Origin of the sequence: Roseovarius sp. CAU 1744 (genome assembly GCF_039839345.1) — a bacterium.
Classification (GTDB): Bacteria; Pseudomonadota; Alphaproteobacteria; order Rhodobacterales; family Rhodobacteraceae; genus Roseovarius.
In genome coordinates, this window is sequence record NZ_JBDOQV010000003.1 from 252,840 (window position 1) to 310,510 (window position 57,671).

Genomic DNA, 57,671 nt, shown 5'->3' on the forward strand with positions numbered 1-57,671 from the left:
CGCGAAAGCCGCACAGCACGCAGATCTCCATCAGAGACAATTCGGTCTGCATCAGCAGATTACGCGCCTTCTCCAGGCGCAGGCCCATGTAGTATTTCTTCGGAGAGGTATTCAGGTAGCGGGCGAACAGCCGTTCCAGCTGCCGGGTCGAAAGCCCGACCTCGCGTGCGACCTCGCTGGGGGGGATCGGATCTTCGGTATTGGCGCGCATGACCTCGATCGCCTGAATCAGCTTGGTGTGGCGCACGCCCATCCGGCCCGCCATCGACACGCGCTGCGAATGGCTCTCGGATCGGGGCGCGGTATAGATCATCTGATCCGCCACCCAGGTTGCCAGCTCGGCGCCGTAATCGGAATGGATCCGGTCCAGCATCAAATCCATGGAACTGGCGCTGCCGGCACAGGTGAACACCCTTCCATCGACCATGTAGATCGAATCCTGCATCTCGACATCCGGGAAGGTTTCCGAGATGGCGCTGGCATATTCCCAGTGGGTGGTGACCCGCTTACCCGCCAGCAACCCGGCCGCGGCCAGTGTCCAGGCGCCGCTGCTCAGCGCGCCGAAATCAATGCCCTTGCGGGTTTCGCGCCGCAGCCAGTTCAGGATTTTCCGGCTGCTCCCGGCTGCCGCATCGACCCCGGCACAGACAATCAGCGTATCGTTGCGATGCAGGTCGAACAGCCCGGCATCGACACTGACCCGCAGGCCATTCCAACTGGTCACGGGCGCGCCGTCTTCGCTGACCAGCTGCCATTCGTAATATTGCCGCGTGCCGCCGGCAAAACGATTGGCCAGGGCCAGGGTCTCTTGTGCGCAGGTCATGCCCAGCGGCGAAAAACCGGGGATCAGCAAAAAGACATAGCGTTTCGGTCTGTCTTCCGCATGCATCGGATGGCCCTCCGGGTTGCTGGGTGCCTGGCCGCCCGCTCCGGGTACGACTCGCCAAACTTGCGGTTCTTTAGCTGCTGCGCGCGGCCTGACTTTCCGATTTGCGGCAAATCTTGGCCAGAATCGACAATATTTCCGGGCAGGCACAACAAAAGGCCTGCCTTCTGTGCGATGTCCGATCGCGCAAGTTACTGGTCATCGGGTTTATTTGGTCAGCAAGTGGTTGATGTCATCCTCTGCCGCGGCGCGGGCCAGCCCGGTGAAATCGCCCTTCAACATACCCTCTGCGACGCTGATTGCCGCGCTATAGGCCACCCGCGCCAACGATCCCCCTGTGGAAAGGCGTGCCGCGCCCATTTTGGCCAGTTCCGGCATGGTCAGGGTCGAAAATGCGCCCGACATCAGCACGTTTACCGGGACGCCGACACTGCCGATGATCCGTTTCAGATCCTCGACACCCGGCGGCGCCGGCACATAGACACAATCGGCCCCGGCCGCTTCAAACGCCTGAATACGCCGGATCGCCTCGGCGCAATCATACTGGCCTAGCATCACGCCATCGGCCCGGGCGACCAGCACGAAATCACTGGCAAGCGCCCGTGCCGCGCTGGCGGCTGCGCGGATACGCTCGACCGCCAGGTCGAAATCATACGATGTAAAGGCAGGCAGTGCCGTGTCCTCGATCGAACACCCTGCAAGGCCGGCCTCGGTCGCAAGGCGGATGGTTTCAGCCACCACGTCGGGCGCTTCACCAAACCCGTTCTCGAAATCGCCCGACACCGGGACAGCTACGGCGCTGACAATATCCTGCGCATGCGCCAGCGCCTCATCGCGGGTCAGCGTTCCGCCATCCACACGACCCTGCGTAAACGCATGCCCGGCAGATGTGGTCGCGATCGCCTTGACCCCCATGGCCTGCATCATGCGCGCCGATCCCCGATCCCAGGCATTGACCAGAAGGAATGGATCACCCGGCTTGTGCAGCTCTCGAAAAATGGTGCCCTTGTCAGTCATTTATCCCTCCCGCCTGTGTTTTTGGCTGAAACAGAGCCTATTCTGTTACCCTCACCCAAGTCCGTAAACCCCGCCACCGCGCCTGAGCGTACCACTGCCATGGGCCAGTTCCTGTCAGCAGCGGGACGCCGCCAACGTCAATCGGCAATCCGCGGCCGGCCCGTCGCCTCGACCGTGATCTCGGCCTCCAGGAACACTTCGCGCGCTTCGGCCCGGGCCGATTTGACATCACGCATCACCGACATGTGAATATCCTCGGCACCGGCCATTTCAGCTTCTTGACGCGCCTCGTATTCCAATGCCTCCTGCAGGGACGCCATCGCCGTCTCGGCATCGGTGAAATCTTCCGGTCCACTGTCCAGATGCACGCGAAACCGCCCCTCGGATGGTGACGTCACCGACCCCGTCCGCCGGATCGTCACCCGGCCCACGACCGCCCCAATGGCGTTGGCCACGCCCGCATGTTCCGGCAGGATCATCTGACAGCCAAGGCGATCGCCAACCGCCGGGTAATAGCTGCCGGCGGACGCACCGAGGCCGATCACCGGTACGTTCACCCCCGTTTCCAATCGCACCAGCCCCCGATGATGATCGAGCCCCCTCTGCATCAGCACATGCCGCGCCAACTGCCCGGGCGGCAGGCCGAAATCAAGCTCTTCCTCGCCAAATGCAGTCTCTAACAAGGCCAAAGATGTCTGGTGAGTCAGCTGGTCGACGATCATCTGCGCCATGCCGTTCACCTCCGGCATCAGCATGTTACCCGATCCGGTCCGCTTGCGCCCCATCAGTTCCAGCGCCTTGCGCGCCGCAGCCGCGTCCCAGGCATCCAGGCGCCCCAGCACGTGGCTTGCATCCGATGGCGTGACGCCCGAGACCTGCACCAAACCGCGTGTGACCAGCCGTTTCAGCGCCTGCGCCTCCATCCGCGTCTTCAGCATGGCACCGATGGGCTGAACCCCTTCGCCGACCCGCGACAGCAGAGCCGCGTCCCGCTCCGCCAACCCGCCGGTTTCGATGCCGGGGACGGCACGCACGAACCGCGCATCATGTTCGCCCGGTGTCTGGCTGCGTAACTGCTGGTCCAGCGTGTGATGCACGATCTCCGGCGCCTCGACCGCCATCAGGCTGACCGGCACCACCCGCCGCGGGCCCAGGGAAACACCCCCGATCAGCCCCTCGTCGATCACATGCACCTCGCTGTCGCCGCCAAGCCCGGTGGTGCGCATCGCCACCGCCTCGACCATAGTCCGCCAGGGGCCCACCTGCGCGCCAGCCGGATCGATCATCGGACGCCCGCCGCGCAGGACCGCCACATCGGTCGTGGTGCCGCCGATATCCGAGACCAAGGCGTGATCCGCCCCCGTCATCCACCGCGCACCCACGATGCTGGCCGCCGGTCCGCTGAGAATGGTTTCAATCGGCCGCTCCCGCGCCTGCTCTGCCGAAATCAGCGCTCCGTCGCCACGCACGACCATCAGCGGCGCGTCGATATTCAACTCGGCCAGCTTGCCCTCGGCCTTGTCGATCAACCGGGCGATCATCCCGATCAGGCGGGCGTTCAACAGCGCCGTCAGCGCCCGTTTGGGCCCGTTCAGCCGGGCCGAAAGGTGATGCGAACACGAGACCGGCCGCCCTGTGACCTCTCGGATCATCTCGGACACTTCCAGTTCATGCGCCGGGTTACGCGTGGCAAACTGGGCGGCAACGGCATAGGCAGAAATACCGTTCTCAATCTCTAACCATGCCGAAAGTGCGTCTTTTTCCAGTGGCGCAGCCTGCCCGCCCGCATGATTGTGCCCGCCGCCGATCACCAGCGCCGGATCACCGCCGAGCGCCTCGCGCAACCCGTGCGCCTCAAGGTCGCGCTCACGGAACCCGACATAGATCAGGCCAACGCGGCCACCCTGTCCTTCGACAAGCGCATTGGTCGCCAGCGTGGTGGACAGCGACGCCATGCCAATGTCGGACGGTTTGGCGCCGCTTTCGGCCAATACCGCGGCGATCGCCTCTCCAATCCCCATCGACAGATCATGCCGGGTGGTCAGCGCCTTGGCGCTGGCGATCACTTCCTGCTCGTCGCGGATCAGTACCGCATCAGTGTAGGTGCCACCCGTATCCACACCCAAAAACAACGCCATGAGGCCAATCCTCTTACCTATCCCGGTCTTCGGGTTTACCGGGTTTTGCGGGGCGATCCAGCCCTTTTGCGGCAGAATTCAACCGCATCACCGACCAACGCGCCGCATCCGCCACCGTGGCATCCGGATCATTGCACAGGCCCTGCGCCACCGGCAGCAACGTCGTGTCCCCGGAATTACCGATGGCGTAAAGCACATTGCGGACGAACCGGTTGCGGCCGACACGCTTGATCGGACTGCCCGAGAAAAACGACCGGAAAGCGGTATCGTCCAGCCGCGCCAATTCTGCCAGTTTCGGCGCCATCAGGTCATCGCGCGCATGGTATTTCACCTCGCGCGCCGCCACCGCGAACTTGTTCCAGGGGCAGACCGCCAGGCAATCGTCACACCCGTAGATCCGGTTGCCCATCAGCGGGCGCAAATCCTCGGCCACCGGGCCGTGATGCTCGATCGTCAGATATGAGATACAGCGGCGCGCATCCAGCTGGTAAGGCGCTGGAAACGCATCTGTCGGGCAAATGTCCAGACAGGCCCGGCATCTGCCGCAATGGTCGCTTTCCGCCAGATCAGGCTCGATTTCCAGCGTGGTAAAGACCGACCCGATGAAAAACCAGCTGCCCAGATCGCGGCTGACAAGGTTGGTGTGCTTGCCCTGCCAGCCCAGGCCCGCCGCCTGCCCCAGCGGCTTCTCCGGTACCGGCGCGGTATCGACGAACACCTTCACCTGGGCGGGAGGGTCGCAATTCGCCTCGGCAATCAGCCAGCGCGCCAGCCTTTTCAGCCGTTTCTTGACAGTATCGTGGTAATCCCTGTTGCGGGCATAGACCGAAATCGTACCCACATCACCCTGTGCCAGCGTCGCCATCGGATCGCATTCCGGCGTATAGCTTTCGCCCAGCACGATCACCGTCCGCGCCTCGGGCCACAGCCGCTGCGGCGCGCCGCGCCAATGGGTGCGCTCGGCCAGCCAGGACATCTGCCCGTGATACCCCTTGTCCAGAAACGCCGCCAGCCGCGCCGGCACCTGGCCCACATCGCCTGGCCGGCAGATGCGGCACAGGTCGAACCCCTCTGCCAGGGCCTGTCCGACCAGCCTGTCTTTCAGCCCGTTCATCTTTCACCGTTCCCGAAACACTCCGGGGGGCGGCCGCAGGCCGGGGGGCAGCGCCCCCTTTCAGAAATCCAGATCGGCATAATGCGCCGGCGGCGGAAACCCCGAGACCTGATCCGCCAGTATCCCCCGGAACGCCGGCCGCGACTTGATCTTGGCATACCAGTCCTTGACCACCTCACTGCGGTGCCAGTCCACATCGCTGATGTAATCCAGCGCGCTGAAATGCGCCGCGGCGGCGAAATCTGCCAATGTCATCGTATCGCCGGCCAGCCAACGCCGGTGATCCAGCAGCCAGGCCATGTAGTCCAGGTGATACTTGATCGCCTTGGCGCCCTGCTTGATGTTGCTGCTGTCGGGATAGCCCTGGCCCATCACCTTCTTGTTGACCCGCTCGTAAAGCAGCTTCGACGTGACCTCGTGATGGAACTTGTCATCGAACCACGCCACCAGGCGCCGCACCTCGTAGCGGGCATCGGCGCTGCGCGGCAGCAAGGCGGGTTCGGGGTATTTCTCGTCAAGGTATTCGCAGATCGGCGTGCTTTCGGCCATGGTCTTGCCATCGATCCGCAGGATCGGCACCTTGCCGGCCGGGTTGCGCCGCAGGAAATCCGGGTCCTGCTCCCAATAGCGTTCCTCGGCCAGCTCACATTCGATCTTCTTCTCGGCCAGGCACAGGCGCACCTTGCGGCAGAACGGCGAGAGCGGAACGTGAAAGAGCTTGGCCATGAAAATTCGAACCTTATGACGGGTCTGCCCTCAATGCCCGGAACGGGGCCACATTTCAATCCTCGAAACAGGCCGAGCGCCCATCGCGGCGGATGGTGGCCGCCCCGTCCTGGATGCGGGCAGCCCGGCGCCGCAGGTCCGGACCCGGCTTGCTGGCTGAGCGGCCCTTGGGGTCGGGCAACACCGCCGCCAGTCGCGCTGCCTGTACCGCGCTCAGGCGGTCCGGCGGGACGCCGAAATAGTGATTTGCCGCCGCTTCGATCCCGAATATGCCTTCATCGAATTCGGCCACGTTCAGATACACCTCGATGATCCGGCGCTTGGTCCAGACCAGCTCGACCAGCGGGGTAATCACCGCCTCAAGTGCCTTTCGCAGCCAGCTGCGCCCGTGCCACAGATAGACATTCTTGACGGTCTGCTGGCTCAGGGTCGAGGCACCGCGCCCGTACCCCTCTTCGATGGCCGTGCGGATGGCGGTCATGTCAAATCCCCAATGGCCGCAGAAATTGGCATCCTCGGCCGCCACCAATGCCCGTGCCATGACCGGCGCGACATCCGCGAGCGGCACCCAGATATGGTCAATCCGGCCCAGGCGGCGTTCTTCCTGACCCATGTAGAACGTTCGGGGCGGCTCTACCGTGCCGTGCACCGCCACCACCAGCAGGACCACGCCAACCGAGATCGCCACGAAACGCAGCACCCAGCGGCGCACCCAAGCCAATGGCCGGAAGCGACGCACGGATTTCGCTGATCTGCCTTTGGTTCTTTGCTTCGCCATCGCGGCCACCTATAGCGTGGCCTTTGCCACGGCAAAAGCGGATTTACGTGGAACGCGCGCGCCGCGTCAGTTCAGCAACGACGCCTCGAACTGCCGGGCGACCGGGCGCGCCGTCACCCAGGCATCCGCGGCAATCTTGCCCAGATCCGGGAACAGGCGGTCAATCTCGGCACGGGTCTCCTGATCGGCCTGATTGGCCGCGTGTCCGGGGAAATAACTCTCGGACGGGATACCCGCGGCCCAGACGATCTGATGACGGTCAAAGAGCAGATGGAAATACTCGATCTCGTCTCGGGGCGCGATGGCGATCGTGTCGCCATTGCACAGATGCTTGGCGGCCACCAGAACCTGTTCCACGCCGAAATACATCTGCGCACGCCAGTCACCTATCAGCATCCGGTGCTGCTGCGATACCAGCAGATCGGTATCGTTGCCCAAGGCACCCTTCTGGATCTGCACAGGCGCGTTGCGACCGGTCGCGGGAAACACGTTGCGACTGACCAGCAGAAGGGGCTGTGGCCCATGGTCAAGCGTCAGCACCATGTCGCCGGGGCACAGATCCTCAACCGCGACATCGCCGTCGGGCGTCGCGATCAGCGTGCCACGGGTAAAGCAGGGTGGGCCGAAACTGCCGACCGGGATCTGAGTGCTTGAATTGACGAAGGTCGAGCTGATGAATGTCGCATCTTCCAGCACCGTACCGTCGGTGGGGGTGAACACCGCCGGCCCGCCGCTGACATAGAATGTCACGCCGGTGATCGTCACGATGCCCTGCCCGGGAATATTGACGGTGATCGTGTCGCCAACCCAGACGCGCGTGATCGTCAGCCCGTTGAACGTGTCGCCATTGCTGGTGCCGATGATGCCATCATCGTTCTGGTCAATGAAATCGAAGTTCTGAACGGTCAGTGCCGTGCCGCCAACAGGCGGGTTACCCGGATCCATGACAAAGAACTGGTCGTTATAGGTTGTCGGCATCGCAAACCCCGCACTGGTTTCACCAAACCGTCTACCTGAAAATCCTGACCAAAACCTGCTCGAACTGAGGCAGGTTTTGGGTTTCTATCCAGGATTCAACAAAAAATTCGCAGAGAATTTTCCTATTCGGCCGGCATCGCCTGATCCTCGATCCCCAGCGGCGCGGGCAGCTTGTTCAGCATCTCCAGCGGGCAGACCTGCAGGAAATGCGTTTTTTCGACATCCCAGTATTGCAGGATTTTCTGCGCCTTGAGGCTGCCAGTCTCCGCCGCGTGCCGCTCGATCAGCTCTTCGAGCTCATCCATCCAGTGATCCACGGTTACCGGGCAAGACACCAGGGTTTCGGTGTTGATGAGCTTGCCGGCACGGCCCTCGGGGTCATAGAGATATGCCATGCCGCCGGTCATACCCGCGCCGAAATTGGCACCGATCCGGCCCAGGATGACGGCCACGCCGCCGGTCATGTATTCGCAGCCATTGCTGCCGCAGCCCTCGATCACCACTTTCGCGCCGCTGTTGCGCACGCCAAAGCGTTCGCCCGCCCGGCCCGAAGCAAAGAGATAACCGTCAGTGGCGCCGTAGAGCACGGTGTTGCCGATGATCGTGTTTTCGGCAGCTTCCAGCGGGCTCGACATATGCGGACGCACCACGATGGTGCCGCCGCTCAGACCCTTGCCGACGTAATCGTTGGCATCGCCCGCGACTTCCAGCTTCAGCCCTGGTGCCGCGAAAGCACCCAGCGACTGGCCGGCGCTGCCCGCCAGCTTCACCGTCAGGTGGTTGGGCTGCAACGCGTTGTTCATACCGAAATTCTGCACGATGTGCGAGGATAGCCTGGTGCCCACTGTCCGGTCAGTATTCTGCACAGCATAGGAGAGCTGCATCTTCTCGCCATCCTCCAGGAACCGCTGCGCGTCGCGCACGATCTCGGCATCCAGCGTGTCGGGCACCTCATTGCGGCCGCGTTCGCGGTCATAGACGATATCCGCCGCGCCATCGACGGTGATCAGCATCGGATTCAGATCCAGATCATCCAGATGGGCCGAGCCGCGCGAGACCTGCGTCAGCAGATCCGCCCGCCCGATCACGTCATCAAGGCTGCGTGCGCCGATGCTGGCCAGCACCTCGCGCACTTCCTGCGCGTAGAAGGTAATGAGGTTCACCACCTTGTCGGCGTTGCCGGTAAATTTTGCGCGCAAGGATTCGTCTTGCGTGCACACGCCCACCGGGCAGGTGTTCGACTGGCATTGCCGCACCATGATGCAGCCCATGGCAATCAGCGCCGCGGTGCCGATCCCGTATTCCTCGGCCCCCATCATCGCCGCCATGACGATGTCGCGCCCGGTACGCAGCCCGCCATCGGTACGCAGCGTGATCCGTTCGCGCAGGTTGTTCATGCTCAGCACCTGATGCGCCTCGGTCAGGCCCATCTCCCATGGCAGGCCGGCATATTTGATGCTTGTCGCAGGGCTCGCGCCCGTGCCGCCATTATGGCCCGAGATCAGGATCACATCCGCCTTGGCCTTGGCCACGCCCGCGGCAATCGTGCCCACGCCCGACTGCGCCACCAGCTTGACCGTCACCTTGGCGCGCGGGTTGATCTGCTTGAGGTCATAGATCAGCTGCGCCAGATCCTCGATGCTGTAGATGTCATGATGCGGCGGCGGCGAGATCAGCGTCACGCCCTTGGTCGAGTGCCTGAGCCGCGCAATGAGTTCTGTCACCTTCATGCCGGGCAATTGCCCGCCCTCGCCGGGCTTGGCGCCCTGTGCCACCTTGATCTCCAGCTCTTCGCACTGGTTGAGGTATTCGGCGGTGACGCCAAAGCGGCCGCTGGCCACCTGCTTGATCTTGGCGGACGGGTTGTCGCCGTTTGGTTCGGGTGTGAAATGCGCCGGGTCTTCGCCCCCCTCGCCGCTGTCGCTGCGCGCGCCGATCCGGTTCATCGCCACGTTCAGCGTCTTGTGCGCCTCGGGGCTCAGCGCGCCGAGGCTCATGCCCGGCGTGACAAACCGTTTGCGGATCGCGGTCACGCTTTCCACCTCGTCAACCGAGATCGCCTCGCCCATCGGCTTGATCGCCATCAGGTCACGCAAGTGAATCGGCGGGGCTGACTGCATCGCCGCCGAATAGCGTTTCCACAGCTCGTAGCTGGAGTTGTTGCAGGCCATCTGCATCATGTGCATGGTCTGCGCACCCCAGGCATGGGTCTCGCCGGATTTGCGCGCCTTGTAGAACCCGCCGATCGGCAAGATGTCCTGCCCGCGCCCGAAGGCCTGATCGTGCACCTTTTCCAGCTTGGTCTGGATGCCGCTGGTGCCGATGCCGCTGATCCGGCTGGTAAGGCCGGGGAAATACTCGGCGCACATCGCCCGGCTCAGGCCTACGGCCTCGAAATTCAGGCCCCCGCGGTAGCTCGAGATCACCGAGATGCCCATCTTGGACATGATCTTGAGCAGCCCCTGGTCGATCGCGTTGCGATAGCGTGCCACCGCTTCGGTCAGCGACCCTTCAAGCAAACCGCGCTCGATCCGGTCGGCCAGGCTGTCCTCGGCCAGGTAGGCATTGACCACCGTGGCCCCGGCGCCGATCAGCACGGCGAAATAATGCGGGTCGATACATTCCGCCGACCGCACGTTCAGCGAACAGAAGGTGCGCAGGCCATTGCGTGTCAGGTGGCTGTGCACCGCGCTGGTGGCCAGGATCATCGGCATCCCGATCCGGTCGGCGCCGACGCCACGATCGGTCAGCACCAGATGCCCGGCACCGCTGCGCACCGCATCCTCGGCCTCGGCCCGAATACGCGCCAAACCCGCCTGCAAAGCGCCTCGACCCTTCTCGAAGGTACAGTCGATCTCGGTCACGTCGGAATCGAACTGCTTGATCAGCTCGTCCCACTGGGCATTGCCCACGAAGGGGCTGTCCAGCACGATGATCTCGGTCTGGCTGCTGCTTTCGTCCAGCACGTTCTTGAGGTTGCCGAACCGGGTTTTCAGGCTCATGACCCGCGCCTCGCGCAAACTGTCGATCGGCGGGTTTGTCACCTGGCTGAAATTCTGCCGGAAATAATGGCTCAGCGGGCGATAGCCCTTGGACAATACGGCCGAGGGCGTGTCATCGCCCATGCTGGCAATCGCCTCCTTGCCGTCCTCGCCCATCGGCGCAAGGATCTGTTCCAGCTCTTCGATCGTGTAGCCGGCGGCGATCTGACGGCGGCGCAGCTCGGCACCGGTGTGAATCGGCGCCTCGGTCACGTCGGCAAGCTTTTCGTCCATCTCGTTGATCTTGCCGACCCATTCGCCGAAGGGCAGCGCTCGGGCCAGCTTGTCCTTGATCTCGGCATCGCGGAACAGCTTGCCCTTCTGCATGTCCACGGCCAGCATCTGGCCGGGGCCGAGCGCGCCCTTGGCCTTCACCGTGGCCTCGTCAATCGGCACCATTCCGGCCTCGGACCCGGCGATCACCAGCCCGTCACCGGTCACCACATAGCGCATCGGCCGCAGCCCGTTCCGGTCCAGCCCGGCGCAAACCCAGCGTCCATCGGTCATCGCCAGGGCGGCGGGGCCGTCCCACGGCTCCATCACCGAGTTGCAATAGGAATACATGTCGCGCCACGCCTGCGGCAGTTCTTCGGCCTGCTTGGACCAGCTTTCCGGCACCAGCATGGTCTTGGCCATCGGCGCCGACCGCCCGGCCCGCACCAGTACCTCGAAAACAGAGTCTAACGCGGCCGAATCCGACGATCCGCCAGCCACGATCGGCTTGATGTCATCGGCCATATCGCCGAAGGCGGCGCTGGCCATCCGGATTTCGTGGCTCTTCAGCCAGTTCAGGTTGCCTTTGAGCGTATTGATCTCACCATTATGCGCCAGCATCCGGAACGGCTGCGCCAGCCACCATTGCGGGAAGGTGTTGGTGGAATAACGCTGGTGATAGATCGCAAAGGCCGATTTGAAGCGTTCATCCATCAGGTCGGGATAAAACACCGCCACCTGCTCGGCCAGCATCATGCCCTTGTAGATGATCGAGCGGCAACTGAGCGACGCGATATAAAGGCCATTCACACCGGCCGCGGTGGCCGCCTTCTCGATCCGGCGGCGAATAACATAAAGCTCGCGCTCAAACGTCTCCTCGTCGACACCCTTGGAATTCGAGATCAGGATCTGCTCGATCTCGGGCCGCGTCGCGTTGGCCTTCTCCCCCAGGCAGGTCACATCCACCGGCACATGGCGCCAGCCATAGATGTAATAGCCCATGCGCAATACTTCGGTCTCGACGATTGTCCGGCAGGTTTCCTGGGCGCCGAAATCGGTGCGAGGCAGAAACACCTGGCCCACGGCGACAAGCTCGTCCTGATGCGGCTCGTGACCGGTGCGGCGGATCTGGTCATAGAAGAACGGCACCGGGATCTGCACATGGATACCGGCCCCGTCGCCGGTCTTGCCATCCGCATCCACCGCGCCCCGATGCCAGATCGCCTTGAGCGCATCGATCCCGGCATCCACCACCTGACGGCTGGGCTTACCATTGACGCTGACCACCAGCCCGACCCCGCAGGACGAATGCTCTTCCTCTTCCGAATACATGCCGTTTTCGGCCAGCCATTTACGCTGGTTTTCGTGGTTTTTTGCCCAGTTAGTGTCGAATTTGGTCATTCTTTCCTCCATCCGCGGGCGCGGCATATTCCGCCTCCGCTTCGGCCTGCGTTTTCTTGTCCGTCGCCCCGGCAAAGGCGTAACCCGCCGGTTTGTGGTCGATGTAAATCTCGCTGGTCAGCTTCAGATCGCCCAGATCGTCGATGGCCCCGGCACAGAGACCGAACAGCGTTTCGCCATTGCCCAGCCGGCGCCGCGTGCGCCAGAACAGGCCCGATCCGCAGATCCGGCAGAAACTCCGCTCGGCCCAGTCCGACGAGGCGTAGATCTGGATGTTCTCTTCGCCCTGCCAGTCGATACTGTCCGGGTCCGCGTCCACGCCCAGCTCGATCCCACCGCTGAACTTGCGGCACATGCTGCAATGACACACGTCGATATTCGCCGGGCGCTGGTGCAGCGTGAACCGCACCGCCCCGCACAGACATCCCCCTGTCATTTCACCGGCATCTGCCATTGACCGTTCTTTCAATTCCCGCAGCAGCCAAGCTGCCCAATCCCATTGTCTTGTCGCCCGGTTCCTGCCAGCGTTTTTCACCGTGGCTGGGGGCGTATCCCTTTGTTTCACGCGTGTGCGGAGTACGCACCGCGCAACTCTCTCACTCCGCCGCGACGGCCTGCGCCGCGTTCAGATGGTCCAGAACCGCGGCCGCCGTATCGCGCCCGTCGCGGATCGCCCAGACCACCAGCGACGCGCCGCGCACGATGTCGCCCACGGCGAAAACCCCGTCCATCGCCGTGCGCCCGGTGGTGTATTCGGCCCGGATCGTGCCCCAGCTGGTCACCTCCAGATCATCCTGTTTCCAGAGGCCAGGAAGGTCTTCGGGCTCAAACCCCAGCGCCTTGATCACCAGGTCTGCCGGTTCCTCGGCAATCGCCCCCTCGATCTCTTCGGGGCTCTGGCGGCCGCTGGCATCCGGTGCGCCCAGGCGCATCTGCTGAACCATGACCCCCGAGACCGGATCACCGGCAAACCCTTTGGGCGCGCTGAGCCACTGGAAAACGACACCCTCTTCCTCGGCATTCTGCACCTCGCGCTGGCTTCCGGGCATATTCTCGCGATCCCGGCGATAGAGGCATTTCACCGATGTCGCGCCCTGCCGCACGGCGGTGCGCACGCAGTCCATCGCGGTGTCGCCGCCGCCGATCACGACCACGCGCTTGCCCTCGGCGTTCAGCTCTCCGCTGTCGAAGGCGGGCACGCTGTCGCCAAAGCTCATCCGGTTGCTGGCGGTCAGGTAATCAATCGCCCGAACGATGCCGCCGGCGCCCGAACCGGGCCCCTGCAATTCGCGCGATTTGTAGACCCCGGTCGCGACGACCAGGGCATCGTGTTTGCTGCGCAGTTCGTCAAACTGGATATCCTCGCCGACATTACAGTTCAGCACGAATTCCACGCCGCCCTGCTCCAGCTGGTCGATGCGGCGCATCACCACGTCCTTCTCCAGCTTGAAACCGGGAATGCCATAGGTCAGCAACCCACCGGCGCGGTCATGGCGGTCATAAACCACCACCTGAACGCCGGCGCGCCGCAGGACATCCGCTGCCGCCAGCCCGCCCGGGCCGGTCCCGATGATGCCAACCGATTCCGGGCGTTCCTGCGCCGGGGCCGCCGGGGTGATCCAGCCCTCGTCCCATGCGGTATCGGTAATGTATTTCTCGACCGAGCCGATGGTGACCGTCCCGTGGCCGGATTGTTCGATCACGCAATTGCCTTCGCAAAGCCGATCCTGCGGGCAGATCCGGCCACAGATTTCGGGGAAGGTGTTGGTGGCCTGGCTCAGCTCGTAAGCTTCCTTCAGGCGGCCCTCGGCGGTCATGCGCAGCCAGTCGGGGATATTATTGTGCAGCGGGCAATGCGACTGGCAATATGGCACACCGCACTGGCTGCACCGGCTGGCCTGCTCGGCGGCCTTGGCAGCCGCATATTCGGCATAGATTTCGTGGAAATCCTTGTTCCGTTCATCCGCGGCCCTCTTGTCGGGCATATCGCGTTCAACGTTTATGAATTTCAACATCGGTTGCTTCGCCACGGCGGGGTCTCCAGATTCTCGTCTTCTCATCGTGTCGGACCTGTCTACGGGAACGTTTATCGAAAATAAAGTCATAAAATGTGACCTATAATCCAATTAATTCATACATCCTGCGGGATTTTGCCGCTTTTTGCAGGAAATTTATGACCGATCCGGACCCAAATACGATCTTCCCTTTGATTCCCGCTCGGGTATAGCTGGCACCGAGGAAGAGCAGGGCCCGCCGAATGACATTGTTCCATCTGTTTCTGGTTGCCGTCATTCAGGGCGTGACCGAGTTCCTGCCGGTGTCGTCCTCGGGCCACCTGATACTGTTGCCGCACCTCACCGGATATCAGGATCAGGGGCTGGCCGTTGATGTCGCCGTGCATGTCGGCACGCTTTTCGCGGTCATTCTCTACTTCTGGTCGGATGTTCGGTTGGCGCTGAGCGGGCTGCCGCGCCTTGCCACCGGTCGCGCCGATACGCCGGGCGCGCGACTGGCGATGCTGTTGCTGATCGCGTCGGTCCCGGTCGTCGCCTTCGGTCTTATCCTCAATCTGACCGGCCTCCATGACGCACTACGGTCACTCAAGGTCATCGGCTGGGCGATGCTGGTCTTTGGTGTGCTGCTTTACTGGTCCGACCAGAACGGGGACACGGTCAAGAAAGCCGGGGACTGGAGCATCGCGGATGCCATGACAATGGGCGTCTGGCAGGCGATCGCCCTGATCCCGGGCACGTCAAGATCAGGCATCACCATCACCGGCGCGCGGTTTCTGGGCTACAACCGGCACGACGCCGCCAAGCTGGCCATGCTGATGTCAATTCCGACCATCATCGCAAGCGGCGTATTTCTGGGCAGCAAAGTCGCGCTGGACGCGGATATGGGCCTGCTGCGTGATTGCGCCATCGCTGCGGCACTGGCATTCATCGCAGCGCTGCTTGCCCTGGTGCTGATGATGCGGCTCCTGCACAGCGTCAGTTACACGCCATACGTGCTCTACCGGATCGCCCTTGGTGGCATCCTGCTGCTGATTGCCTACAGCTAGGTCAGGCGCGCAGGTTTTCGGCGGATTCCTTGATCGCTTCGTACTGACCCGCCGGGCGGAACCGCCACAGGTAATCCGGCAGAACCGCCTCGGTCGCTGTGGGCTCGATACCCAGATCGGCCAAGCCCTTGGCATTCGGCGACACGATATTGTCCACCCGCAGGCTCTTGACCTGATCGCGGGTGATCTGCGGCGGGATCAGCCCAAGCGAAATCGTCTGGACCAGTTCCATCATCGCCGCCATTATCCGCGCGGCCCAGAACGGAATGTTCAGGATCAGGCGGCGGCGGCGGATCACGCCCAGCATCTCCTGCATCAATTCGCGGAAAGTATTCACGTCCGGCCCGCCAAGCTCGTAAATGCCGGGGGCAGCTTCGCCCTTGATAGCCATCTCGGCCGCCTTGGCCACGTCATCCACATAGACAACCTGAAACCTTGTCTCGGCACCGACAACCGGCAAGACGGGGCCCAGCCTGGTCATCGACGCGAACCGGTTGAAGAACCCGTCCTCGGGCCCGAACATGATCGACGGGCGCAGGATGACCGCGTTGGGAAAATGCTGCACGACGCCCGCTTCGCCATGGGCCTTGGTTTGCGCATAGAGGCTGTCGGACTGTGCATCGGCGCCGATGGCCGAGATGTGAACCAGTTGTTCCACGCCCTCGGCGGCGGCCAGGCGCGCCACCCGCTCGGCCCCCTCGTGCTGCACCGCATCGAAATTGTTGCGCCCCTTGCGGTCGAAGGTGCCGACACAGTTGACCACGGCATCGGCCCCCTGCATCACCCTGCGCACGCTTTCGTCATCCCTGATATTGCAGAATAACGGCTCGACCTGGCCGACCACGCCATAGGGTTTGACATGCATGGCCTCGTTCGGGCGGCGCACGGCAACCCGCACGCGCCACCCTGCCTTGGCCATGCGCCGGGCGATATACCGCCCGACAAATCCCGATCCGCCATAGATGGTGACAAGCTTGGACATGACAGAGCCTCCGGGCTGAAAACTTTCCCCATCTTCCTACCCGCACGCGCGGGTTTCGACAAGTTGATATGGCGATGCGGAATAAACCGAAAATCGCCGTTGACTCCGACCAAAGCCAGCGATAAACGCCTGCTTCACGACACCTGCCCAGGTGGCGGAATGGTAGACGCGCTAGCTTCAGGTGCTAGTGTCCGTATGGACGTGGAGGTTCGAGTCCTCTCCTGGGCACCAATCCCATCAATCAATGCAACGTCTTGTTGGGCCGGGGCGCCTTTGGTCCCGTAGCCGGTGATCGTTGAAGCTCCGGTATCTAGCGCAGAAGCCCGGTATTCTACCTCGCACCTGGTGTTTCGAGCCAGTTGCAACAGAGCTACGTTAATGTTCTGACCAGAAGCGCGATGTTTGGCGGCCGGTCCGTTTGATGTATTGTTGTGGTTCGATACCGGGTCGGCACGCAGACGCCGCGACATTGGGGATTCTTGTGCCCGCGTTAATCATCGCCATATTTCTTGGTGCATTCCTCTTGTTCCAGGTCCAACCGATCGTCGCCCGGTTCATCTTGCCCTGGTTCGGCGGCTCTCCGGCTGTCTGGACGACAGCGATGCTATTCTTTCAGCTGATGTTGCTCGCGGGTTATGTCTACGCCCATCTGATCGTGACCTACCTGAGCCGGAAATGGCAGGTGACACTACATATCGTGCTGCTAGCCGTCTCCCTTCTGTTCTTGCCGATTACACCCTCGGACGCATGGAAACCCGATGGTCACGGACCACCCTTGCCGCAAATTTCACTGCTGCTGGTGTCAACAATCGGCCTTCCGTTTCTGATCCTCGCCGCCAGCGCACCATTGATGCAGGCTTGGTTCACATATGCCCGACCCGGCCGTTCTCCCTACAGATTGTACGCGCTGTCCAACGCGGGGTCCTTCCTCGGCCTGTTGTCCTATCCATTCGTGATCGAGCCCTCTGTCGGGCTGAACGATCAAACGGTACTTTGGTCCGCGGTCTACGCGGCCTTCGCGATGGCGTGCGCGGGGTCAGCGATCCTTACACTCGGGAACGCGAAAACCGAACGCAGGCTCAGCAAGGCCACCGTCCCGCGCGCGCAGATGCCTGGCAATGATCGGGTGATGATCGTTCTGCTGTCAGCGGTCGGGGTCGTGGTTTTGCTGTCGACAACCAACCAGCTGTGCAAGGACGTGGCTGTCGTACCGCTTCTGTGGATCTTGCCGCTGACACTTTACCTTGCCTCTTTCATCGTCGCGTTCGGCCGTCCGGGCTGGTACCTGCGCTCTGTCTGGGCAATAGTTTTGATCCTGTCGATTTCATCCGTTGTCTATCTTCTGCACCAGGACAACTCCGAGTTTGAGGTCTATCTCGGCGTTCAGGTACTGGTTTACTCGACGGTGGTTTTTGCCTGCTGCATGGTCTGCCACGGCGAAATCTACCGATTGCGGCCCGCCACGGAAAACCTGACATCCTTTTACCTTGCCATCTCGGTTGGCGGCGCGCTTGGCGGTATTTTCGTCAACCTGATCGCCCCCGTGATTTTCCTGGGCTACTGGGAATTTCACGCCAGCCTTGTCGCGACAATTCTGCTGCTGTCCTATCGCGCGGCGAAAGGCGGGTCGACCCTGCACGCAAGATTTCGGAAAGTGCCGCTTGGCGCGGTTCTGTTGCCTGCGTGCCTTGTCATTGCCTATTTTCTTGCCGCGCATGTCAGGCTTCAGCAGGAAGAGAGTATCGTTACACGCCGAAGCTTTTTTGGAATTCTGCGTGTGTATGAATATGACGTGGATACACCAGATCACATCCGGTCACTCTATCATGGGCGCATCGGACATGGTGACCAGTTTCGGCACGGGGATGCGCGAAAGGCGCCGATCACCTATTACGGCCCCGACAGCGGAATCGGCGTTGCGATCGCTGCGCAGCGCGCGTTCCTTGAACAAACCGGGCTGTCCGGCGGCATTCGAATGGGTGTGATTGGCCTCGGCGCGGCGACCATTGCGGCATATGCCAAACCGGGCGACACGCTGCGGTTCTACGAGATCGATCCCGAAGTCACGAAAATCGCCAGGGAATATTTCACCTATCTCGCTGACGCAAAGACGCGGGTGGACATATCGCATGGCGACGGGCGCATTACCCTGGAACGAGAGCTTGCCGCGGGGCGCGAGAACGCTTTTGACGTGTTTGTGGTGGACGCTTTCAGCGGGGACGCCATTCCGGTGCATCTACTAACCATCGAAGCGCTCGAGCTTTATCGGCGGCACCTGTCAGCCGACGGGATAATAGCATTTCACATCAGCAATCTGCATTTTGATCTGCGCCCCGTGGTTCGTGCCCTTGCCGAAGAGTCGAAAATGGATTCGGTCTGGATTCCGGATGCCGGTAACGGAGACGGCGAAGACCCGAACGACTGGATGCTGTTGACGGCCAGTGAAAGCATCCATCGCGCGCTTCGAGAACACGCGGAAGAATGGCCAGATAACCACACGCAGGACGCGCTGTGGACAGATGATTTTGCCAACCTGCTCGGAGTCCTCTGGCACAAGTGACATTCGCCGCAACTGCACCCGCTGCGGCATTGCAGATGTCGGGCTGATGAACATTCGAAGAGAAAGGCGCGACCGGGCAGATTATTGTTGTTTTTTGAAGAGCCCCCAGAACCCATTCTTCTTTTTCTTTCTCGAGGCTTTCTTCTTGGCTTTCCTCTTTCCCGCGCTCTTCTTCTTTGACCTTCGTTCCGCACCGTCACCGCCGGCATAGGCCGGCTCGGCGGCAACAATCGTCAAAGCGACGCCTCCGGCAATCAGGGCCGTTCCGGTAAACAACGCCTGTCTTCGTCCGGCGTCCATTTCTTCCGTTTTGTTGCTCTCTTTTTCCATTACCATTCCCCAAAACGTTTAAACGGGGCAATCCTATCACATTTCCGGGTTCAGACGAAAACGCGTGCGAACTAGTAAGGGTCGGAAACTTAATAAGCCGTAGCTGTGCAACAGGTTACAACGGCGGCGCACCGCGCAGAACGGAAACGGCCACATCAAAAATGATCCACTTTCGCCATTTGAATGACCTGATGATCCCAAGGGAGCCATCAAGCGATTGATCCCCTCAGGCAGGCGTTTTCTGCAATAGGCTCGGGAATGGTGATTTGTATGTTGGTAAGACATACGGGCATTGGACCCTTCGGCAGAATTGCGCCGCAGCCTACCCGCGATCCTGCGCCGAAGCCGGCCACGCTCGGCGGCATCTTGAGTCACGCACATCATGCCAGTTGGGGACCGGAGGGCTAGCCTTTCATCCTGTCGCCATCGGGATCGAAAAGCGGGCCGATCGTGACGGTGGCGTCATAAAGATCGCGGGCGATGTCGATCTGCACGCGGGTGCCATGTGCGACAGGCGATTTCACATGGCCAAGGGCAACGGGCTTCCCGATACGGTAGCCGAACGCGCACGAGCTTGTCTGGCCAATGATCCGGCCGTCGCGATAGATCGGCTCATGCCCCAGCGGCACGGCGTTTTCGTCATCCAGGATCAGCGAGACGACACCCGGTCCGACCCCGGCGGCGCGGCGTTCGGCCAATGCCTCGGCACCGATGAAACCACCCGATTTCCGGGTGGCGAAATCAAGCCCTGCCGCGATCGGCGTCACATCGCCGTCAAGCTCATGACCCATGGCGCAGAACCCCTTTTCAATCCGCATTGATGTCTGCGCAAAAAGGCCCGCGGGACGCGCGCCAGCCGCGACGAAAGCGGCATAGACGGCGTTTGCGTTTTCCGACAGGCAGGTGATTTCCCATCCCGCCTCGCCCACATAGGACATCCGCGCCGCCCGGACACGTCTATCCGCGATATGCGCGGGGCCGACCTTGAAATACCCCAAGTCGTTCAATTCAGGCGCGCCGCATTCGGCCACGATCCGCGCCGCATCTGGCCCCATCAGGCCCAGCACGGCGTATTTCCCGGTACTGTCGGTCAGGGTAACGTCAAAGCCTTCGGAATGGCGGCGCAGCCATGCCATGTCACGCTTGATCGCGCCCGTGCCGACGAACAGGCGATAGTGATCCGCGGCCAGGCGTTGCGCGGTCAGATCGCTTTCAAACGTGCCGCGTTCGTTCAGCATTGCCGTGTAGATCACCGAGCCCGGCGCGCGCCCCATGTGGCCCGCGCAGACCTGTGACAAGAAGGCTTCGGCACCGGCGCCTTCGACCTCGATCTTGCCGAAGGACGAGGCATCGAAAATGGCGGCCTTTTCATGGGCCGCGGTGACCTCGGCCTTCACGTTCTCAAACCAGTCCGGCCTGTCAAAGGTCATGCGCGGCTCGTTCGTCTTGCCGAAATAGAGCGGCCGTTCCCAGCCATAGAACTGGCCCATATGCGCCCCGGCGGCCCGATACTCGGCGTCCAGCGGAAGGGCGCGCAGATCGCGGGCTGTCGAGAGCTGTTTTCCCGGAAACGCGATGTCGTAATGGGTGCCCAGAATTTCGGGGGCGCGCGCCATCAGATGTTCCATGTTGTTGAAAACGGGGGCAAACCTCTTGGCGTCCGCCTCGGACAGATCATAGGCCGTGCGGCCATGAATGATGCAATGGGCCAGGTTCATGCCCGCACCTCCGCCCGACGCAATCCCGACCGAGTTCATGCCACAGCCCAGAAACAGACCCCGGGTTTCAGCGGTCTCTCCCAGCATGAACGTACCGTCGGGGGTAAAGCTCTCGGGGCCATTCAGCAGCATCTTGACCTCGGCGGTTTCCAGCGCGGGCAGGCGGTGCAGCGCGTTCGTCATCATCGGTTCGAAATGATCCCAGTCCTCTGGCAGCAGGCCAAACTCGAAACCTTCGTCCAACACACCGGGTTCGATCGGCTTTCCCATCGGTTCGAAACAGCCCACCAGCAATCCGCCGCTGTCGTCGCGGATATAGAGGTGGTTGTCATGGTCGCTGAGGGTGGGGGTGTTGCCCCTGATCCCGTCAATGGGCTTGGTCAGAAGGTAGAAATGCTCGCAGGCCAGCGCCGGCACTTCCGCGCCCGCCATCGCGCCGACTTCACGCGACCAGAGCCCGGTGCAAAGGGCAATCGCGTCACACATGACCGTGCCTTGGGTGGTTTCGACACCCTTCACATGACCGTTCCGTGTCAGGATACCGGTGACACCGGTGTCTTCAAAAAGCCGGGCCCCCAACCCCCTCGCTGCCTTGACCAGCGCCGCGCAAACATCTGAGGGCGAAACACGCCCGTCATCGGGCGACCAGACCGCCCCCAGGACATCGTCGGCATTCATCAGCGGCCAGCGCTCCCGCGCCTCGTCGGCGCTGATCGACATCGCATCTATCCCGTAGGCATGTGCCAATGCCTCCTGGCGCTTTACATGAGTCAGGCGATCGGGGTTGGTGGCGATGGACAGCGATCCTTTCTGGATCCAGCCCACCGATTGACCGGTCTCTTCTTCGAGCTGCGAATAGAGATCCACCGAATACTGAATCATCCGCGTGAGGTTCCGCGAATGCCTGAGTGCGCGAACCTGTGCCGCTGAATGCCACGTGGTGCCGCTTGTAAGCTTGTTGCGTTCCAGCAAAATGGCGTCCGTCACGCCCATCTTCGACAGGTGATAAAGCGTGGAACATCCCATGATACCGCCGCCGATCACGACAACTGACGCTTGCGAGGGAAGGTTGGACATGCAGATTACCCCAGAAGTTTTTTGTTTTCAGGATCATAAACCGGGTCGGCGACCACGGTGGCGGCAAACGTGTTAAGCAGGATCTGAACCTCGAGCGTGCTTCCCGGCGCCACGTCGCTGGCATCGACCCAGCCGACCGCAAGCAATTTGCCACAGCGCCACCCCATGCCGCCGGACGTGACGTAGCCAATCAGTTCACCGTTCTTCAGGATCGGTTCGGTGCCCCAGCATAGTGGGGCGGCCTGGTCCAGCTCAAGCGTCACGAACCGTTTGACGGGTGGTGTCTTTCGTTGCTCGTCCACGACCGAACGCCCGATATAGTCCTTGGTCCGCGAACAGAACCGTTCCAGCGATGCGGCATGGGGCGTGATCTCGGTGGTCATTTCCGCGCCCCAGCTTCGATACCCTTTTTCAAGGCGCAACATACCCATCGCCCGAGCGCCCATCAGCACCAGGTCATGGGCGTCGCCCGCTTTCATCAACGCATCGAACAGCGCTTTCTGGTTCGGCATCGGGCAGTGCAGTTCCCAGCCAAGCTCACCCGAAAAGGAAATCCGGATCGCCCGGCAACGCACCCGCCCGATTTCCACGAGTTTCGACGTCATGAAGGGGAAGTCATCGAACGCCCCACCCGATAGGCGATTCAGCAGCTTGCGCGATCTGGGCCCCGCAATCCCGAGGGCGGCGATCTGATCCGTGAGGTTCTCGATCCGAATGTCGAACCCGCCCTGGTGGTCTTCCATCCAGCGCTGGTAAAGCGCCACGCCAAGGGTCGCGCCGACGCAGTAGAACGATCCGTCGCCGGAGTTCTCGATGGTAATATCGCCAACGATCCCGCCGCGGTCGTTGAGCATCAGGGAAAGGGCCGCACGACCGCGCTTGGTCGGCACCCGGGCCGAACCGATATGATCGAGAAAGGCTTGCGCGTCGGGACCGGAAATTCGGAACTTGCCGTAGGACGACATTTCGGACAATCCGCATCCGCTGGCCATCGCCTTTGCTTCGTTACCCACATGTTCCCACCAGTTGGGGCGTTTGAAACTCGGTTGATCCACGGGCTCGACCCCGGCGGGCGCATACCAGAGCGGGCGTTCCCACCCGTAGGCCTGACCCATGACCGCACCCCGCGCCAGCAGATCGCCGTAGATCGGCGTGGTCTTCAGCGGCCGGCCCGTCTTGCGCTCGATCCCGGGATAGATCAGTTCGTAGCGGATCGGCAGGATCTCGTGGGTACGCTCGCGTGCGAATTCCCGGGTCGTCCAGTCGCCAAACCTGGCCACGTCGATGAAGTGCAGATCAAGTTCGCTTTCGCCTTCGAGGATCCACTGACTCATGGCCAGGCCGATCCCGCCGCCCTGCGCGATACCGCCGAGGAAACCGCAGGCCACGTAGAACCCCGGCACGCCCGGCATCGGACCAATCATCGGGCGGCCATCCGGGGCAAAGCTGATCGCCCCGTTGACGCCGCGCTTGATCCCCGTGTTTTCCAGCGCCGGTACACGGTGGAAGATCGCACCCAGCCCATCGCCGAGCCGGTCCCAGTCATCCTCGAACAGTTCCTGGCCGAACGACCACGGCGCGCGCCCGTCATGCTGCGACCACGCTTGTCGGCATTCCTGCTCCCACGGTCCCAGCAACAACCCTGCACCTTCCTGCCGCAGGTAATACTGGCTGTCGCAGTCGCGGATCATCGGCAGTTCGTAGTCCAGCGCCGCGACCTCGGCCATGGTGTCGGTCACCAGGTACTGGTGCTCCATATTGGTGATCGGCAGCCGGGTACCGACCATCTCGGCCACTTCATTGGCCCAGAAACCGGCGCAGTTGACGATGATCTCGCATTCGAAAACCTCGTCGCCTGCCGTCAGGCGCCAATTTCCCGAAGGCAGACGGGAAATGCTGTCTACCTGGCAGTTCCGCCTGATCCTGCCGCCATATTTGCGCGCCCCAGCCCACAGCCCCATGGTCACGGAATAGGGGTCGACATAGCCCTCTTCTGGATCCCAGGCCCCCCCTTCGAGATCCGCAACATTGAGAAGCGGATATTTCGCCTTGATCTCGGCCGGTGTTACCAGTTCGTATTCAAGACCAAGCGCCCGGAATTTCCCGGCAAGATGTTTGAATTCTTCCATCCGCTCTTTGGTCTGCGCCAGGAAAAAGCCACCCACGACATGGCTTCCGACCTCCTGGCCCACCTCTTCGGCCAGGCCGTCATAGAGGCGCAGGGAATAGGCCTGAAGAGCCGAAAGATTGGCATAGGCGCTTTGGGTGTGGACATTGCCGGCGGCGTGCCATGTCGCACCGGCGGTCAGTTCGCGGCGCTCCAGCAAGAGCGCGTCCTTCTCGCCCGCTTTCGCCAGGTGATACAACGTCGAAACGCCGACGATCCCGCCGCCGATGATGATGATGCGAGAGTGAATTGCCATGCGATTGTCTCCTCTACCCGGTACAGTTAGCGTCTGGCCAAACTGCATGAGGTGGAGAGGTCGCCGTTTTGCCGTGAAAAATGCGACATCGGCGCGGTCCGGGCCTTGCGGTCAACTGAAGGCAGGACGCCATATACCTGCCTGTAGCCGCGCGCGAACTGTGCCGGTTCAAAGCCGAAATCCCAGGCGATTTCATTCAGGGGCCGGCGGCCTGCGATGACGTTCTGCCGGGCTTCGCCGAACCGCAATTCGCGGTAGACCTCGGCCGGGGGTTTTCCGAATTCAGCGTTGAACAGGCGTTCAAGCTGGCGAAGCGAGATGCCCACCCGATCAGCGATCTGGCGTGTTGAGATCGCAAGCCTGATATTGCCGTTCATCGCCTCGAGCGCAGCCAGAACCTTTGGGTTCTGTGTTTCAAATCGCAGCTGAACCGGCAGCGATTGGCTGAGCCGCCCGTCGCGGGCGCCGTCGATCACCAGGCGCGAGGCGATGTCGCGGACCAATTCAGCCGTCATTTCTCTCGCAATGAAATCCATCATCAGATCAGCGGCCGCCCCGCCCCCCGAACAGGTCGGATGCCTGCTGTTTCCGATGAAGAGCGAAGCGGATACACCGACCCGTGGGTGATGTTCTTTCAGATAGGGAATGTCCTCCCAATGGGCTGATACGGCGATGCCATCGGCAAGGCCGGACTGCGCCAGGCGAACCACGCCCGAGGAAATCGCCCAGATCGGATGACCCTGCCGGTGCCAGCAGCGCAACCTGGCTACAAGCTTGGGGTTTGCACGAACGTGGATATCGGCACCCGACACGATCACCAGAATTGCCCGGCGCGGCAGATCGTCGATGTCGCGGTCCACCATGACGGCAATCCCGTTCGACGCATGGACCGGCTCATTCCCGAGGGACGCGACCGAATATGCCGGTGCCCCCGCACCGCCGAACTTCCTTGCCAATCTCAGCACCTCGACGGCCGAAGAGAACGCGTGCATCGTGAATCCGGGCTCCAGGACAAAGACGAACTGGATCACCCGGTCATCCCTGTCCCGAAGCCTGTTCGGCGCGGGCCTGGTGCCGCTATCCGGCGCGGCGTTCGGTTGCCTGGCCATTGTCGGTGTCTCCAGACTGTGTTTGCCGGCGGTCCTACAGGATCTGGCTGAGGAACTCGCGCGTGCGCGGATCAGATGCCTTGTCAAAGAACGTGTCGGGTGGCCCGTGTTCGACGATAACACCGCGGTCGGTGAAATAGATGTGATCGGCAACCTCGCGGGCAAAACCCATTTCATGGGTGACGAGGATACAGGTCATCCCATCCGCCGCGAGCTCCTTGATCGTGACCAGAACTTCCTTGACCGTTTCGGGGTCAAGCGCCGCTGTCACCTCGTCGAACAGCATGACATCGGGATTCATCGCCAGCGAACGGGCGATGGCCACGCGCTGCTGCTGCCCGCCCGAAAGCTCTCCGGGATAGCTGTTTTCCTTGCCTTCCAGGCGGACCTTCTTGATCAGCGCCCGCGCGGTCTTTTCGGCATCTGCCTGATTGCGCCGCAACACCTTGATCGGCGCCATCATCACGTTTTCCAGCGCGGTCTTGTGCGGGAAAAGATTGTACTGCTGAAAAACCATGCCGACCTTCTTGCGCAGGGCAAGCTTGTCGAGGTCGGGCGAGTTGACTTCCTGGCCCTCGACCGTGATCGACCCCGACTGGATATCGTTCAGGGCATTGATACATCGGATCAGTGTTGATTTCCCTGACCCGGACGGGCCGATGATACAGATCACTTCACCTTTCATGATATCAATGGAAACACCGTTGATCACCTCGAGATCGCCAAAGGATTTGTGCACGTCTTTCAACGATACAATCGGCTGATCGGGGGTCCAGGCTGAGACATTCATGGCATCGACTTTCAGTTGTTGACTGCGAAACGCCGTTCCAGGCGCCGCGTCCATTGGGCGATCGGATAGCTGTAGATAAAGAACCAGGACATCAGCCACAGATACATCGGGATCAGGAATTCGCTGCGCCCTTCGGCGGCCAGCGCATCCTGTGTCAGGGTCATGCCGTCGCTGACACCAAGGATCGAGATCAGCGGCGTCGACATGGTCAGGATGCAATACCAGTTCATCCAGGGCGGAATCATCCGCTTGACGCATTGCGGCAGGATGATCTGCCACATCGTCTGGGTGCGGGTAAACGCGAGGCTTTCTGCCGATTCCCACTGGCCGGTCGGAATCGATGCGATGGCGCCCCGAACGATTTCCGACACATTGGCCATGATCGGCAGGGACAGGGCAAAGGTGGCCTTGGTCCAGCCGGGAATGTCATATTGCGTCCCGGCGATCTCTACCGTGAAGGGCAACAGCAGCATGAAATAGAACAGAAGCACCAGCCAGGGCGAATTGCGGAATAGCTGCGTGATCGCCCATGAGGTGCGGCGGATCAGCTTGTTGGGCGAAACCTGCCCGATGCCAAGCCAGAGGCCGAGGAAGGTACCCAATGCCATGGCAATGAAGCTGACGGCGATATTGAGTATGAAGCCGCCGAATTCACCCGGCGCCCCGAACAGCATCAACGGCGTCCACTTGATCAACGTCTGCAGGATCGTCTGCTCGGGATCACCCTGTACCTGGGCATAGGCCGCATCGACGAACAGCCAGCAGCTGAGCACGACGAAGAGCGCCCAGGCAAATTGTGGCCGGAAGGAAAACCGCACCACGTCACCCGTGTTCCAGGTGCCACCGCCCGCGGGCGTAAAGGGCAGCATGACCGGAAGATCGGTCGTATTCCTGAGCTCGAAAGAAGATTTCATTCCCGGCCCCTTCATTGCCCGAACCCCGGAACCTTGATCGAACGTTCCCACCGGTGCATGAGCCAGACCAGAACACCCACCAGCGCGATGTAGAGCACCCAAACCACGTTCATCATCTCCTGAACGTTATATTCGTCCGACCAGATCTGGTTGGCGACATAGAGCGTTTCGGGGACTGCAATCGCGTAGGCCACCGTTGTGGTCTTCAGCAGATTGATAAGATTGTTGTTCAGGGCCGGCAGGCAGACCCGGAAGGCCAGCGGCAGGGTCACATACTGATAGACCTGTCTGCGGGTATAGCCGAGCGCCTCGGCCGCTTCTGCCGTCGAGCGTGGAACGGCCTCGACGCCGGCGCGGAAAATTTCCACGTTGAACGCACCCGCAAAGAAGGACAGCGACACCACCGCCCAGCCATAGCTGTCAAGCACCCCGCCGCGTATCCCCGCCAGGCTGGACAAGGCTGCGTCGACGGCGAAATAGAAGAAATACAGCTGGATCAGCGGCGGTGTGTTGCGAAAGAACTGAATGTAGCCCTGCACGATCCGCCGGATCCAGACGAGGTGCGACATCTGCAGCCACGCCCCGATGATCCCGATGATGACGCTCAGGACGATGCAGATGAATGAGAGGTGGATCGTCGTCCATACCCCCCTGAAGAACCGGCCACGATCCCAATCGTCGTAAAAGATCGTCAGTTTTATTCCATGTTCCTGATTGAGCCACAGGAACCAATCCCAGACGAATTCCAATTTTCTGTCCCAGCGTTGGTTAGAGAGGGCAGCCGCCGCACCATGTTGCGGCGGCCACGGGTCATGGCATCATTCGTCGTCGTAGGCGTCGTTACAGATCTTTTCACCCGCCTTGCACGCCTCGCTCATCTTGGCCAGCCATGCGGTCGGGGGAATGCCCAACTTGGCCTCCAGCTCAACCAGCGTGCCCGATTTGTGCCAATCGATAATGGCCTCCGACAGGAGCTTGCCAAGACGACCGTCCACCTCGTCCAGCGGAACAGCCGCGCCCCACGGAGCGTCATCGACGGTCGGCGTGGCGATGCTGTAATCCGCCCATTTCTCGGGCTCGTTGACCTTGCGGGGAATGAATGCGCTGTCGTCATAGATCCAGCCGTCGCAACGGCCATCCAGCAATGCCTTCTCAACCTCGGACACGCCTTTGAAGGCGACGATCTCGGCGCCGTTCTTCAACCCGTGATCCTTGTTGTACCATGCGCCCTGGATACCGCAGATTTTCTTGCCCTCCAGGCTTTCCCAGCCGTCTATCCCGGAATCCTTGTGGGCCAGAACCGCAACGCCGGAGGAATAGTAATCCGGCTGGACGATGCCGACGACTTCGCGGCGCTCCGGCTTGTTGGACATTGTGGCGATGAACATGTCCACCTTGCCTTGCTCCAGGAACTGCATCCGGTTCGATGCAACCACCACAACTTTCTCAAGTTCGATCGGCTTGCCGACGGCGTCACTGACACGCGTGACGAAATCGTCGATCATGTCATGTTCCATCCCGATCAGGTTGCCATCGGCATCGCGCATCCCCCACGGCGCATAGTCGGCCTTGACCCCGACAACGATCTTGCCCCGTGCGGCGATATCATCGAGCGCATCAGCGATTGCGCCGGTAGCCGACAACGCCAGCACCGTGACTCCGGTAAATAGGCTCTTGAGCATTTTCATCTCCCTTGTTTCAAGAAACTCGATTTGTATTCGAGACATACTCACCCATTTCGTGGCAACTGGCCTCGATCCGGGCAATTCTCTGGCCGACCTGCGGGCCACTGGCCTTCACCGCAAGCCCGATAAGTGTCTCCAGCAGCACAAGCGTGGCCGCGTGCGACGTGAAGAATTGCGGCGTGTCGGTCGACACCAGGAACACGGTATTGCAATGGCCGCTCAGTGGCGAATCTATCCTGTCCGTGACGCCGATGACATGAGCACCCGCACCCTTCAGATAGCTGGCCGCCCGAATGGCCTGGGTCGCGTAGGGTGCCTTGGAGATCACCAACGCAACGTCGTCTTCGCCGATATCGCTCAGCAGGGCCGCATCCGCCCCCGCCTCGCCGCCCAGCACGCGCCAGGAATCAAACCCCATCGACGCCATGTAGGCCAGGTAATCCACGAAAGGACGAGAGCTCATCATTCCGACCAGGATCACCTTGCGGGCGCAAGCAAGCCTGTTGGCAGCGGTTTCGATCTGCTCGGGATCGACCGAGTTCATGAGGCGGTTGATGTTCGAGATGGTGGATTGCGCCTGATGCACGATAAAGGCGCCTCCCTCGTCCTGGCGCGCCGCCTGGTCCTGCAATGCCCTGGCCTTGGCGGCAAAGCTCTGCTCTTGCTGCCTCAATTGCGACAGGCAAGCCTCGCGCAGCTCTTCGTAACTGGCAAAACTCAGTTCTTCCGCCAGACGCGAGAAGGTGGGCGCCGACATATCGGTGGCCCGTGCAACCTGACGAAGTGACCGCGTCGCGACCTCCTCCGGATGCTCGACAACATACAGCGCCGCTTGCTGCAGTTTCGGGCTCAACGAGGCCAGCTTCGGCGCAACGATGTCACGTAGACGCATCCGATTCTCCCAATCATCTTACAAATGTAAAATACTTTTTGATATGGTGCAACGTTTGTAAAATATCACCGATTCATGCCGCGCCCCGTGCGCATGTCCGCCACCGGCGAAAAGCTGCGGTCTGGGCATCCCCCGCATTCGCTCGCAAGTGCGCCACCGGTCCGGCAACAGATAACAACGCGCCGGGGCGATGGCCCGATGAGGTGGCCTTCGCTCATTTCAGACACATATTTGCATTGAAACGCGGCATTTTCGCTGGAAAGCCAAGCACTGAGAACCAGGCGAAACGCTGTCCTGCCGACTATACTGGCGGAGAAATCTGAACTGATCTAGTTTGGAACAGGTGGAGTAGAGTTGTTCGCATGAGCACACAGGTATCCTTTCTGAAGCAACTTGCCGTCGCAGTGCTGCTGCTCGCGCTCGCGGGCGGAGCGTGGCATCAGCGCGCCCAGATTGCCGCCATCCTGGGCCTTGGCCCGGCGCCCGTTAAGGCAAGCCGCAATTCCGACCAGGGGGTGCCGGTGATCGTCGCGCGGGTTTCGACCGCGCGAGACGATGTGGTGCTTGAAGCCGTCGGAACCGGTCGGGCCGTGCGCTCGGTCATGTTGCGCACCGAGACCGCGGGCAAGATCGCCGAGATGTCTCTGGTTGCCGACCAGCGATACGCGCGGGACGATGTGTTGCTGCGTCTTGACAGATCTGCGCAGCAATTGGCCGTCGAGCTTGCGGAAACCCGCCTCGCCGAGGCGATCCGCATCCGGGATCGCGTGTCCCGGCTTCAGGGAAGCGGCGCGGCCGCTGTTGCGCGTCTGGACGAGGTGGTGACAGCCGCCGAAATTGCCAGGCTGGAACTGGAAAGCGCCCGTGACGCGTTGGAAGACCGCGTGTTACGGGCACCCTTTGACGGTGTTGCGGGCCTGTCCGAGGTCGAAGCCGGCGCCTGGATCGACAGCGATACCGACATCGCCAGCTTTGACGACCGCAGCGTCCTCTTGGTCGAGTTCGACCTGCCCGAGGCATTGATTTCGCGCATAAGGCCGACGACGGTGGTCACCGCGACGACCCCGGCCGCGCCGGGCCGGGAATTCGAAGGCACGGTCACCGCGGTCGACAGCCGTATCGCGGCGCAGAGCCGCACGGTCAGGGTCCGTGTCACATTACCGAATCCCGAGGACGTGCTGAAACCGGGTGCCTCTTTCACGGTTCGGCTGGAATTGCCGGGCGACGTCTACCCCGTCGTCCCTGAACTGGCGGTCTTGTTCTCGCGCGGCACTCTCCATGTCTGGCGGGTGACCGAGGAGGGGATGGCCGAACGGGTCGAGGTCCGCATGATCCGCCGGAGCGACGGCGCGATCCTGATTGACGGACCTCTTGCGGAGGGCGATCTGGTGGTCGTGGAGGGCACACAACGCATGGCACCCGGCAAAGCCGTACGGATCCTCAACGATACCGGCGCGGGTCCGGCATGAACAAGACCGACACCGGGGGGCTTGCGGGCCTGTCTGTGCGCCGGCCGCTATTGGCAACCGTCATGAACCTTCTGATCGTGATTGCCGGGATAGCCGCATTGTTCGGCGTCGAGGTTCGCGAACTGCCGGACATTGACCGGCCGGTCGTGTCGGTGCGTGCCATCTATCCGGGCGCGTCCCCGACGACCGTCGATGCCGAGGTCACGTCTCTCGTCGAAAGCGCCGTCGCCCGGGTTGCCGGCGTGCAGGCGGTGCGCTCGTCCTCCGAAGAGGGGAATTTCCGCCTGCATGTGGAGTTCCGCCCCGACCGCGATCTGGCCGAAGCCGCCAACGACGTACGTGAGGCGGTCAGCCGTGTCGTCCCGCGCCTGCCCGCAGGGGTGGAGGATCTCTTTGTCGTCAAGGCCGAACAGGACGCGCGCCCGATCATGCAGGTCGCTGTCTGGAGCGAATCCGATCCGATCGACGTGCTCACCCGCCGCGTAAACGACGAGATTGCACCAGAGCTGACCGCGGTTGACGGTGTCGCCGAAATCGCCGCGTTCGGCGACCGTGACCGGGTCATCCGTGTCGAGGTCAAACCCGAACGCCTTGCCGCCTTCGGCCTGTCGATCGGCGAGGTCGTGCGCGTGTTGTCCGACGCCCAATTCGACGTTCCGGTCGGCAGTTTCGAAGCCGGCCAGCTCGAAGTGCTCGTCCGGGCTGACGCCACCGTCGCCGAACCCGCGCGCATTCAGGAACTCATCATTCGCGACCCTGTGCGTCTTGGTGACCTGGCCGATGTCTATTTCGGCCTGGCCACCCCCGAAAGCTTCGCGCGGCTGAACGAAAGGCTGGTGCTGAACCTGGGAATCGTCCGGCAGGCCCAGTCGAATACCGTGCGTATCTCTGATCAGGTGCAGGCGGCGATCCAGCGGCTGGAACAACGGTTTCCCGATCTGCGATTCGAAGTCACGTCGGATGATGCCGTGTTCATTCGCGGGGCAATCCGCGAAGTGCTCATTACCCTGGGCCTGGCGTTGACGATCGTCGTCGGAGTGATCTGGCTGTTCCTTGGCAGGCTTGGCGCAACCATGATCCCAGCGGTAACGATCCCGGTGGCGCTTGTCGGCTCGGTCGCGGCGATCTGGTTGCTGGGTTTCTCGATCAACCTGATCACGCTTCTGGCACTGGTCCTGGCGACCGGCCTGGTCGTCGACGATGCCATCGTGGTGACGGAAAACATCCAGCGCCGGCGGGCGGACGGGATGGGGCCGAAGGCGGCGGCGGTGATCGGCGCGCGCCAGGTTTTCTTCGCCGTGATCGCCACCACGATCACGCTGATCGCGGTTTTTGTACCGCTCTCATTCCTGCCCTCTGATGCCGGCCGCCTTTTCGGTGAATTCGGCTTCGTCCTTGCCATCACCGTCGCACTTTCGTCATTCGTTGCGCTTTCCGTCTGCCCGATGATCGCCTCGCAGCTTGGGTCGCTGGGGGCGACCGGCGGCGTGACAGGATGGCTGGGCGGCAGGTTCCTGCGGCTTTATGAGACACTGCTTCGCCCGCTTCTGGCAGCACCGCTGATCACGCTGACTTGCGTAAGCATCGTCGCCGGATCATCCTTGCTGGTCTATGACCGGCTGGGCGAGGAGCTGGTGCCCGCCGAAGATCGGGGCATGGTCACGGTCCGCATGCAGGGGCCGGACGGAACCGGGCTTGATTTCACCGATCGGCAGGTCGAAACCGTCGAGGCGATGTTCCGGCCCTGGGTCGAGCGCGGGATTGCCGAAGGACTTTATTCGATTACCGGGCGCTACGATCTCAATCGCGGCCAGGTGGGCGCGCGGCTGATCCCCTGGGACGACCGCGATGTCGGGCAAGCAGTGATCGAGGCCGACCTTCGGCCAAAGCTTGCGCTGCTTGCCGGTGCCCAGGCGCGCGTGCAGTCGGATAACAGCCTCAATCTGCGCCGTGGTTCCGATGGCGGCATCACGATCGCTCTGACCGGCGCGACCTACCCTTCCATCGCGGAAGCCGCCGATGAATTTGCCCGCAGGATGGAAGAGCTGCCCGGGCTTTCAGGCATCCGCGTCCAATACCAGGCCACACAACCGCAGCTGTCCATCACGATCGACCGTTCGCGCGCGGCCGATCTCAACGTGCCGATGTCCGAGCTTTCGTCGACCCTCCGCGCGCTGATTGACGAGGACGAGATCGGCGAAATCACCATCGGTGACCAGGCCGTGCCGATCATCCTGCAATCGGCGGCGGGCGCCGTGCGTGACCCTTCGGACCTGCTCAATCTCTATGTCCGCGCGGAAACCGGCAACCTGGTGCCGCTGGTTCAACTTGTCAGTTTTTCCGAAGAAGGTGTCGCCGCCGAGCTTGACCGTCACGGCCAGCGCCGCGCCGTCGAGATCGACGCCTCGGTCGCGGCAGAACTGACGTTGAGAGGGGCGGTGGACCGTATCCGGGCGCTTGCCGAGGAGACGCTGCCCGAGGGGATCGGGCTTCTGCTCTTGGGCGAAGCGGCGGCGCTCGACGAAACCTCCAACGCGCTTGCAGTCACCTATGTCATCGCGTTGGTCGTTGTCTTTCTTGTCCTGGTCGCGCAGTTCGAAAGCGTGACGAGCGCCGCGGTGGTGATGGTGACCGTACCCTTCGGTGTCTGCGCCGCGATCTATGCCCTCTGGCTGACCGGCACCACGATCAACATTTACAGCCAGATCGGTGTCCTCATGCTGATCGGCATCATGGCGAAGAACGGTATTCTGCTGGTTGAATTCGCGGATCAGCTTCGCGATCGCGGGGCGGATGTTGCCGACGCGGCATTCGAAGCGGCTCGGACACGGTTACGGCCGATCGCGATGACGCTCGCCTCGACGGTTCTGGCCGGGCTGCCGCTGATCCTCGGCAGCGGGCCGGGTGCCGAGGCGCGGGCGTCGATCGGATGGGTCGTGTTCGGCGGGCTGGGCCTGGCCGCCATCTTCACACTGTTCCTGACCCCGGTTGCCTATGCGCTTGTGGCCGGCCTGTCGCGCAGCCGGGCAACGGCGGAAAAACAGCTGGAGGCTGAAATCGCTGCCGCGGAAATCTAGATGCGCATATGGCGCAACAGCGCTGGATACCGGCGACCGGGATTTCCGGAACCCGGAAGGATCAAAACCATCTCAGTAAACACCGGTAATTGTTCAACATGCCCGGCGCACGGGTTGCTGAATGTCTCACCTGATCTTTGAATTCAAACGCCTTGAAACGTCAACCGAGTGCTGGATGGCAGACATTGTTGGAATTTGGTTGGGCACCGTCCCATCTAACAGTGAACCGTCTGGTTGGATTTCACCCCTTTCGGGCTTCTGTTCCAAAGCTCGTTGAACTCCCGATGAGCTGTGCGAAAGCACGGCGATGCGATTGTGCATTCAGCCGGCCGGCCCGAAGGTTTCATGGTGAATACGATTCAAAGCGATGCCTGACCGTTCCAGTCCGCGGATCAAATGAGTGGTAAACCCCGTCGGCCCACATATCATGTAATCCGCCTCCGGTCCTGCCGCCAAAGCGATCACGTCGTCCGTAGTAATGCGCCCGTGCGTGTCGTGCCAGCGGCGCTGCAGGTCCTCGGGCAGCGGCGCTGAGTAATACACACGATTCTGCACCTGGTCGGAACGGGCAGCCAGGCTTGCGACTTCTTGTCGAAAGGCATGCGTATCGCCGTTCCGGGTTCCGTGCAGAAACCATACCTGTCGGTGGGGTGTATCCTTGATAGCGGCGTGGAGCATGGCCAACATGGGTGTGACGCCCACGCCGGCGCTGATCAGCAGCAGCGGCGCCGGCCCTTCCGGCAGGATGAATGCGCCGGCCGGTGGCCGGGTTTCGATCAGATCACCGGGCTTCATCTTGTCGTGCAGGAAACGCGATGCGATGCCGTCGGGCTCCCGCTTGACACTGATCCGATAGACCTGCCCGTTCGCAGGCCCGGATAACGAATAGGTGCGTCTGACGCGCCCGGGTAGCTCGGGGATGTCCAGCGCGACGGCCAAGTGCTGACCGGGTTTGCCGGGTACAAGGTCCTCGCCTCCCGGAGGTGCCAGATAAAACGAGGTAACGTCATCGCTTTCGCGCAGTTTGTCCCGGATTTCCAGCTGGGTTCCTGTGCTTGGTGGCACCCGCCACCGCGACGCCAGGACCGCGGAGCGTTCGATCACTTGATCTACCGTGACAAGGACCTCACGCCGGGCGCCGGGGTCCGGGCTTTGATCCCCGTTCCAGATGATCTCGGCACGGCCTGTCAGGTGCAGCAAGTTACCGTTGGGGAAATCGACAAACAGGAGCGCGACACGGGAATCGCGCAACAAGTTGCCAATGGTGTTGAAAAAGTTGTTTCCCGCGTAATCCGGAAAGCGCAATCTGCCCAGGCTGTCGACCTGCACGAAGCCGGCGCGCCCTCCTCGATGCGAGGCATCGAACCCGTCGTTCTTGCGACCCTGCCCTGACAGATGACCGGAACCGATGAAAAAGGTGTCTGCGGATTCGATCCAGCGCCTCTGGTCCAAGCTGAGACGCGCGCGGGCAGAGCTGGGCCCGGTGCCCGCGCGCGGTAAGGCGACCCGGTGCCAATCGCGTTCGCGAATGTATTGGGCGCAGTTGCCGAAGCTCTGATCCACGTCAAGGACAAGCCCGGACCCGCCCCGCCGAAGGCGCCCATTGACCCTGTTCCGGCGGCGGCTGGCAAGCTCTATCCCCAGTACTCCGATGGGGGCACCAGGCCGAAACGCCGGCTGCAGGGGATCACCCGGCAGCAGCGTTCCTGTCAGCTCAAGGCTTCGGTCACTGTGACTGCCAATCGCGCCGTCTTCGCCCTCGAGGATCGTAACCCAGGGCCGCCCGGCCGCATCCGCACCTGCAACAACCAGGAAAGGCGCCTCGGCGAAAAAGTCCCTGTGCTGTTGCGGCATGAAATCGCGAATGAACCCTTTGGCCTTGTCCGCACGCTGTGCGACATCGGCGCGGTTCTGAGCTTCGATCTCGCCCGGGTGGAAGGGGGTGGTTGGCCGGTCCATAGCAGGTCTGCCTTTGACTATCGTCGCAAGGGTGGTGCGGTACGTTTCCGTCAGGCAGGCACGGGCGAACGCGCCATGCCAACGAAACCGGGCAGCGCCTCTATCCGCTCAAGCCAGGCGCGGATGTTCGAATAAGAGGACAGGGGCACGCCTCCTTCCGGAGCGTGTGCGATATAGCTGTAACCGGCGATGTCGGCCAATGTGCAACGGCCCGCTGCCAGCCATTCACGGTTCAAAAGATGTTCGTCCATCACCCTGAACAGGTTGTGGGCCGTGGCCTTGGCCGCATCGTGGTCAAGCTGCGCGCCGAACACCGTGACAAGACGGGCCGAACATGGGCCGCGGAACACCTCGCCCGCCGCGATCGAAAGCCATCGCTGCACCTCTGCCCGCTCCGCTGGCGTGGACCCGAACCAATCGTCAAGGTTGTCGTAACGATCCGCCAGATAGGTAATGATCGCGTTGGAATCGCTCAGTGTGACACCGTTGTCGTCAATCGCCGGCACCTGCCCCAAAGGACTGATCCGCGTGTAGTCCGGCGCCTTGTGCGCACCGTTGGACATATCCAGATCGACGCATTCATACGGAACAGAAAGCAGTGACAACATCAGTTCGACCCGATGACAGTGGCCGGATTTCGGGTTTCTGTACAATTTCACGGGGGCGTTGCTTTGGGTGTCTTCGGCGCGGGGCATGAACTTGATCCTTTCGATTGTTCAACCGGTCAGTCGGTATCTGCAATCTAAATGATGGCTAGAATGAGTTTAATGGGGTAGATTTGAATTTCATTATTGCAGAAACTGGAATAATAAGATTGGCATGGATCGCCTTCGTGCTCTTGGGATTTTCATCGCTGTCAGCGACGCGCAAAGCTTCACCGCCGGGGCCAAATCGCTGAATGTGAACGCCTCTTCGGCGACCCGCGCGGTGAACGAGCTGGAAGAACAGCTGGGTGTTCGCCTGTTCACACGCACCACCCGAAGTGTCCGGCTGACCGACCACGGGCGCGCCTTCGCAGAGGATGTCCGGGATATACTGGCGCAGCTGCGCGCGGCAGAGGTTTCCGTTACTGGCGCTGCCGAAAAACCTGCCGGACTGCTGCGAGTGACCTGTCCGCAGGAGTTCGGACGGCTATATGTCGCCCCCCTCATCGCCGAGTTTCTCGACATGTATCCTGATGTAAGGGTCGATCTGCTATTGATCGACCGCCCCGTCAACCTGGTTGAAGAGGGGTATGATATCGCGCTGAGGATCGGTGATCTGCCCTCGTCAGGACTGTTGGCTGTGAGGGTGGGCACTGTGCGCCAGATCATCTGCGGCGCCCCCGCCTATTTCAAGAGGTTCGGACATCCCCAGGCGCCGTCCGATCTGGTCGACAATCATCGCGTCATCATCACGCACAATGCTTCGCAGCAATGGCGGTTCAAGCGCGAACGGCACGCGGTTCGATCACAGCCGGCACTGACCGTGAACAGCGTTGCAGCGTCCATCGAAGTGGCCCGGCTGGGCTGGGGCCTGTGCCGGGTTCTGTCATATCAGGTCGACGAGGATCTGCACGCCGGAACGCTGGCTGTGACGCTTGAAGAGGATGAGCCCGAACCATTGCCGGTTAACCTGATCCACCCACAGGGCCGCAAACCGCAGACCAAACTGCGAAGCTTTCTGGATTTCGCGGTCCCTCGCCTGCGCCGGCTTCCCGCGCTAATGCCGGACTGACAACCCACCCTCGGAGGTCAGTGTCGGGGTGCCGAATTTTGCACAGCCCTGTGTGCAATCAATACCCTGCGAAACGGGCCGACCTGTGCAACGATTTCGGGATGTGGGCCAGTTGCGGGGCCAGTCCCGCAGGGCGGCCGACAATTACAAAATCAAAAAATGAACCAATCAGGGAGTTCAACATGTCAAACCCGTCACTTTCTTCCGGAGATATCCGGATTTCGGAATCCGACCGCTATCCGTCTTTAGGCGTGATCCCCAAGAGCGGCTTGGGACGACTGTTCCTGGGCTGGGCCGTCCTGAACGTCATCCTTGCCTTGCTACCGGTGTTCGATGTCCTGGGAAACAGTGCTGAACCGGGCCCCGTGGGAATGCCGTTGACCGTGTTCTACTGTTATGCCGTCTTCACGTTGAACTGCCTTCTGGGCGCGGTCTACTACCTCACGCGCGGGCGCGCTTGGGTGGCCATCGAAGCGACCCGCGCGGGGGAGATGGGACAATGACCACATTCGTCACCCTGCTGGGTATCACGCTATATTTGGCGGTGATGTTCTACATCGCTTATCGGGCCTACAGGACCAACAAGCACAACGACCCGGAGGATTGGTTCCTGATGGGTCGCAGCGCAAACACCCTGATGCTTGTGGGCACGATGTTTGCCACCTGGTTCTCGACCTTCGCGTTCCTTGGCGGGCCGGGATTTTTTCACAAGATCGGGGTGAACTGGCTACTTTTCGGGTTCTTCAACGCCATGGGCCCGGTGATGGTGATGATCCTGGGGCCGCGTATCTGGGCGCTGGGCAAGAAATACAACTTCATCACACCCGGTGATCTCCTGTCGGCCTACTATAACAGCAGCAGACGCATTCGCATCCTGACAGGCCTGATCTGCATTGCGGTTCTGTTTCCCTATTCCGCGATTCAGATCACCGGCATTGCCATCGCGCTCAATTCGATTTCAGGCGGTCTGATCGCGTTCAACGCGGGCGTGCTGCTGATTGCGGTATGCGTCGGTGTCTATTCCTTTGTCGGCGGCAGCCGCGCCGTTGTCTGGACAGATGTCGTTCAGGGGTTCATCTTTGCCCTGCTGTTGATTGGCACCATGCTGTTGGTGATCCGCTGGGCCGGTGGATGGACCGAAGGCTGGGCCGCCGCCACCGCCGCACGACCGGAGCTGTTCGCCTTTGATGGCGGCGCGGGCCGCTACATCACGCTGATGACACTTTGGACATTTGGCTGGGTACTGACACCGCATCTCTGGCAGCGTCTCTATATGGCGGACAGCCCGCAAACCCTGGTCAAGGGTGCCGCGATTACATCTTTCCTCGCCCTGTTCGTCGTCACCTTCACCGGCGCGGTTATCGGGATGATGTCACTTGGCATGGACGTCAACATGTCCGGGGGTCAGACCTCTGATGCGCTGGTACCGGAAATCTATGCCCAGTACCTTCCGGCCATGGGCGTGGTTCTGGTCATTGCGGTCTTCGCGGCGGGCATGTCGACCCTCGACAGCCAGATGATTTCAGCCACTTCGAGCTTCACGCAAGACCTAGTTCCCAGCGTGAGCAGCGTTGATGACCGTCAGCGGATGCGCCTGGCGCGCTATTTCGAGATTGCGTTTGTGCTGGCGTTGGTCGCGTTTGCCTTTTCTCCGCAGGGGCGATCTCTTATCGCGCCTTTGGCGTCGATCGGCGTGGGCATGGCGCTGTCGTTCCTTCTGCCCCTGCTGGGCGCATTGTTCTGGAACAAGGCCTCAGAGCCGGCCGCCTTTTGGGGAATGCTGCTGGGTTGGGGCGTGATGGTGGCAATGCAATTCGGGATCCTGGCAAATCCCGGTCACATCGGGCCACCGCTGTGGGGCCTGCTGGTGAGCACGGTGGTTTTCTTCGGCGGCTCCCTGCTCCGTGACGACCCCGTTGACCCGGCCCGCCGCAGCGAGTTTCAGGACGACATGGCCGAGCGGTTCCCGGAAACCCGCGGGCAAACCGGAACCGCCTAATTACAAGTCGATCTGCATCCTGACGATCCGCGGAGACATCCGCGGATCTTTCTTGCGTGATACCGGCCTTGTATTGCCCGCTGCCATGTGATCCGCTAGATTTTCCTGAAAGGAAAATGGCGATGACGGATCCGCTTGCCAAGCTGGACTGGGACGATCTAAAGGTTTTTCTTGTGTCGGCCCGTTGTCAGAGCGTCAGCGCGGCCTCACGCGAGTTGTCGATCAGCCATTCCACCGTATCCCGCAGGCTGTCGCGCCTTGAATATACGCTTGATGCGGCGCTGTTTGAGCGCAATCGCGAGGGGCTTGTCCTGACCACATTCGGACACCTGGTTCTGCGGCGCGCCGCAGAAGTTGCCGATGGTGTCAGCAACCTGAGAAGCGATCTTTCCGGCAAGGGCGACACCAGCGGCATCATCCGTTTCGCGACGATGGAAGGCATCGCCTCGCTATTTCTCGCATCCCGCCTCGCGCGGTTCCAGTCCAGTTATCCCGGCGTCCAGCTTGAACTCCTGACAACCTCACGCCAAGTTCAGATCAGCCACCGGGAAGCAGACATGTTCCTGAGCTTCTTCAGGCCGCAGGGCGAAAAGATGGCCACCCAGAAAATCGGCACGTTCGGGATCGGTCTCTATGCCGCAAAAAAGTATCTGAAAGTTCACGGAACGCCGCGGACGAAGGCCGAACTCGACCAGCACAAATACGTCGGTTATCTTGATCAGTTCGTTGAACTGGACGCCGTTCGGTGGCTCGAGGAAATGGTTCGTCACCCGCAGATCACTTTCTGGAGCAACAGCATGATTGCACAGCGCAGTGCCGCCCGCGGGGGCCTGGGCATGGTCGCGCTTCCGCATTTCGCACTGTCTGAGCATGATAGCCTTACTCGGATCATGCACGAACTGTCCGTACACCGCAGTTTGTGGCTGACCGTGCACCAGGATCTTCGCCAATTGCCGCATATCGTTGCGCTCAAGAAATTCCTTGCGCAGCTGTTCGAGGAAGAAGCCGACTACCTTAACGGTTCTTAGCGCTCGGCCAGCCGTCAAAAACAGCACAGCGGCTTTCGCAAATGACAATTGGGTTTTGCCTCGCTTTCGTCGACATTGCATCAGCAAATGGAGAATGAGAATGTTTGAGACCCACCAATTCAAAGCGGCTGCTGCCCATGTCGCCCCGGTATATCTCGACCCCGTCGCCAGCGCCGAGAAGGCCGTCTCGGTCATCGGCGAAGCGGCGCAGAACGGTGCTGCGATCGTGGCTTTTGCCGAAGCCTTCCTTCCGGGGTTTCCGATCTGGGCGGCCTTGCACGCACCAATCCGGTCGCACGATCATTTTGCCAGCTATGTGGCGGCTTCGGTCTATGTGGATGGCCCGGAGGTGACCATGATCAGGCAAGCGGCGGCGCGCCACGGCATCATCGTGTCGCTTGGTCTGTCAGAGCGAAATCCCGCCTCCATCGGCAGTCTGTGGAATTCGAACCTGTTGATCGATGAAACCGGACAGATTGCCTGTCACCACAGAAAGCTGGTGCCGACATTCTTTGAGAAATTGGTTTGGGATCCAGGGGACGGTGCCGGGTTGAAAGTAACCGAGACTGGATGTGGTCGGGTCGGCACGCTGATCTGCGGCGAAAATACCAACCCGCTGTCGCGCTACAGCCTGATTGCCCAGGGAGAACAGGTGCATATCTCGACCTATCCCCCGATCTGGCCGACCCGCCCGCCCGAAGACACCGCGAATTACAACAACCGCGCGGCAAATCATATCCGGGCAGCCGGTCATTGTTTCGAGGCCAAGTGTTTTGGCATCGTCGTGGCCTCTCCGTTCGACACGCGCGCGACGGAGCTCGCCGCAGGCGATGACGCCGCGCTGATCGGGCTGATTGACAATTGCAACCGCGCGCCAAGTTTTTTCGTCGACCCGACCGGTCAGTTGATCGGAGAGACCACACTGGACGAGGGTTTGATCTATGCCGACATCAACCTGGCTGACTGCGTAGAGCCCAAACGATTCCACGATCTGGCCGCAGGCTACAACAGGTTTGACATCTTTGAGGTAGGTATCGCCCGCAAACGCGCGACACCGGTAAGGTTTTCAGACGCGCCCGACCCGCGGCCCCCTGCAGAACATTCCAGCCCGGCAGAGCAGGAAGAGACTTTTCTGCCAGAGGCTTAGCGGTTCACCGTCAGCGGCGTCACTCGGCCAACAGCCCCGACGCAAGCTGTTTGAAAGTCTCGATGGCACTCTTCAACACTTCTGCCGGATGTTCACTCGCCGCCACCCAAAGCGCAGCGTTCAGCGCTGCGCCGTTCAGCAAGCGTGCGGCGGCCTCTATATCGACGGGTTTGATCGCGCCCTCGCCGGCAAGGGTTTCTAGGCTGCGCCTGGTCGCATCCAGGCAGGCGTTCTGGCTTGGCCAGCGCGACGGGTCGCCCAGAACGGCCGGCCCATCAAGCAGAACAATGCGCTGTACCTCTGGTTCAAGCGCGGCTTCGATATAGGCCGTGCCTTCGGCAATCAGCATGTCCCAGAGGGAACCGCCCTGGCGTTCTGCTTCGTCCAGTGCCCGTGCCGCCATCTCGGCATCGATCTGATCCACCACCGCGGCCAACAGACCTTTCTTGTCGCCGAAGTTGTGATAGAGCGCGCCTCGTGTGAGACCCACGGCCGCAGTCAGGTCATCCATTGATGTGTCCGCAAACCCTTTCTCGGCAAACGCCTTGCGGGCCGCTCCGATCAGCTTGGAGCGGGTCGCTTGCATCATTTCCGCCCGGGTCGGATTCATTTTCCTACCTTTCACAATATTGTAACTGCATCACCGGTTGACATACGTGACGTATGCCAAATATCCACATACGGATCGTATCCAAATCAAACCCATGCAGCCACACGAAAAGGTCAACACCCATGCCCCGCAGCGAACCCGTTTTTCCCGCCAACCGCCATGCGCTCTACGAGACACATGGATATTCCGCCGCCATCCGTTCCGGCGATCTGCTGTTTGTCTCGGGGCAGGTCGGAACGCGGGAGGATGGCACGCCCGAACCTGACTTTGCCAAGCAGGTTGACCTGGCCTTTGAGAACCTGAAGGCTGTGCTCGAGGCTGCGGGCTGCACGCTGAGCGACATCGTGGATGTAACCAGTTTCCACACCGATCCCGAATCGCAACTGGAAACTGTCTTGGCTGCAAAGACCCGCGCCTTTCCGGCTGCCCCCTATCCAAACTGGACCGCCATCGGGGTCAACTGGCTGTCCGGGTTCGATTTTGAGATAAAGGTCATCGCACGTATCCCGACGGACTGAGCCTTTCCGTCGTGTTGGGCTACCGGTGCCTTGGGTCAGCGTTCGATCAATTCACGCCTGAATTCTGATCTCAGTCAGCGTGTATTGCACGTGAAAGGCATCATAGCGGCGGGAAAATCGGTGGGGCAAAATTCCGATGTCGACCCAGATGTGTCTTTTTCGTCAGATAGGTTTGCCTCTGGCGGGATATGAAAATGCCGGCGCATTGGCCGGCTTCTTTTGAGATCAGCTCAGGAAACGTCGCTTCGCCTGAAAATCATGTTGGCACGGATCCAAAGGCAGCGGCAGCGCGCCGCGATCAAGCTGTATCACGGCCTCGACGCCTGGTAGTCGCCTGCTCGCCGCTGCCAATTCAACCACCGAGATATGGCTCTTGGAAAACCGCTCATTGACTTGGCGCAGACATACCACCTGATGCGCCCGCTCTTACGCTCAACCTCGCGGTTGACCGCGCGGCCGGGTTCGGGACCCGTTTGGAAGCCGCGGCGGGCGAGCTCTTGGATGAGACTGGCTTGCCCGCACTGGTGCCGCCCCTCACGACGAAGAAATGGACGCTCATGGGCCATCCTCGGATTCGACAAGGGAAAGGGCTGCGCAATGATCTGCATACCATGGCCATGGATCGAGGCAGCATGAAATATCTAAGGCAAGACAGCACCCGCCTGCGCGGCACGGGCAAATCCCCTGACGAGAAAGGCAATACTATCTGGCTCTTTTCAAAGATAGTTTGGTGGAGCCTAGGGGGATCGAACCCCTGACCTCTTGCATGCCATGCAAGCGCTCTCCCAGCTGAGCTAAGGCCCCGTACCATGCGACCCGTCGGGTCGGTTCGCCGCTAATTAGGCAAAGCGGCGGGCGGGATCAAGTGGAAAATCCCGCCTTCGTGCTTGTCAGCTGTCGTCATCATCCGCGGCAACGTCGGCGATATCGTCCAGCGAGACATCATCGTCATCGTCATCGTCCAGGACATCATCCCCCAGATCGACATCGACGTCATCATCGTCCAGCACATCATCGGTGCTGTCGACATCGGCGTCCTTCATCTTCTTGGTCTCGGCATCCTCGGCATCGGCCGTGATCGAACGGCTCTTGCCGGTCTCCAGTTCGAACACCTCGCCCGTGTAGGGATTGATGATCGGATCCTTGTTCAGGTCGTAAAAACGCTTACCGGTGGTCGGGCACAGGCGCTTTACGCCCCATTCTTCCTTGGGCATGGGTCATCCCTTTCAAATCTCTGGTCTTGTCGACGATCCGCGCCACCTGCCATAACGTGCGGCAGGTGTCAAAGGCTTTGAAGCCCGAGGCGACAGGTTATTCAGGAGGCCATATGGGCCAACATCTTCTTCCCGGCAACCCCCCGGTGGAACTCACCCTGCGCCGGTCGCCGCGAGCGCGGCGGATTTCACTGCGCGTCTCGGGGCTTGACGGCATGGTGACACTGACCTTGCCGCGGGGGGTTTCCGAAGGCGAAGCGCTGGATTTCGCCCGATCCAAGGGTGATTGGCTGCGCGCGCAGTTGCAGGGCCAGCCCGGTCTGGTGCCCGTGGGCTGGGGGGGTGAAATACCGGTCGAGGGGCAGATACTGCGAATCGCGCGCGGCAACGGCAGGCGTGTGATGCGCGATGGCGGGGTGTTGCGTGTCCCCGGCCCCGAAGAGGGCGCGGCAACGCGCCTGCAGGCCTTCCTCAAGACGCTGGCGCGTGATCGCTTGGCAACCGCGTCCGATCGTTACGCGGCCGTGATCGACCGCGCCTACACCCGCCTGACCCTGCGCGACACTCGTTCACGCTGGGGCTCGTGCACGGCTCAGGGCGGGCTGATGTATTCCTGGCGGCTGGTCATGGCCCCGCCCGAGGTGCTGGAGTATGTCGCCGCGCATGAAGTGGCGCATCTGCAGGAGATGAATCATTCCCCCGCCTTCTGGGCGTTGGTCGAGCAGTTGATGCCCGGCTACCGTGGCCCGCGCCAATGGCTGCGCACGGAAGGTGCCGCGCTGCACCGGTATCGTTTCGGCGATTGACGCCCGGGTTTTTTGTGATCACAAGTACACTCCATGTTGATAACCAATCGGCCCGATCCGTCCCCGTCATCCCATGACCGCGTCTATCGCGGTCTGCGGACCCGCATCATGCATGGCGAGATTGCCCCCGGCCAATCGCTGACCCTGCGCGGCGTCGGCGAAGAGTTCGGCGTCTCGATGACCCCGGCGCGCGAGGCGATTCGCCGCCTCACCGCCGAGGGTGCACTGACACTCTCGAGTTCGGGACGGGTTTCCACGCCTGAGCTTGGCAATGAACGGATCGAAGAGCTGGCCGCGCTGCGTGCCCTGATCGAGGTTGAGCTGGCCAGCCGCGCCCTGCCGCGTGCCCATATCGCGCTGATCGACCGCCTGCAGAGCATCAACGGGCTGATCGCCGAACATATCGTCCGCCATGACGCGGTGGCGTATATTCGGCGCAATCTTGAGTTTCACCGTACGCTTTACCTGCGGGCGCAGGCGCCGGCGATGCTGGCCATGGCCGAAACCGTCTGGCTGCAGCTTGGCCCCACGATGCGTGCGCTTTACGGGAAACTCTCGCGCAAGGATCCGCCGCATTACCACCGGCTGATCATCGGCGCGCTCAAGGCCGGGGATGAACCCGGCCTGCGCCTGGCGGTCAGGTCAGACGTGACACAGGGGCTGAAAATGCTGGTGGGCTAGGCCCTGATCAGGCTGCCAGCCCCTTGTCGCCCATCGCCAGGAACTTTTTCCGCCGGTCCCTGACCAGGTCGTCCCGCGATTTGCCGCTGAGCTCTTTCAGCATGGCCGCAATCGCCTTGCCGACAGATTCGATCGCTTTCTTCGGGTCGCGATGCGCACCGCCCGTCGGTTCACTGATGATCCGGTCCGCGACTCCCAGCTTGGTCAGATCCTGGGCGGTCAGGCGCAGCGCCTCGGCAGCCTCGCGCATCTTTTCGGCGTCTTTCCACAGGATCGACGCGCAGCCTTCGGGGGAGATCACCGAATAGATCGAATGTTCCAGCATCGCCACGCGATTGGCCGAGGCAAAGGCAACCGCCCCGCCGGATCCACCCTCGCCGATCACGACCGAGATCAACGGCACCCCGATCTGCAGGCATTTTTCCGTGGCCCGGGCGATCGCCTCGGACTGACCGCGCTCTTCGGCGCCCTTGCCCGGATAGGCACCGGGCGTATCCACAAGCGTCACCACCGGCAGGTCGAACTTGTCGGCCAGTTCCATCAGCCGGATCGCCTTGCGGTACCCCTCTGGGCGGGCCATGCCGAAATTCCGCTCGATCCGGCTCTTGGTGTCGGCGCCCTTTTCGTGACCGATCACCACGACGGGCGTATCGTCCAGCCGCGCCAGACCGCCCATCACGGCCAGGTCATCGGCAAAGTTCCGATCACCTGCCAAGGGGGTGTATTCGCTGAACAGCTGTTCGATGTAATCCCGGCAATGCGGGCGCTCCGGGTGGCGCGCCACCTGGCATTTCCGCCAGGGCGTCAAATCCTTGTAGAGATCGCGCAGGATGCTCGCAGCTTTCTTGTCCAGTGCCGTTGCCTCTGCTTCGACATCCATATCCTCATTGGTCCGCGCCAGCGCGCGCAACTCTTCCGCCTTGCCTTCGATCTCGGCCAAAGGCTTTTCAAAGTCGAGGTAATTGGTCATTACGCCCTCCAACTGTCCCGCAGGGATATATGGCCGCGCCGGTGAGGATTTGCAATCACAACAAGGCCAGCCCGGCCCGCATCGCAAGCTCAGGCGAGGCAAGGACCGGGCAAGGCAGGCCCCGGGTATAGCTGGTCGCACCGGCCATCGAGGCCTGCGCCAACACCACGCAGCCCGGTGCCGGCCCCGATTGCACATGCTCGGCAACCGCCCGCGCGATCGCCATCTCGAATGCCTGGCTCTCGCCATTCTCGAATAGCGGCCAGAGATGCGACAGGGACAAGACATGTACCGGCGCCGCGTTGCCAGCCGCCAGCATGGCGGTCCGCAGCAGCTCCCGGCTGGGGGACAGGGTGCTTTGCAGGCAATAGACCATCAGGACCGGGCCCGCCGACTGCGCCGCGGCCTGCATCATCGGCTGATCGATGCGGATTGCGCCGGCGGCTTCGGCCATCGGGCCGATGGTGGTGCAGGTGCAGATCACCGGCCTGCGTGCCCCGGCCACTTCGCGCCGGATTTCCGCGGCCAGTTCCGGGCTGATGCCTTGCTGTGCCCGCTGCAGCCAGCCAGAGCGGATATTGTGGTGCATCGCCACCCCCGGCGCGATCCTGTCGCGCAGGGCGTCGAAGGTTTCGCTATGCACAACCGCCGTATGAAAAAACGTCAGAATCCTGGGCATCCCGCCCTCCAGGGGGTCAACCTTGTGACGGCCACAAGACCGGGATCAGCGTGGCCACCAGCAACACCGCCATCGCCCAGTTGAAGACGCGCAGCCGGGCCGGGCTTTTCAGGATCCGGCGCATCTGTTGGCCCAACACGGTCCAGCCCGTCGTGCTGAGGCACGACATGCAGACATAGACGCCCGCGACCCACACAACCGCTGGCAGGTCGCGGCTGCTGGCATAGAGGGTGATGGCCGACAACGCCATGCTCCACGCCTTGGGGTTGACCCACTGGAACGCGGCGGATTGAACGAAGGTCAGCGGTTTTCCCTCGGCCTGCGCGTTCTTCGGCGGCGCGGCATTGGCAATTTTCCACGCGAGGTAAAGCAGATAGGCCACGCTGAAGACCTTGAGAATCGTGTAGCTGACCGGCCACAGGTCAAACAGACCCATGATTCCGATCCCGACCAGCAGGATCATCGCCGGAAACCCGATGCCGATGCCCAGCATGTGCGGCAAGGTCCGGCGGAACCCGAAATTGGCGCCTGACGCCATCAGCATCAGGTTGTTCGGCCCCGGCGTGATGACGGTCACAAAGGCAAAGGCGACGAGAGCGGAGAGTAATTCAATAGTCATGCTGGCAACTCTACGGCGTCGCAAACGCATTTGAATTGCGAATTTTTGCGTTTACCTAACAAATATGCAATAAGATGCGGCAATGGATCAGATAGACGAAAATATATTGCGCGAACTTGTGCGCGACGGGCGGATCAGCAATCTGGAACTGGCCGACAGGGTCGGGCTGTCGGCCTCGGCCTGCCTGCGCCGCGTCGCCGCCTTGGAAAAGCGCGGGGTGATTCAGGGCTATCGCGCGGTCCTGAGCCGCCCCGCGATGGGGGTTGGTTTCGTCGCCTTCGCCGCTGTCGGCCTGAACTCGCACACCAAGGCCAGCCAGCAGGCCTTCGAACGCGCGATGGCGGTGGCGCCCGAAGTGGTGGAATGCCACAACATCACCGGATCAATCGAATACCTGCTCCGGATCGAGGTCGCGGACCTGCCCGCCTACAAGTCGTTCCACACCGATGTGGTAGGCACCTTGCCCCAGGTCGCCTCGATCACCTCTTACGTTGTGATGGGGTCCCCAAAAGATCTGCGCGCCTGAAACGCGGGCTTGGAACCCATGCCGCGACCGACTATGTAGGCGGGCCGCTGGACAGGCATCCGGCGCCCCGATAGGACAACACCCATGGCCAAGCCGAAGGACAACCCGAACTACAAGGTGATCGCCGAGAACCGGCGGGCACGGTATGATTATGCCATCGAGGACGACATCGAATGCGGCCTCATCCTGGAAGGGTCCGAGGTCAAATCCCTGCGCGCGGGCGGTGCGAACATCGCCGAGAGCTATGCGACCGTGGACGAAGGTGAGCTATGGCTGATCAACAGCTATATCGCACCCTATGACCAGGCCAAGACCTTTACCCACGACGAAAAGCGCCGGCGCAAGCTTCTGGTGTCGAAAAAGGAACTGTCACGGCTCTGGAGCGATACGCAGCGCAAGGGCATGACGCTGGTGCCGCTGGTCCTCTACTTCAACCATCGCGGGCTGGCCAAGCTCAAGATCGGGATCGCCAAGGGCAAGAAGAATGTCGACAAGCGCGCGACCGAGGCCAAGCGCGACTGGAACCGTCAGAAACAGCGCCTGCTGCGCCATGGCGAATAAAACCGGGGAATGCCAGAGCGGTTTTTCCCCTTAGGTTGGCCCCGGTCGTTCTGCTAGCCTGACCATGTACCGATGGCATGGGTCGCCCTGTGGCGGCCAGAAAATTCAGCCAGGGACACGACAGGAAGGGCATGTAAATGGAACTATTGATCAGCCTGATTGCGGGGGCCGTCGGCGGCAATATCGCCGGTGGCCTTCTGAAGAACGCAAATCTCGGCGTGCTTGTGAACTCGGTAGCCGGAATCGTCGGGGGCGGGCTTGGCGGTCAGATCCTCTCGGCACTGGGAACGGGCGGCGCGGGCGGCACCGATTTCGGCGCGCTCATCGGCCAGGCCGCCTCGGGTGGCGTGGGGGGCGGCGTCCTTCTGGCCGTCATCGGCCTGATCCGCAACGCCATGGCCAAGTAGTTCACCAGCCGGTCGGCCGGGACCAGCACTGCTTAATAACAGAAGATTCTTCCCGGCCTTAACAATGTCACTCCTAGCCCGGCAGCATTTCGTCCTCGCCCCAGACATTGACGGTCAGGGTGGCGGTGTCGCCGCCTTCGATTTCGTAGGTGAATTCGGTTTGTGCCACTTCACCGTCGAATAGGTCATCGAATTCGCCATTGGCGGAAAAATCAACCGTACCGTCCTCATACATGATTAGAAGCCCGCCATTGGATCCGATCACAATCTCGCCGATATTGTCGGGGCTTTCGTTGGTGCCCGTGACAACGCCGGTGTAATCGAAACCGTCCGTTGTATCGTTTTCCAGCACGGAAGATGCACCACTATCCAGATTGTCGGTGCTACCGCCGCTGCTAAAGGTCTCGGTTTCCGACACAGTCAGCACATCGTCATTGGCAACGTTAACTGGATCGGGTTCAGGATCGGTGTCGGGATCCGGCTCCGTCGGCGATTCGCCGCCCAGTTTCAGGGAATCTTCGCGTGATCCGTCCTCGGCGCCGACGCTGGTCAGCCGTGCGGCAAAATCTTGCCCCAGAAGTGCGTCGATTGTCAGGGCCATGTCACTGTGCGACAGGATAAAGCTTGTTTCTCGGATGTCATCCTCGCCAATGCCGGCGGTGCCGAACTGAATGCCGGAGTCGAACTTGCCGTATTCGTTGACGACTTCACCGTTGATGTTGGTATAGTTGTCGATTTTGGTGACACCTTCTTCCTTGAATTTCATCCCGGTGACATCGTCACCCGTCGCTGCCAGCCCGGTTGGGTCAATATCGCCCGCCAGGTCGAAGAAGATGGCGTTCAGATCGCCGATCGAGCCAGTATCGTCCAGAACCTCAAGATCGAATTTCAGGGTTCCGTCATCAAGCTCAGTAACGGTAATGCTGACATTTACGTCGCCGTGAAGAGTGAAGGAAAGAGTGCTCATACAGGTGTGTCTCCCAAGATGTCATTGCTCCCGCGCGCCACATTTAGGGAGAACTGGTTTAGAAATTGCGGCGGCAGGGGGGCGAAAATGCGTCGATTGTGATCAAAAAGGAAAAACACTTTTCACGGCCCGCGTGGTCCCCGGGCCGACACCCGAGCAGCCCCTTGAAGCGGGCTGCGCACGGGTGTAGCACCATAGCCGACCAAGGCGAGAGGGCGTGGCATGTCTGATGATCCGAAAATTCTGGTTTCAACCGACTGGCTGGGCGCGCATCTGAAAGATCCTGATCTGCGTGTACTGGATGGCACGTGGTTCCTGCCGACCGATGACCGCGACGCCAAGGCCGCCTTTGACGCGGCGCATATCCCCAATGCCCGGTTTTTCGACATTGACGACATCAGCGATCACCGTTCCGAGATGCCGCATATGGTGCCGGAGGTGGAAAAATTCATGTCGCGGCTGCGGGCGATGGGCGTCGGCGATGGCCATCAGGTGGTGGTCTACGATCAGCACGGGCTAATGTCCGCAGCGCGGGTCTGGTGGCTGTTCAAGTTGATGGGACAGGAGAACATCGCCGTTCTGGATGGCGGGCTGCCCAAGTGGATGGCCGAGGAGCGCCCGACCGAGGATCTTCCCCCGGTGATCCGGGACCGTCACATGACGGTTCGCCGCCAGAACCAGATGGTCAAGGATGTCACACAGGTCTCTTCCGCCTCGAAACTGGGGAACTACGAAATCCTCGACGCCCGCGCGGCCGCGCGATTCCGGGGCGAGGCGCCCGAGCCGCGCGAAGGGCTGCGCGCCGGCCACATCCCGGGTTCGAAATCAGTGCCCTATACCGACCTGCTGAACCGGAACGGCACGATGAAATCGCCCGACGATCTGCGCGCCGTCTTTGCCGCGGCGGGTGTGGACATGGCAAAACCCGTGATCACCAGCTGTGGATCGGGCATCACCGCGGCGATCCTCAACCTCGCGCTCGAGCGCATCGGCAAGACCGATCACGCGCTATATGACGGGTCCTGGGCCGAATGGGGCGCCTATCCGACCCTGCCCGTCGCGACCGGAGACAGCTGAGATGCTGGGCGCCCTGACCGAACAGCCCGCCGACAAGATCCTGGCGCTGATGCAGGCCTTTCGCGCCGACCCGCGCGAGGACAAGATCGACCTTGGTGTCGGTGTCTACAAGGATGCGAAGGGCCACACCCCGATCATGCGTGCGGTCAAGGCGGCCGAGCAGCAATGGTGGCAGGACGAGACCACCAAGAGCTACGTGGCGCTGGCCGGCGATCCGGGCTTCACCGAGGCGATGCGCAACCTGCTGCTGGGCGATGCGGTTGCCGCCGATACTGTTGCTGCGGCAGCAACGCCCGGCGGTACCGGCGCGGTGCGGCTGGCGTTTGAACTGGCGCGCATGGCCAATCCCGGTCTGCGGGTCTGGGTTTCCGACCCGACCTGGCCCAACCATGTCAGCATCCTCAAATATCTCGGGATCGACACGCAGACCTACCGCTATTTCGACGATGCCACCTGCGGCGTGGATTTTGACGGCATGATGGCAGACCTGGCCGCGATCCGCCCGGGCGACCTGGTGCTTTTGCATGGCTGCTGTCACAACCCGACCGGCGCCAACCTGAAGATGGCCGAATGGCAGGCGGTGATCGACCTGCTGAACCGCACCGGTGCCGTGCCGATGATCGACATCGCCTACCAGGGCTTTGGCGACGGGCTGGACGAGGACGCCGCCGCCACCCGCCTTGTGGCCGCCATCTGCCCGGAAACCCTGATCGCCGGCAGCTGCTCGAAGAATTTCGGCATCTACCGGGAACGCACGGGCATCCTGATGGCGGTGGCGCAGGATACCGGTCTGCGTGCCGTGGCGCAGGACAACCTGAATTCGCTCAACCGGCTGACCTATTCCTTTCCGCCCGATCATGGCGCCCGGCTGGTGACAATGGTGTTGCAGGACGAAGCCCTGCGCGCCGACTGGCAGGCCGAGCTGGAGGAGGTCCGTACCGGGATGCTGGCCCTGCGCCAGCAACTGGCGGACGAGCTCCGCCGGCTGTCGGGATCTGACAGGTTCGGCTTTCTGGCGCAGCACCGTGGCATGTTCTCTCGCCTGGGCGTCAGCCCCGAAATCGTCGAGAGGTTGCGCGCCGATCACGGCATCTACATGATCGGCGACAGCCGCATGAACATCGCCGGGCTAAACCGCGAAACAGTGCCGATACTGGCCCGCGCCATCATCGACGCGGGCGCCTAAAGGCCCGCTCGCCCGCCGGTCGCTGCCATTCTTCCCTGTTTTATGGTATTCTGCGCTTTATTGAACGCATTTTCCGGGGGGATTTCATGCCTGTTTTTCGCAGCACTACATTCTTATGCGGCGCGCTGATTGCCTGCGCCACGACAGCCAGCGCGGCGTCCTACAAATTCCAGAGCCTTCATCTGATCGGCGAAGAGCTTGGTTACGACAATGCCAAGCCGACCATTGCCGATAACGGCACCGTCGTTTTTCTCGACATCCGGGATTTCGCCACCGACGAGCGGATCATCGCGGTCGACGCGGCCCTGAACAAGACCACGTTGCTGGATTCCGGCGATCCGGTCACGCCGCTGAACGTGGTGGGGCCCGGTATCAGCGACGACGGTAAATTCGTCGCTTTCATGGCACGCCAGACGGTGCCCGGCAGCTTTCCGGTGGACCGTATCTACCGGGTCGAGGCCACCGGCGGGCCGCTGGTTCTGATCGCGGAACCGGGGCAGAACACAACCGGTGACGACCGTAACCTCAACCCGGTCACGATCCCCATTGGCGCTGCAAGCTGCCGCGGAAACTGCAGCGTCAGCGAAGAGGGCGCTTTGTTTGGCGGCAGCGGCAGCGTCATGTTCTCGACGCTCAGCAGCAGCGCCAATTCAACCGTGTCCTACGGCAGTGGCGGCACCGGACAGATTTTTGCCGAAGATGATGAGATCGGATTTCACGACAGCTTTCATCAAAGCGGCAACGGTTTCAAGATGGCGGTACTGACCTATGGCGGAGAACAGGAGGTGCGCGCCGGGCTGATCGGCTTTCAGAACTCGGTCAAGTGGATCGACACGAGCGGTCAGTATGACGCGTTCCGCAGCGTGAACATCAACGATCAGATCAACACCGCGGTCATCGCCGAGCGCGATCTGGGCGGCGAGGAGATCCTGGCCTTTCTGGGTACCGCAGGGTCCGACCCGTCCGTGTTTTCGACCTTTGCCTCGACCGATGGCGCCTTCGGCTCTTTCTCGGACCTGTCGCTGGGCGACAACAAGAACCTGGTCTTCAAGGCCACGCTAGATACGCCCGGATCGGGCGAGGCGATCTTTGTCGGCGCCGATCCGGTCAAGAACCGGGTTGTCGGACCCGGCGACAAGATCCTCAACAGAACCGTGCTTGCGGTGGATCTGGCACCCGCCGATGCGGTCAACGGCGCGGGCACGTTCGCCTTTGCGGTCCGCTTTACCAATGGCACCTCGCGGATCGTCAAAGCCTCGCGGATCAAGCTCAATTTCCTGCCCGAGGCGCTGGCGCAATTGTCGACACTGGGCGAATCGCGCACGATGAGCCTGTCGACCCTGGTTGATGTGCCACGGGGTATGTTCGACCTGTCCTTCGAGTATAATCTGCTGCAAAGCGACGGGTTGCTCGAAGTGTTCCTGGGCAACAACCTGCTGGGCAGCTTCACGGCGATTGATAACGGGCTGGCGATGATCAACGACATCGATCCGTTTGCACTCTTTGGCTCTTCGCTGCCGGCGCGTGCGCTTCTGGATTTCAGGCTGAGCGGCGGCCCTGACGTGACGATCCAGCTCGACAACGTGGTGATGCCGGGGCTGCTGAACGGTGACTTTGAAACCGGGTATTTCGATGGATGGCGGCCAAACGCCAATGGCGGTGCAATCGCGGTTGTGGCAACCCGACCCAGCATCATCCCCCTGCCATCAAGCGCCGGTCTGCTGCTGAGCGCCGTCGCCCTTGCCGGGCTCGGGGCAGGTTTCCGCCGCCGCTACCGTCGAAATTGAGGCCTCTGTCGGGCGGCACGGTGGTTGAACCCGACGCTGGCTGATATGATCCGTGCGCACGCCGGAGACGGGAACCCAGGATGGATCACAAGGCCTTCATCGCCACGCTGCCGCCCGATACGCTTGCCGCGCTGAACCGGAAATCGGACGCGGCCGGTCTGTGGCATCTGGCCGGTCACGGCGCGCTGATCCTGGGCCTTGCCCTCTGGATCGGGCTTGGCCTGCCGCTCTGGCAGCTGGCGCTGCTGGCGCAGGGGATCGCCCTGTGTTTTCTTTTCACGCTGGAACACGAAGCCACGCACAAGACACCCTTTGCGCGTGAATCCGTCAACGAATGGGTCGGGCGCATCTGCGGTGTTCTGATATTCCTGCCATTCGAGTGGTTTCGCTATTTCCACCTTGCCCATCACCGCCATACCAACATTCCCGGCAAGGATCCCGAGCTGACGGCCGGCGCCAAGCCGGAAAGCATCCGCGCCTACATCCTCCATGTCACGGGCCTGCCATACTGGTACGCCAATCTGAAACAGATATTCTGCAACGCATCAGGCCGCGATCCGGGTGCCTATGTGCCGAACCGCACGCATCACCGGGTGAGGACCGAGGCGCGGTGGATGCTGCTGATCTACGCCGGCGTCATTGCCAGCCTTTTCGTCACGCCGTTTCTGTTCTGGGTCTGGCTGCTGCCCTGCCTGCTGGGCCAGCCGTTTCTCAGGCTCTACCTGCTGGCCGAACATGGCCGCTGCGCCTTTGTCGCCGACATGCTGGAAAACACCCGCACCACCTATACCAACCGGATCGTGCGGTATCTGGCATGGAACATGCCCTACCATGTCGAGCACCACACGCTGCCACAGGTGCCGTTTCACCGGCTGCCCGCCCTGCACGACCATATGCGCGGACGCCACAAGGTGACATCGGACGGTTATGTCGCGTTTACCCGCGATTACATAAGCCGGATCGACGCGCCATAGTCTTGCAAGCGCCCGTCATGCGCGGTAACCCGCGTGCGGACCCATGTGCAGGACAAGAGTGATGGACGATCTACGCGACAAATACCTGGCAGCCATTGCAGCCGCCGCCGACGAGGCCGCGCTGGAAGACCTGCGCGTGCAGGCGGTGGGCAAGAAGGGCGAGGTCAGCCTGCAGATGCGCGAGCTGGGCAGGATGACGCCCGAGGAACGGCAGGTGGCCGGGCCCAGGCTCAACGCGCTCAAGGACGAGATCAACAGCGCCCTCGCGGCCAAGAAACAGGCCCTGGGCGATGCCGCGCTCGACGAGCGGCTCAAGACCGAATGGCTGGACGTGACCCTGCCGGGCCATCGCCGCCGTCCCGGTACGATCCACCCGATCAGCCAGGTGACCGAGGAAGTGACCGCGATCTTCGCCGATATGGGTTTCTCGGTCGCCGAGGGCCCGCAGATCGAAAGCGACTGGTACAATTTCGACGCGCTGAACATCCCCGGGCACCACCCCGCACGGGCCGAGATGGACACGTTCTACATGCACCGCGACGCGAAAGATGATCGCCCCCCGCACGTGCTGCGCACCCATACCAGCCCGGTGCAGATCCGGTCGATGCAGGACCACGGTGCGCCCATCCGCATCATCGCCCCCGGCCGCGTCTACCGCGCCGATTACGACCAGACCCACACGCCGATGTTCCACCAGGTCGAAGGGCTGGCGATTGACCGCGACATCTCGATGGCCAACCTGAAATGGTGCCTTGAGGAATTCGTGAAGGCGTTTTTCGAGGTCGACGATGTCGAGTTGCGCTTCCGTGCCTCGCATTTCCCCTTCACCGAACCCTCGGCCGAGGTCGATATCCGCTGCTCGTGGGAGGGCGGGACGCTGAAGATCGGCGAAGGCGACGACTGGCTCGAGATCCTGGGCTCCGGCATGGTCCACCCCAAGGTGCTGGAGGCCGGCAATATCGACCCGAACGCGTGGCAGGGCTTTGCCTTCGGCATGGGCATCGACCGGATCGCCATGCTGAAATACGGCATCCCCGACCTGCGCGCATTCTTCGATTCAGACCTGCGCTGGCTCAGGCACTACGGCTTTTCATCGCTCGACGTGCCGACGCTGCATGGTGGGTTGTCGAGGTAATCCGGTTTACCCAATGTACGACATTGAGAAGTTGGAAGCTTTCTGGAACGTCAAAGTTCCCAACGATCTCAAGACTTATTGGATGAATACAGAAACTTTCGAAGGTTTTTGCAGCGACAATCCCGAAAGCGAATATGTCCGTTTCTGTAGTGCTCAAGATTCACTTGCAGAATTTAGTTTGGAGACACGGGAATTCATGCCGTTTGGATTCCTGCCGTTGGGTACGAATGGAAGCGGTGAACTCATAGTTTTTGCGGCAGATCATGGATATGGCCTGCTGCCGTCTGTTCACGGTGGGGCAAACGACTTTCATTCAATCGCAAACAGCCTGAAAGAATTTTGGGAAAAGTCGAAGAATGGTAGTTGGTTTGATTAACGCACCGCTGAGCGCGTCGCATTTGGTCGGTTTGGATTTGTAGTGCTGAGCGTTCGCCCGGGCGGGTGCGGAACGCGCCCGCCGTGGGGCGGGCGGACGCGTGCCTGCCACTGGCGTGACAGGCGGGTCAAATGATTGTCGTGGTTTCAAATTCGCCAACTCTTGCGGGTAGGTGAGCAGGCCTTCAGAAACCTCTACGTGGGAGAGTTTTGCCTGCGAACGGGCGGAGCCCCCGGACTGGCGATCGCGCGGCGGCGCTACGCGCCTTGATTCCGCGCGCAGTGCATTGCCTCCAGGATTTCTGACACGCTTGTGACGTGACATCTTAAATGTGCCGGATAAAGTTCCCG

At 61.5% G+C, this 57,671-nt stretch carries 50 protein-coding genes and 2 tRNA genes (1 of these 52 only partly in view); 23 read left to right on the plus strand and 29 right to left on the minus strand.

All coding sequences use genetic code 11. The features are described from left to right. From AAFO92_RS07690 to AAFO92_RS07735, 10 genes are all read right to left on the minus strand, one after another. Positions 1-889 carry the 5' portion of a GlxA family transcriptional regulator gene (locus AAFO92_RS07690; protein ID WP_347534130.1) on the minus strand. The gene continues 95 nt to the left of window position 1, outside the view, so only the first 889 of its 984 coding nucleotides appear in the window; the start codon lies at positions 887-889; the stop codon falls past the left edge of the window. A gap of 204 nt (positions 890-1,093) precedes the next feature. Continuing rightward, positions 1,094-1,903 carry an isocitrate lyase/phosphoenolpyruvate mutase family protein gene (locus AAFO92_RS07695; RefSeq protein ID WP_347534131.1) on the minus strand — a complete coding sequence of 270 codons (810 nt, stop codon included), beginning with the start codon at positions 1,901-1,903 and terminating at the stop codon, positions 1,094-1,096. A gap of 137 nt (positions 1,904-2,040) precedes the next feature. Then, positions 2,041-4,041: a hydantoinase/oxoprolinase family protein gene (locus AAFO92_RS07700; RefSeq protein ID WP_347534132.1), complete on the minus strand. Its 2,001-nt coding sequence runs from the start codon at positions 4,039-4,041 to the stop codon at positions 2,041-2,043. 13 nt (positions 4,042-4,054) lie between these two features. Next, entirely contained in the window at positions 4,055-5,155 is a 1,101-nt protein-coding gene (queG, locus tag AAFO92_RS07705; RefSeq protein ID WP_347534133.1) for a tRNA epoxyqueuosine(34) reductase QueG, read from the minus strand. Between the two features lie 60 nt (positions 5,156-5,215). Beyond that, positions 5,216-5,881, minus strand: coding sequence for a glutathione S-transferase family protein (locus AAFO92_RS07710; RefSeq protein WP_347534134.1), 666 nt, complete (start codon positions 5,879-5,881; stop codon positions 5,216-5,218). 55 nt (positions 5,882-5,936) lie between these two features. Next, positions 5,937-6,659, minus strand: coding sequence for a monofunctional biosynthetic peptidoglycan transglycosylase (gene mtgA, locus AAFO92_RS07715; protein WP_347534135.1), 723 nt, complete (start codon positions 6,657-6,659; stop codon positions 5,937-5,939). A gap of 66 nt (positions 6,660-6,725) precedes the next feature. Continuing rightward, positions 6,726-7,637 carry a Hint domain-containing protein gene (locus tag AAFO92_RS07720; protein WP_347534136.1) on the minus strand — a complete coding sequence of 304 codons (912 nt, stop codon included), beginning with the start codon at positions 7,635-7,637 and terminating at the stop codon, positions 6,726-6,728. Between the two features lie 122 nt (positions 7,638-7,759). After that, complete coding sequence (gltB, locus tag AAFO92_RS07725; protein ID WP_347534137.1) at positions 7,760-12,292, minus strand: glutamate synthase large subunit; 4,533 nt, start codon at positions 12,290-12,292, stop codon at positions 7,760-7,762. Beyond that, on the minus strand, positions 12,273-12,746 hold the full coding sequence (locus AAFO92_RS07730; RefSeq protein WP_347534138.1) for a GFA family protein: 474 nt from the start codon (positions 12,744-12,746) through the stop codon (positions 12,273-12,275). The genes gltB and AAFO92_RS07730 overlap by 20 nt, the downstream gene beginning before the upstream one ends. A gap of 142 nt (positions 12,747-12,888) precedes the next feature. Further along, the gene (locus AAFO92_RS07735; RefSeq protein ID WP_347534139.1) at positions 12,889-14,322 is read right to left on the minus strand and encodes an NAD(P)-dependent oxidoreductase; all 1,434 of its coding nucleotides are present in this window, start codon (positions 14,320-14,322) and stop codon (positions 12,889-12,891) included. A gap of 227 nt (positions 14,323-14,549) precedes the next feature. Here AAFO92_RS07735 and AAFO92_RS07740 point away from each other — a divergent pair, with 227 nt between their 5' ends. Next, positions 14,550-15,353, plus strand: coding sequence for an undecaprenyl-diphosphate phosphatase (locus tag AAFO92_RS07740; RefSeq protein WP_347534140.1), 804 nt, complete (start codon positions 14,550-14,552; stop codon positions 15,351-15,353). A 1-nt stretch (position 15,354) separates the two neighbouring features. On the opposite strand, the gene AAFO92_RS07745 is transcribed toward AAFO92_RS07740, so the two are convergent. Then, positions 15,355-16,335 (minus strand): complex I NDUFA9 subunit family protein, encoded by a 981-nt coding sequence (locus AAFO92_RS07745; protein WP_347534141.1) that lies wholly within the window; start codon positions 16,333-16,335, stop codon positions 15,355-15,357. Positions 16,336-16,480: 145 nt separating this feature from the next. Between AAFO92_RS07745 and AAFO92_RS07750 the strand changes: the two genes are divergently transcribed. After that, positions 16,481-16,566 (plus strand) — tRNA-Leu (locus tag AAFO92_RS07750). A 370-nt stretch (positions 16,567-16,936) separates the two neighbouring features. After that, entirely contained in the window at positions 16,937-18,895 is a 1,959-nt protein-coding gene (locus AAFO92_RS07755; RefSeq protein ID WP_347534142.1) for a fused MFS/spermidine synthase, read from the plus strand. 81 nt (positions 18,896-18,976) lie between these two features. On the opposite strand, the gene AAFO92_RS07760 is transcribed toward AAFO92_RS07755, so the two are convergent. The 9 genes from AAFO92_RS07760 to AAFO92_RS07800 form a co-directional block, all read right to left on the minus strand. Then, complete coding sequence (locus AAFO92_RS07760) at positions 18,977-19,225, minus strand: hypothetical protein (RefSeq protein ID WP_347534143.1); 249 nt, start codon at positions 19,223-19,225, stop codon at positions 18,977-18,979. A gap of 404 nt (positions 19,226-19,629) precedes the next feature. Continuing rightward, positions 19,630-22,020 carry an FAD-dependent oxidoreductase gene (locus AAFO92_RS07765; protein WP_347534144.1) on the minus strand — a complete coding sequence of 797 codons (2,391 nt, stop codon included), beginning with the start codon at positions 22,018-22,020 and terminating at the stop codon, positions 19,630-19,632. Between the two features lie 5 nt (positions 22,021-22,025). Further along, positions 22,026-24,443 carry an FAD-dependent oxidoreductase gene (locus AAFO92_RS07770; RefSeq protein ID WP_347534145.1) on the minus strand — a complete coding sequence of 806 codons (2,418 nt, stop codon included), beginning with the start codon at positions 24,441-24,443 and terminating at the stop codon, positions 22,026-22,028. A 26-nt stretch (positions 24,444-24,469) separates the two neighbouring features. Continuing rightward, positions 24,470-25,552, minus strand: a complete 1,083-nt coding sequence (locus AAFO92_RS07775; protein WP_347534146.1) for a helix-turn-helix domain-containing protein — start codon at positions 25,550-25,552, stop codon at positions 24,470-24,472. Positions 25,553-25,586: 34 nt separating this feature from the next. Then, positions 25,587-26,342, minus strand: coding sequence for an amino acid ABC transporter ATP-binding protein (locus AAFO92_RS07780; protein WP_347534147.1), 756 nt, complete (start codon positions 26,340-26,342; stop codon positions 25,587-25,589). An 11-nt stretch (positions 26,343-26,353) separates the two neighbouring features. Continuing rightward, on the minus strand, positions 26,354-27,256 hold the full coding sequence (locus tag AAFO92_RS07785) for an amino acid ABC transporter permease (protein ID WP_347534148.1): 903 nt from the start codon (positions 27,254-27,256) through the stop codon (positions 26,354-26,356). An 11-nt stretch (positions 27,257-27,267) separates the two neighbouring features. Continuing rightward, entirely contained in the window at positions 27,268-28,005 is a 738-nt protein-coding gene (locus AAFO92_RS07790; RefSeq protein WP_347534149.1) for an amino acid ABC transporter permease, read from the minus strand. 69 nt (positions 28,006-28,074) lie between these two features. Beyond that, a complete protein-coding gene (locus tag AAFO92_RS07795) occupies positions 28,075-28,938 on the minus strand; it encodes a transporter substrate-binding domain-containing protein (RefSeq protein ID WP_347534150.1) in 864 nt (287 codons plus the stop codon). A 16-nt stretch (positions 28,939-28,954) separates the two neighbouring features. Continuing rightward, complete coding sequence (locus AAFO92_RS07800; protein ID WP_347534151.1) at positions 28,955-29,833, minus strand: MurR/RpiR family transcriptional regulator; 879 nt, start codon at positions 29,831-29,833, stop codon at positions 28,955-28,957. 362 nt (positions 29,834-30,195) lie between these two features. Between AAFO92_RS07800 and AAFO92_RS07805 the strand changes: the two genes are divergently transcribed. Both AAFO92_RS07805 and AAFO92_RS07810 read left to right on the plus strand, forming a co-directional pair. Next, on the plus strand, positions 30,196-31,302 hold the full coding sequence (locus tag AAFO92_RS07805; protein WP_347534152.1) for an efflux RND transporter periplasmic adaptor subunit: 1,107 nt from the start codon (positions 30,196-30,198) through the stop codon (positions 31,300-31,302). Beyond that, complete coding sequence (locus AAFO92_RS07810; RefSeq protein WP_347534153.1) at positions 31,299-34,379, plus strand: efflux RND transporter permease subunit; 3,081 nt, start codon at positions 31,299-31,301, stop codon at positions 34,377-34,379. Before AAFO92_RS07805 ends, AAFO92_RS07810 begins: the two co-directional genes overlap by 4 nt. Positions 34,380-34,700: 321 nt before the next feature. Here the strand turns inward: AAFO92_RS07810 and AAFO92_RS07815 are convergent, their stop codons facing one another. Further along, the gene (locus tag AAFO92_RS07815; protein ID WP_347534154.1) at positions 34,701-35,831 is read right to left on the minus strand and encodes a pyridoxamine 5'-phosphate oxidase family protein; all 1,131 of its coding nucleotides are present in this window, start codon (positions 35,829-35,831) and stop codon (positions 34,701-34,703) included. A gap of 57 nt (positions 35,832-35,888) precedes the next feature. Between AAFO92_RS07815 and AAFO92_RS07820 the strand changes: the two genes are divergently transcribed. Further along, positions 35,889-36,473, plus strand: coding sequence for a hypothetical protein (locus AAFO92_RS07820; RefSeq protein WP_347534155.1), 585 nt, complete (start codon positions 35,889-35,891; stop codon positions 36,471-36,473). Here AAFO92_RS07820 and AAFO92_RS07825 read toward each other — a convergent pair. Beyond that, positions 36,389-37,033: a glutathione S-transferase gene (locus AAFO92_RS07825; protein WP_347534156.1), complete on the minus strand. Its 645-nt coding sequence runs from the start codon at positions 37,031-37,033 to the stop codon at positions 36,389-36,391. The genes AAFO92_RS07820 and AAFO92_RS07825 overlap by 85 nt on opposite strands. A gap of 124 nt (positions 37,034-37,157) precedes the next feature. On the opposite strand from AAFO92_RS07825, the gene AAFO92_RS07830 reads away from it, so the two are divergent. The 5 genes from AAFO92_RS07830 (at position 37,158) to AAFO92_RS07850 (ending at position 42,228) form a co-directional block, all read left to right on the plus strand. Continuing rightward, a complete protein-coding gene (locus AAFO92_RS07830) occupies positions 37,158-38,054 on the plus strand; it encodes a LysR family transcriptional regulator (protein ID WP_347534157.1) in 897 nt (298 codons plus the stop codon). 182 nt (positions 38,055-38,236) lie between these two features. After that, the gene (locus tag AAFO92_RS07835) at positions 38,237-38,557 is read left to right on the plus strand and encodes a hypothetical protein (RefSeq protein WP_347534158.1); all 321 of its coding nucleotides are present in this window, start codon (positions 38,237-38,239) and stop codon (positions 38,555-38,557) included. Next, a complete protein-coding gene (locus AAFO92_RS07840) occupies positions 38,554-40,053 on the plus strand; it encodes a sodium:solute symporter family protein (protein ID WP_347534159.1) in 1,500 nt (499 codons plus the stop codon). The genes AAFO92_RS07835 and AAFO92_RS07840 overlap by 4 nt, the downstream gene beginning before the upstream one ends. Positions 40,054-40,121: 68 nt before the next feature. Beyond that, entirely contained in the window at positions 40,122-41,081 is a 960-nt protein-coding gene (locus AAFO92_RS07845) for a LysR family transcriptional regulator (protein ID WP_347534160.1), read from the plus strand. Positions 41,082-41,181: 100 nt separating this feature from the next. After that, positions 41,182-42,228, plus strand: coding sequence for a carbon-nitrogen hydrolase family protein (locus AAFO92_RS07850; RefSeq protein WP_347534161.1), 1,047 nt, complete (start codon positions 41,182-41,184; stop codon positions 42,226-42,228). A gap of 19 nt (positions 42,229-42,247) precedes the next feature. Here the strand turns inward: AAFO92_RS07850 and AAFO92_RS07855 are convergent, their stop codons facing one another. Continuing rightward, positions 42,248-42,838, minus strand: a complete 591-nt coding sequence (locus AAFO92_RS07855) for a TetR/AcrR family transcriptional regulator (RefSeq protein ID WP_347534162.1) — start codon at positions 42,836-42,838, stop codon at positions 42,248-42,250. 122 nt (positions 42,839-42,960) lie between these two features. Between AAFO92_RS07855 and AAFO92_RS07860 the strand changes: the two genes are divergently transcribed. Then, positions 42,961-43,356 (plus strand): RidA family protein, encoded by a 396-nt coding sequence (locus AAFO92_RS07860; protein WP_347534163.1) that lies wholly within the window; start codon positions 42,961-42,963, stop codon positions 43,354-43,356. Positions 43,357-44,084: 728 nt separating this feature from the next. Here the strand turns inward: AAFO92_RS07860 and AAFO92_RS07865 are convergent. After that, positions 44,085-44,160, minus strand: a tRNA-Ala gene (locus AAFO92_RS07865). An 86-nt stretch (positions 44,161-44,246) separates the two neighbouring features. Beyond that, complete coding sequence (locus AAFO92_RS07870; RefSeq protein ID WP_347534164.1) at positions 44,247-44,570, minus strand: TIGR02300 family protein; 324 nt, start codon at positions 44,568-44,570, stop codon at positions 44,247-44,249. 113 nt (positions 44,571-44,683) lie between these two features. On the opposite strand from AAFO92_RS07870, the gene AAFO92_RS07875 reads away from it, so the two are divergent. Both AAFO92_RS07875 and AAFO92_RS07880 read left to right on the plus strand, forming a co-directional pair. After that, on the plus strand, positions 44,684-45,376 hold the full coding sequence (locus tag AAFO92_RS07875) for a SprT family zinc-dependent metalloprotease (RefSeq protein WP_347534165.1): 693 nt from the start codon (positions 44,684-44,686) through the stop codon (positions 45,374-45,376). Between the two features lie 33 nt (positions 45,377-45,409). Then, a complete protein-coding gene (locus AAFO92_RS07880; protein WP_347534166.1) occupies positions 45,410-46,057 on the plus strand; it encodes a GntR family transcriptional regulator in 648 nt (215 codons plus the stop codon). Between the two features lie 7 nt (positions 46,058-46,064). On the opposite strand, the gene AAFO92_RS07885 is transcribed toward AAFO92_RS07880, so the two are convergent. From AAFO92_RS07885 to AAFO92_RS07895, 3 genes are read right to left on the minus strand one after another with little or no spacing between them, the layout of a single operon-like run. Further along, on the minus strand, positions 46,065-47,027 hold the full coding sequence (locus AAFO92_RS07885) for an acetyl-CoA carboxylase carboxyltransferase subunit alpha (RefSeq protein ID WP_347534167.1): 963 nt from the start codon (positions 47,025-47,027) through the stop codon (positions 46,065-46,067). A gap of 55 nt (positions 47,028-47,082) precedes the next feature. After that, on the minus strand, positions 47,083-47,706 hold the full coding sequence (locus AAFO92_RS07890; RefSeq protein WP_347534168.1) for a hypothetical protein: 624 nt from the start codon (positions 47,704-47,706) through the stop codon (positions 47,083-47,085). Between the two features lie 16 nt (positions 47,707-47,722). Further along, positions 47,723-48,325: a LysE family translocator gene (locus AAFO92_RS07895; RefSeq protein ID WP_347534169.1), complete on the minus strand. Its 603-nt coding sequence runs from the start codon at positions 48,323-48,325 to the stop codon at positions 47,723-47,725. An 82-nt stretch (positions 48,326-48,407) separates the two neighbouring features. On the opposite strand from AAFO92_RS07895, the gene AAFO92_RS07900 reads away from it, so the two are divergent. The 3 genes from AAFO92_RS07900 to AAFO92_RS07910 all read left to right on the plus strand — a co-directional run bounded on the left by AAFO92_RS07900 (position 48,408) and on the right by AAFO92_RS07910 (position 49,819). Continuing rightward, entirely contained in the window at positions 48,408-48,851 is a 444-nt protein-coding gene (locus AAFO92_RS07900) for an Lrp/AsnC family transcriptional regulator (protein ID WP_347534170.1), read from the plus strand. Between the two features lie 84 nt (positions 48,852-48,935). Further along, positions 48,936-49,412 carry an SsrA-binding protein SmpB gene (gene smpB / locus AAFO92_RS07905; protein WP_347534171.1) on the plus strand — a complete coding sequence of 159 codons (477 nt, stop codon included), beginning with the start codon at positions 48,936-48,938 and terminating at the stop codon, positions 49,410-49,412. 137 nt (positions 49,413-49,549) lie between these two features. Continuing rightward, on the plus strand, positions 49,550-49,819 hold the full coding sequence (locus tag AAFO92_RS07910) for a hypothetical protein (protein WP_347534172.1): 270 nt from the start codon (positions 49,550-49,552) through the stop codon (positions 49,817-49,819). 73 nt (positions 49,820-49,892) lie between these two features. Here AAFO92_RS07910 and AAFO92_RS07915 read toward each other — a convergent pair whose 3' ends face one another. Continuing rightward, positions 49,893-50,786: a hypothetical protein gene (locus tag AAFO92_RS07915; RefSeq protein WP_347534173.1), complete on the minus strand. Its 894-nt coding sequence runs from the start codon at positions 50,784-50,786 to the stop codon at positions 49,893-49,895. Positions 50,787-51,008: 222 nt separating this feature from the next. On the opposite strand from AAFO92_RS07915, the gene sseA reads away from it, so the two are divergent. The 6 genes from sseA to AAFO92_RS07945 all read left to right on the plus strand — a co-directional run bounded on the left by sseA (position 51,009) and on the right by AAFO92_RS07945 (position 57,321). Then, positions 51,009-51,863, plus strand: a complete 855-nt coding sequence (sseA, locus tag AAFO92_RS07920; RefSeq protein ID WP_347534174.1) for a 3-mercaptopyruvate sulfurtransferase — start codon at positions 51,009-51,011, stop codon at positions 51,861-51,863. Between the two features lies 1 nt (position 51,864). Next, entirely contained in the window at positions 51,865-53,049 is a 1,185-nt protein-coding gene (locus AAFO92_RS07925) for an amino acid aminotransferase (protein WP_347534175.1), read from the plus strand. Between the two features lie 86 nt (positions 53,050-53,135). Next, positions 53,136-54,836 carry a hypothetical protein gene (locus AAFO92_RS07930; RefSeq protein WP_347534176.1) on the plus strand — a complete coding sequence of 567 codons (1,701 nt, stop codon included), beginning with the start codon at positions 53,136-53,138 and terminating at the stop codon, positions 54,834-54,836. A gap of 80 nt (positions 54,837-54,916) precedes the next feature. Next, on the plus strand, positions 54,917-55,810 hold the full coding sequence (locus tag AAFO92_RS07935; protein ID WP_347534177.1) for a fatty acid desaturase: 894 nt from the start codon (positions 54,917-54,919) through the stop codon (positions 55,808-55,810). 61 nt (positions 55,811-55,871) lie between these two features. Continuing rightward, complete coding sequence (gene pheS / locus AAFO92_RS07940) at positions 55,872-56,945, plus strand: phenylalanine--tRNA ligase subunit alpha (protein WP_347534178.1); 1,074 nt, start codon at positions 55,872-55,874, stop codon at positions 56,943-56,945. A 13-nt stretch (positions 56,946-56,958) separates the two neighbouring features. Then, complete coding sequence (locus tag AAFO92_RS07945; protein ID WP_347534179.1) at positions 56,959-57,321, plus strand: SMI1/KNR4 family protein; 363 nt, start codon at positions 56,959-56,961, stop codon at positions 57,319-57,321. The last annotated feature ends 350 nt before the right edge of the window (positions 57,322-57,671 follow it).

Excerpts from the sequence above, each read along its gene's own strand:
- AAFO92_RS07695 (WP_347534131.1), bottom strand. The coding sequence starts at position 1,903 with ATGACTGACAAGGGCACCATTTTTCGAGAGCTGCACAAGCCGGGTGAT.
- AAFO92_RS07700 (WP_347534132.1), bottom strand. The coding sequence starts at position 4,041 with ATGGCGTTGTTTTTGGGTGTGGATACGGGTGGCACCTACACTGATGCG.
- queG (WP_347534133.1), bottom strand. The coding sequence starts at position 5,155 with ATGAACGGGCTGAAAGACAGGCTGGTCGGACAGGCCCTGGCAGAGGGG.
- AAFO92_RS07710 (WP_347534134.1), bottom strand. The coding sequence starts at position 5,881 with ATGGCCAAGCTCTTTCACGTTCCGCTCTCGCCGTTCTGCCGCAAGGTG.
- mtgA (WP_347534135.1), bottom strand. The coding sequence starts at position 6,659 with ATGGCGAAGCAAAGAACCAAAGGCAGATCAGCGAAATCCGTGCGTCGC.
- AAFO92_RS07720 (WP_347534136.1), bottom strand. The coding sequence starts at position 7,637 with ATGCCGACAACCTATAACGACCAGTTCTTTGTCATGGATCCGGGTAAC.
- gltB (WP_347534137.1), bottom strand. The coding sequence starts at position 12,292 with ATGACCAAATTCGACACTAACTGGGCAAAAAACCACGAAAACCAGCGT.
- AAFO92_RS07730 (WP_347534138.1), bottom strand. The coding sequence starts at position 12,746 with ATGGCAGATGCCGGTGAAATGACAGGGGGATGTCTGTGCGGGGCGGTG.
- AAFO92_RS07740 (WP_347534140.1), top strand. The coding sequence starts at position 14,550 with ATGACATTGTTCCATCTGTTTCTGGTTGCCGTCATTCAGGGCGTGACC.
- AAFO92_RS07745 (WP_347534141.1), bottom strand. The coding sequence starts at position 16,335 with ATGTCCAAGCTTGTCACCATCTATGGCGGATCGGGATTTGTCGGGCGG.
- AAFO92_RS07755 (WP_347534142.1), top strand. The coding sequence starts at position 16,937 with ATGCTATTCTTTCAGCTGATGTTGCTCGCGGGTTATGTCTACGCCCAT.
- AAFO92_RS07760 (WP_347534143.1), bottom strand. The coding sequence starts at position 19,225 with ATGGAAAAAGAGAGCAACAAAACGGAAGAAATGGACGCCGGACGAAGA.
- AAFO92_RS07765 (WP_347534144.1), bottom strand. The coding sequence starts at position 22,020 with ATGTCCAACCTTCCCTCGCAAGCGTCAGTTGTCGTGATCGGCGGCGGT.
- AAFO92_RS07770 (WP_347534145.1), bottom strand. The coding sequence starts at position 24,443 with ATGGCAATTCACTCTCGCATCATCATCATCGGCGGCGGGATCGTCGGC.
- AAFO92_RS07775 (WP_347534146.1), bottom strand. The coding sequence starts at position 25,552 with ATGGCCAGGCAACCGAACGCCGCGCCGGATAGCGGCACCAGGCCCGCG.
- AAFO92_RS07780 (WP_347534147.1), bottom strand. The coding sequence starts at position 26,342 with ATGAATGTCTCAGCCTGGACCCCCGATCAGCCGATTGTATCGTTGAAA.
- AAFO92_RS07785 (WP_347534148.1), bottom strand. The coding sequence starts at position 27,256 with ATGAAATCTTCTTTCGAGCTCAGGAATACGACCGATCTTCCGGTCATG.
- AAFO92_RS07795 (WP_347534150.1), bottom strand. The coding sequence starts at position 28,938 with ATGCTCAAGAGCCTATTTACCGGAGTCACGGTGCTGGCGTTGTCGGCT.
- AAFO92_RS07800 (WP_347534151.1), bottom strand. The coding sequence starts at position 29,833 with ATGCGTCTACGTGACATCGTTGCGCCGAAGCTGGCCTCGTTGAGCCCG.
- AAFO92_RS07805 (WP_347534152.1), top strand. The coding sequence starts at position 30,196 with ATGAGCACACAGGTATCCTTTCTGAAGCAACTTGCCGTCGCAGTGCTG.
- AAFO92_RS07810 (WP_347534153.1), top strand. The coding sequence starts at position 31,299 with ATGAACAAGACCGACACCGGGGGGCTTGCGGGCCTGTCTGTGCGCCGG.
- AAFO92_RS07825 (WP_347534156.1), bottom strand. The coding sequence starts at position 37,033 with ATGCCCCGCGCCGAAGACACCCAAAGCAACGCCCCCGTGAAATTGTAC.
- AAFO92_RS07830 (WP_347534157.1), top strand. The coding sequence starts at position 37,158 with ATGGATCGCCTTCGTGCTCTTGGGATTTTCATCGCTGTCAGCGACGCG.
- AAFO92_RS07835 (WP_347534158.1), top strand. The coding sequence starts at position 38,237 with ATGTCAAACCCGTCACTTTCTTCCGGAGATATCCGGATTTCGGAATCC.
- AAFO92_RS07840 (WP_347534159.1), top strand. The coding sequence starts at position 38,554 with ATGACCACATTCGTCACCCTGCTGGGTATCACGCTATATTTGGCGGTG.
- AAFO92_RS07850 (WP_347534161.1), top strand. The coding sequence starts at position 41,182 with ATGTTTGAGACCCACCAATTCAAAGCGGCTGCTGCCCATGTCGCCCCG.
- AAFO92_RS07855 (WP_347534162.1), bottom strand. The coding sequence starts at position 42,838 with ATGAATCCGACCCGGGCGGAAATGATGCAAGCGACCCGCTCCAAGCTG.
- AAFO92_RS07860 (WP_347534163.1), top strand. The coding sequence starts at position 42,961 with ATGCCCCGCAGCGAACCCGTTTTTCCCGCCAACCGCCATGCGCTCTAC.
- AAFO92_RS07870 (WP_347534164.1), bottom strand. The coding sequence starts at position 44,570 with ATGCCCAAGGAAGAATGGGGCGTAAAGCGCCTGTGCCCGACCACCGGT.
- AAFO92_RS07875 (WP_347534165.1), top strand. The coding sequence starts at position 44,684 with ATGGGCCAACATCTTCTTCCCGGCAACCCCCCGGTGGAACTCACCCTG.
- AAFO92_RS07880 (WP_347534166.1), top strand. The coding sequence starts at position 45,410 with ATGTTGATAACCAATCGGCCCGATCCGTCCCCGTCATCCCATGACCGC.
- AAFO92_RS07885 (WP_347534167.1), bottom strand. The coding sequence starts at position 47,027 with ATGACCAATTACCTCGACTTTGAAAAGCCTTTGGCCGAGATCGAAGGC.
- AAFO92_RS07890 (WP_347534168.1), bottom strand. The coding sequence starts at position 47,706 with ATGCCCAGGATTCTGACGTTTTTTCATACGGCGGTTGTGCATAGCGAA.
- AAFO92_RS07895 (WP_347534169.1), bottom strand. The coding sequence starts at position 48,325 with ATGACTATTGAATTACTCTCCGCTCTCGTCGCCTTTGCCTTTGTGACC.
- AAFO92_RS07900 (WP_347534170.1), top strand. The coding sequence starts at position 48,408 with ATGGATCAGATAGACGAAAATATATTGCGCGAACTTGTGCGCGACGGG.
- smpB (WP_347534171.1), top strand. The coding sequence starts at position 48,936 with ATGGCCAAGCCGAAGGACAACCCGAACTACAAGGTGATCGCCGAGAAC.
- AAFO92_RS07910 (WP_347534172.1), top strand. The coding sequence starts at position 49,550 with ATGGAACTATTGATCAGCCTGATTGCGGGGGCCGTCGGCGGCAATATC.
- AAFO92_RS07915 (WP_347534173.1), bottom strand. The coding sequence starts at position 50,786 with ATGAGCACTCTTTCCTTCACTCTTCACGGCGACGTAAATGTCAGCATT.
- sseA (WP_347534174.1), top strand. The coding sequence starts at position 51,009 with ATGTCTGATGATCCGAAAATTCTGGTTTCAACCGACTGGCTGGGCGCG.
- AAFO92_RS07925 (WP_347534175.1), top strand. The coding sequence starts at position 51,865 with ATGCTGGGCGCCCTGACCGAACAGCCCGCCGACAAGATCCTGGCGCTG.
- AAFO92_RS07930 (WP_347534176.1), top strand. The coding sequence starts at position 53,136 with ATGCCTGTTTTTCGCAGCACTACATTCTTATGCGGCGCGCTGATTGCC.
- AAFO92_RS07935 (WP_347534177.1), top strand. The coding sequence starts at position 54,917 with ATGGATCACAAGGCCTTCATCGCCACGCTGCCGCCCGATACGCTTGCC.
- pheS (WP_347534178.1), top strand. The coding sequence starts at position 55,872 with ATGGACGATCTACGCGACAAATACCTGGCAGCCATTGCAGCCGCCGCC.
- AAFO92_RS07945 (WP_347534179.1), top strand. The coding sequence starts at position 56,959 with ATGTACGACATTGAGAAGTTGGAAGCTTTCTGGAACGTCAAAGTTCCC.